General features: G+C 63.4%; 46 protein-coding genes. 22 read left to right on the forward strand and 24 right to left on the reverse strand.

Annotation, left to right across the window (positions count from 1 at the left end; all coding sequences use genetic code 11):
• Positions 1 to 98 precede the first annotated feature (98 nt).
• The gene (locus H6718_36140; protein MCB9590892.1) at positions 99 to 428 is read left to right on the forward strand and encodes a hypothetical protein; all 330 of its coding nucleotides are present in this window, start codon (positions 99 to 101) and stop codon (positions 426 to 428) included.
• Positions 429 to 434: 6 nt separating this feature from the next.
• On the opposite strand, the gene H6718_36145 is transcribed toward H6718_36140, so the two are convergent.
• From H6718_36145 to proV, 5 genes are all read right to left on the reverse strand, one after another.
• Entirely contained in the window at positions 435 to 872 is a 438-nt protein-coding gene (locus H6718_36145) for a hypothetical protein (GenBank protein ID MCB9590893.1), read from the reverse strand.
• On the reverse strand, positions 869 to 2,242 hold the full coding sequence (locus H6718_36150; protein ID MCB9590894.1) for a hypothetical protein: 1,374 nt from the start codon (positions 2,240 to 2,242) through the stop codon (positions 869 to 871). Before H6718_36150 ends, H6718_36145 begins: the two co-directional genes overlap by 4 nt.
• 88 nt (positions 2,243 to 2,330) lie before the next feature.
• Positions 2,331 to 3,248, reverse strand: coding sequence for a glycine betaine ABC transporter substrate-binding protein (locus H6718_36155; protein ID MCB9590895.1), 918 nt, complete (start codon positions 3,246 to 3,248; stop codon positions 2,331 to 2,333).
• A gap of 89 nt (positions 3,249 to 3,337) precedes the next feature.
• Complete coding sequence (locus tag H6718_36160) at positions 3,338 to 4,249, reverse strand: proline/glycine betaine ABC transporter permease (GenBank protein ID MCB9590896.1); 912 nt, start codon at positions 4,247 to 4,249, stop codon at positions 3,338 to 3,340.
• An 11-nt stretch (positions 4,250 to 4,260) separates the two neighbouring features.
• Positions 4,261 to 5,454 (reverse strand): glycine betaine/L-proline ABC transporter ATP-binding protein ProV, encoded by a 1,194-nt coding sequence (gene proV, locus H6718_36165; protein MCB9590897.1) that lies wholly within the window; start codon positions 5,452 to 5,454, stop codon positions 4,261 to 4,263.
• A 341-nt stretch (positions 5,455 to 5,795) separates the two neighbouring features.
• Between proV and H6718_36170 the strand changes: the two genes are divergently transcribed.
• Entirely contained in the window at positions 5,796 to 6,137 is a 342-nt protein-coding gene (locus H6718_36170) for a hypothetical protein (protein ID MCB9590898.1), read from the forward strand.
• A gap of 37 nt (positions 6,138 to 6,174) precedes the next feature.
• On the opposite strand, the gene H6718_36175 is transcribed toward H6718_36170, so the two are convergent.
• Genes H6718_36175 through H6718_36195 form a run of 5 tightly spaced genes read right to left on the reverse strand, consistent with a single transcriptional unit; the run spans position 6,175 to position 11,731 of the window.
• The gene (locus tag H6718_36175; protein ID MCB9590899.1) at positions 6,175 to 7,674 is read right to left on the reverse strand and encodes a hypothetical protein; all 1,500 of its coding nucleotides are present in this window, start codon (positions 7,672 to 7,674) and stop codon (positions 6,175 to 6,177) included.
• Positions 7,671 to 9,695, reverse strand: coding sequence for a pentapeptide repeat-containing protein (locus H6718_36180; protein MCB9590900.1), 2,025 nt, complete (start codon positions 9,693 to 9,695; stop codon positions 7,671 to 7,673). The genes H6718_36175 and H6718_36180 overlap by 4 nt, the downstream gene beginning before the upstream one ends.
• 32 nt (positions 9,696 to 9,727) lie before the next feature.
• A complete protein-coding gene (locus tag H6718_36185; protein MCB9590901.1) occupies positions 9,728 to 10,135 on the reverse strand; it encodes a DUF4150 domain-containing protein in 408 nt (135 codons plus the stop codon).
• A gap of 16 nt (positions 10,136 to 10,151) precedes the next feature.
• Entirely contained in the window at positions 10,152 to 10,673 is a 522-nt protein-coding gene (locus H6718_36190) for a DUF3540 domain-containing protein (GenBank protein MCB9590902.1), read from the reverse strand.
• Entirely contained in the window at positions 10,670 to 11,731 is a 1,062-nt protein-coding gene (locus H6718_36195; GenBank protein ID MCB9590903.1) for a pentapeptide repeat-containing protein, read from the reverse strand. Before H6718_36195 ends, H6718_36190 begins: the two co-directional genes overlap by 4 nt.
• 217 nt (positions 11,732 to 11,948) lie before the next feature.
• Between H6718_36195 and H6718_36200 the strand changes: the two genes are divergently transcribed.
• The 7 genes from H6718_36200 (at position 11,949) to H6718_36230 (ending at position 19,682) form a co-directional block, all read left to right on the forward strand.
• Positions 11,949 to 12,446, forward strand: coding sequence for a hypothetical protein (locus H6718_36200; GenBank protein MCB9590904.1), 498 nt, complete (start codon positions 11,949 to 11,951; stop codon positions 12,444 to 12,446).
• Positions 12,446 to 14,434 (forward strand): hypothetical protein, encoded by a 1,989-nt coding sequence (locus H6718_36205; GenBank protein ID MCB9590905.1) that lies wholly within the window; start codon positions 12,446 to 12,448, stop codon positions 14,432 to 14,434. Before H6718_36200 ends, H6718_36205 begins: the two co-directional genes overlap by 1 nt.
• A 204-nt stretch (positions 14,435 to 14,638) precedes the next feature.
• Positions 14,639 to 15,553, forward strand: a complete 915-nt coding sequence (locus tag H6718_36210; GenBank protein MCB9590906.1) for a hypothetical protein — start codon at positions 14,639 to 14,641, stop codon at positions 15,551 to 15,553.
• A gap of 99 nt (positions 15,554 to 15,652) precedes the next feature.
• Positions 15,653 to 16,234, forward strand: coding sequence for a sigma-70 family RNA polymerase sigma factor (locus H6718_36215; GenBank protein ID MCB9590907.1), 582 nt, complete (start codon positions 15,653 to 15,655; stop codon positions 16,232 to 16,234).
• The gene (locus H6718_36220; GenBank protein ID MCB9590908.1) at positions 16,231 to 17,310 is read left to right on the forward strand and encodes a FecR domain-containing protein; all 1,080 of its coding nucleotides are present in this window, start codon (positions 16,231 to 16,233) and stop codon (positions 17,308 to 17,310) included. Before H6718_36215 ends, H6718_36220 begins: the two co-directional genes overlap by 4 nt.
• A complete protein-coding gene (locus H6718_36225; protein ID MCB9590909.1) occupies positions 17,307 to 18,341 on the forward strand; it encodes a hypothetical protein in 1,035 nt (344 codons plus the stop codon). The genes H6718_36220 and H6718_36225 overlap by 4 nt, the downstream gene beginning before the upstream one ends.
• Before the next feature lie 93 nt (positions 18,342 to 18,434).
• Positions 18,435 to 19,682, forward strand: coding sequence for a hypothetical protein (locus H6718_36230; GenBank protein MCB9590910.1), 1,248 nt, complete (start codon positions 18,435 to 18,437; stop codon positions 19,680 to 19,682).
• Between the two features lie 28 nt (positions 19,683 to 19,710).
• Here H6718_36230 and H6718_36235 read toward each other — a convergent pair whose 3' ends face one another.
• The gene (locus H6718_36235; GenBank protein MCB9590911.1) at positions 19,711 to 21,639 is read right to left on the reverse strand and encodes a hypothetical protein; all 1,929 of its coding nucleotides are present in this window, start codon (positions 21,637 to 21,639) and stop codon (positions 19,711 to 19,713) included.
• A gap of 99 nt (positions 21,640 to 21,738) precedes the next feature.
• Between H6718_36235 and H6718_36240 the strand changes: the two genes are divergently transcribed.
• The 6 genes from H6718_36240 to H6718_36265 all read left to right on the forward strand — a co-directional run bounded on the left by H6718_36240 (position 21,739) and on the right by H6718_36265 (position 26,184).
• Positions 21,739 to 22,233 carry a hypothetical protein gene (locus H6718_36240; protein ID MCB9590912.1) on the forward strand — a complete coding sequence of 165 codons (495 nt, stop codon included), beginning with the start codon at positions 21,739 to 21,741 and terminating at the stop codon, positions 22,231 to 22,233.
• 109 nt (positions 22,234 to 22,342) lie between these two features.
• Positions 22,343 to 23,443 (forward strand): hypothetical protein, encoded by a 1,101-nt coding sequence (locus H6718_36245; protein MCB9590913.1) that lies wholly within the window; start codon positions 22,343 to 22,345, stop codon positions 23,441 to 23,443.
• A 127-nt stretch (positions 23,444 to 23,570) separates the two neighbouring features.
• A complete protein-coding gene (locus tag H6718_36250) occupies positions 23,571 to 24,038 on the forward strand; it encodes a hypothetical protein (GenBank protein ID MCB9590914.1) in 468 nt (155 codons plus the stop codon).
• A gap of 52 nt (positions 24,039 to 24,090) precedes the next feature.
• Complete coding sequence (locus H6718_36255; protein MCB9590915.1) at positions 24,091 to 24,861, forward strand: DUF4261 domain-containing protein; 771 nt, start codon at positions 24,091 to 24,093, stop codon at positions 24,859 to 24,861.
• Between the two features lie 20 nt (positions 24,862 to 24,881).
• Positions 24,882 to 25,886: a hypothetical protein gene (locus H6718_36260; protein MCB9590916.1), complete on the forward strand. Its 1,005-nt coding sequence runs from the start codon at positions 24,882 to 24,884 to the stop codon at positions 25,884 to 25,886.
• A 142-nt stretch (positions 25,887 to 26,028) separates the two neighbouring features.
• Positions 26,029 to 26,184 carry a hypothetical protein gene (locus H6718_36265; GenBank protein MCB9590917.1) on the forward strand — a complete coding sequence of 52 codons (156 nt, stop codon included), beginning with the start codon at positions 26,029 to 26,031 and terminating at the stop codon, positions 26,182 to 26,184.
• 45 nt (positions 26,185 to 26,229) lie between these two features.
• On the opposite strand, the gene H6718_36270 is transcribed toward H6718_36265, so the two are convergent.
• Positions 26,230 to 28,695 (reverse strand): aldo/keto reductase, encoded by a 2,466-nt coding sequence (locus H6718_36270; GenBank protein ID MCB9590918.1) that lies wholly within the window; start codon positions 28,693 to 28,695, stop codon positions 26,230 to 26,232.
• A 331-nt stretch (positions 28,696 to 29,026) separates the two neighbouring features.
• Between H6718_36270 and H6718_36275 the strand changes: the two genes are divergently transcribed.
• A complete protein-coding gene (locus tag H6718_36275; GenBank protein MCB9590919.1) occupies positions 29,027 to 29,410 on the forward strand; it encodes a hypothetical protein in 384 nt (127 codons plus the stop codon).
• A 12-nt stretch (positions 29,411 to 29,422) separates the two neighbouring features.
• Here H6718_36275 and H6718_36280 read toward each other — a convergent pair whose 3' ends face one another.
• Positions 29,423 to 29,929, reverse strand: a complete 507-nt coding sequence (locus tag H6718_36280) for a DUF1801 domain-containing protein (GenBank protein MCB9590920.1) — start codon at positions 29,927 to 29,929, stop codon at positions 29,423 to 29,425.
• 74 nt (positions 29,930 to 30,003) lie between these two features.
• On the opposite strand from H6718_36280, the gene H6718_36285 reads away from it, so the two are divergent.
• The gene (locus tag H6718_36285) at positions 30,004 to 30,996 is read left to right on the forward strand and encodes a hypothetical protein (GenBank protein MCB9590921.1); all 993 of its coding nucleotides are present in this window, start codon (positions 30,004 to 30,006) and stop codon (positions 30,994 to 30,996) included.
• Between the two features lie 81 nt (positions 30,997 to 31,077).
• Here the strand turns inward: H6718_36285 and H6718_36290 are convergent, their stop codons facing one another.
• Together H6718_36290 and H6718_36295 are read right to left on the reverse strand one after the other, a co-directional pair.
• Positions 31,078 to 31,533: a hypothetical protein gene (locus H6718_36290; GenBank protein MCB9590922.1), complete on the reverse strand. Its 456-nt coding sequence runs from the start codon at positions 31,531 to 31,533 to the stop codon at positions 31,078 to 31,080.
• A gap of 119 nt (positions 31,534 to 31,652) precedes the next feature.
• Positions 31,653 to 32,429 (reverse strand): FHA domain-containing protein, encoded by a 777-nt coding sequence (locus tag H6718_36295; protein MCB9590923.1) that lies wholly within the window; start codon positions 32,427 to 32,429, stop codon positions 31,653 to 31,655.
• A 182-nt stretch (positions 32,430 to 32,611) separates the two neighbouring features.
• Here H6718_36295 and H6718_36300 point away from each other — a divergent pair, with 182 nt between their 5' ends.
• Together H6718_36300 and H6718_36305 are read left to right on the forward strand one after the other, a co-directional pair.
• Entirely contained in the window at positions 32,612 to 33,631 is a 1,020-nt protein-coding gene (locus H6718_36300; protein MCB9590924.1) for a hypothetical protein, read from the forward strand.
• A gap of 409 nt (positions 33,632 to 34,040) precedes the next feature.
• The gene (locus H6718_36305; GenBank protein ID MCB9590925.1) at positions 34,041 to 35,312 is read left to right on the forward strand and encodes an anion permease; all 1,272 of its coding nucleotides are present in this window, start codon (positions 34,041 to 34,043) and stop codon (positions 35,310 to 35,312) included.
• A 20-nt stretch (positions 35,313 to 35,332) separates the two neighbouring features.
• Here H6718_36305 and H6718_36310 read toward each other — a convergent pair whose 3' ends face one another.
• Together H6718_36310 and H6718_36315 are read right to left on the reverse strand one after the other, a co-directional pair.
• Positions 35,333 to 36,274 (reverse strand): phosphatase PAP2 family protein, encoded by a 942-nt coding sequence (locus tag H6718_36310; GenBank protein ID MCB9590926.1) that lies wholly within the window; start codon positions 36,272 to 36,274, stop codon positions 35,333 to 35,335.
• 28 nt (positions 36,275 to 36,302) lie between these two features.
• A complete protein-coding gene (locus tag H6718_36315) occupies positions 36,303 to 36,596 on the reverse strand; it encodes a hypothetical protein (protein ID MCB9590927.1) in 294 nt (97 codons plus the stop codon).
• 696 nt (positions 36,597 to 37,292) lie between these two features.
• Between H6718_36315 and H6718_36320 the strand changes: the two genes are divergently transcribed.
• On the forward strand, positions 37,293 to 38,939 hold the full coding sequence (locus H6718_36320) for a glycoside hydrolase family 88 protein (GenBank protein ID MCB9590928.1): 1,647 nt from the start codon (positions 37,293 to 37,295) through the stop codon (positions 38,937 to 38,939).
• A gap of 57 nt (positions 38,940 to 38,996) precedes the next feature.
• On the opposite strand, the gene H6718_36325 is transcribed toward H6718_36320, so the two are convergent.
• The 6 genes from H6718_36325 to H6718_36350 form a co-directional block, all read right to left on the reverse strand.
• Complete coding sequence (locus H6718_36325; protein ID MCB9590929.1) at positions 38,997 to 40,361, reverse strand: glycoside hydrolase family 88 protein; 1,365 nt, start codon at positions 40,359 to 40,361, stop codon at positions 38,997 to 38,999.
• A 126-nt stretch (positions 40,362 to 40,487) separates the two neighbouring features.
• A complete protein-coding gene (locus tag H6718_36330) occupies positions 40,488 to 41,618 on the reverse strand; it encodes a hypothetical protein (GenBank protein ID MCB9590930.1) in 1,131 nt (376 codons plus the stop codon).
• Positions 41,619 to 41,685: 67 nt separating this feature from the next.
• Entirely contained in the window at positions 41,686 to 42,783 is a 1,098-nt protein-coding gene (locus H6718_36335) for a hypothetical protein (protein MCB9590931.1), read from the reverse strand.
• An 85-nt stretch (positions 42,784 to 42,868) separates the two neighbouring features.
• Positions 42,869 to 44,716, reverse strand: coding sequence for a glycoside hydrolase family 88 protein (locus H6718_36340; GenBank protein ID MCB9590932.1), 1,848 nt, complete (start codon positions 44,714 to 44,716; stop codon positions 42,869 to 42,871).
• Positions 44,717 to 44,736: 20 nt separating this feature from the next.
• The gene (locus H6718_36345) at positions 44,737 to 45,537 is read right to left on the reverse strand and encodes a hypothetical protein (protein MCB9590933.1); all 801 of its coding nucleotides are present in this window, start codon (positions 45,535 to 45,537) and stop codon (positions 44,737 to 44,739) included.
• Positions 45,538 to 45,649: 112 nt separating this feature from the next.
• Entirely contained in the window at positions 45,650 to 47,536 is a 1,887-nt protein-coding gene (locus H6718_36350) for a protein kinase (GenBank protein MCB9590934.1), read from the reverse strand.
• Between the two features lie 1,324 nt (positions 47,537 to 48,860).
• On the opposite strand from H6718_36350, the gene H6718_36355 reads away from it, so the two are divergent.
• Complete coding sequence (locus H6718_36355) at positions 48,861 to 49,229, forward strand: hypothetical protein (protein MCB9590935.1); 369 nt, start codon at positions 48,861 to 48,863, stop codon at positions 49,227 to 49,229.
• Between the two features lie 88 nt (positions 49,230 to 49,317).
• The gene (locus tag H6718_36360) at positions 49,318 to 49,782 is read left to right on the forward strand and encodes a hypothetical protein (protein MCB9590936.1); all 465 of its coding nucleotides are present in this window, start codon (positions 49,318 to 49,320) and stop codon (positions 49,780 to 49,782) included.
• 23 nt (positions 49,783 to 49,805) lie between these two features.
• Here H6718_36360 and H6718_36365 read toward each other — a convergent pair whose 3' ends face one another.
• On the reverse strand, positions 49,806 to 50,525 hold the full coding sequence (locus H6718_36365; protein ID MCB9590937.1) for a hypothetical protein: 720 nt from the start codon (positions 50,523 to 50,525) through the stop codon (positions 49,806 to 49,808).
• Positions 50,526 to 50,999: the final 474 nt, after the last annotated feature.

Consider the following 50,999-nt stretch of genomic DNA (forward strand, 5'->3'; position numbering starts at 1 on the left):
TGCCCGCAAGTTACACCGTCGGACCCTTGGTACCCGACCCGGTTTGCGTTGTCGACGTTGCCCCGTGGTCTCGCTCCAGCGGTGTGCTACGCTGCTTCATGGCTTGGCCGAAGAAGGGGACTCGCAGGCTCGTCGTCGATGGCGTGGAGTTCATGTGGCACCGGAAGGAGTGCTGCGAGTGCAACTCTGGGGTCCCGTTCCTCATGGGAAAGTCGGGTGGTCGCTACGTGTTGCGCGTCGAGGTCATTGATCTGGAGGTTCGGCCTCGGGACTACGCACGTGCTATGCGCTGGGCGCTGGCCAACGGCTGGAGCGCTGAGAAGGGACCGGACCGTCGGCTGCGCTTCAATGATGAGACCGAGGCGTTCGAGTGGATTCCGGACGACTGGAGCCTCGAGCAAGCCATGGCTCAGACTGCCATCGCTTGACCCCGCCTACTTCAAGCAGGCGCGGCGCACGCGGCGGCGTAGTGTGGAGCCACGCTGTTCGTCGACGAAGCGTTGCCCTGCGGCAGTGGATTCGGCCCCCGGGTGCTCCAGGCAATCTGTGAGCGCATGGTAGCCCGCGCGCCAATCTTGCCAGGCGTCGGTTTCGCTGAAGTCGGTGTCGTGACGGGCGAGCAAGCGCCGTGCCTCAGTGAAATCGCTGCGCGCTAGTGCCTGATCGACACGGGTGAAGAGGCGCCGCTGATCGTTCAGGCGCTGCCTGGCGGGGGTCATCGGGTGCGCCTGAACGCGCTCGGCGATGCTTGGTGCGCTCTGTAAAGGCGACTGCGCGTCGTCGCTTGGTTCCGCGAGGAGAGTGCCCACGAACGCGCAGCACAACGCCGCGAGGGCGCCACCGAGGAGCAGCTTGAGGTGCTTCTTGTTCATGGGATGCTCACCGTCCAGGTCACGGACTGCTCCAGGTCGTCACGGCTGTCTCTCACCCAAGGTGTGTCGTCGTAGGCGCGTGCCACCACGCTGTGCTCGCCGCTCGGCAGCAAAGCGAGGTCGAAGCACTCACCGCCGTCTTCCGTCAGGCTCTCGCCGTCCACCAGCCACTCCACCTTGAGCACGCTCGCGTCCACCAGGCGGACTTGGAGCACACCGGGATCGACCAACGTGGTGTCGTTCGGCGTGTGTGCGTCGATGGGCCGCACGATGGCGTAGAGGTCGTGAATCATCTTTTGCTGCGACGGCATGTTGAAGTAGTCGGGCAGCTGATTCATCTGCGAGTTGGTCGAGGGCCGATAGATGCCTTGCGTGCAGTAGCGGCCGCCTTCGTACACGCCCTGGGTGCCGGTGCCTGGCGTCTGATCGAAGTCGATCCACTCGGACCACTTCGCGCCGCTTGGGTCCGTGGTCACGTTGGGCTCCACGGCTTTGGTGCAGTCCGCGTTGGGGTTGAAATAGGCGTACTCGTCGGCGAGGCCATGAAAGGTATGCCCACCTTCGTGAATGCCCTGGCTCGATGCGTGTTTCTGCGGGGAATAGCCGCCGCTCCACACCATCACCTCCCCACCGCTCGCCCACCAGTTGTCTGGGCCGGCATTCAGCGTCACCGCCTCCCAGTCCACGTCGATGTTCGAGGGCATCAGGGCTGCGACCGCGCTATGCACGAGGCTGTTGTTCACGATGCCGAGGCGGGAGGTGTCGTCGCCCCGTCCGTTGAACGCGGTGTCACACAGTTGCCCAGTGTCCGCGTCATCTACGCAGGCGTCGTTGCTCGGCACTTTCAACGCGCAGATGTTGATGTAGCTCCAGTAGCGACGATAGGGCTCCCCAAGCTCCGTCAGGTAGCCTTGCTCGGTGTTGTAGAGCAGGTTCTTCACGTGCTCCATGAACAGCGTGTCCAACAGGTCCGCGGTGTAGCCGTCCCCCAAGATCACGAAGTTGACGCGATTGTCAGGGCGGCCTTTATCCTCGAGGATCTCACCGGAGCCGCCGCAGTCGAAAACATCGCCTCCCGCTTCGAGCCGCGGCAGCTCAGCGCCGCACGCCTGAAACTGCGCGCCCCCGCCGCTGCCGCCAACGGAAGTCACCGCTCCGGTTCCGGCGCTGCCACCGCCTGAGCTGCTGCCGCCAGAGCTGCTGCCTGCAGCCGTGTTGCCGCCGGCCGCCTGTCCCCCGCTCGCGCTGCCGCCGGCTCCGGGGCCGCCTCCAAAGCCGTTGTCTGAGCTCTTGGAAATCACGCAGCCCGTAACTGCGACGCAGGGGCTCAGGACGAGGAGGAGGACGGAAGTGAGGCGCGCTGTCTTCATTCGGGGCTCGTCTCGCGGTCGCTGTCTCCCGAGTGTACATCGTTCCCGTCACGGGCGCCTGGCTCAAGCGCGCCTCCCCCCCAAACCATCAACCGCTGGTGGGTGACGTTCCGCTGATCCAGTAGTTTATGCGTGGTCCGTGTTCTTCCACGTAGTGGTCCACGGCTTTTTCCACGTTGCTGTTGCTCGCTTCCAGCATTGCCGCCTCGAGCTCGCTCAGGGGCAGGAACATGCGCGTGAAGAAGCCCACCAGCTTCGGGTCGTAGTCCTTGTCGAAGCCTTGGCGCGCCAAGGCGTGGACCCGCTCTGCCGCGCCGAACGCACCCTTTGGATCCTCGAGGTAACGCAGCTTCCACTTGGCGAAGATCCAGTGGGGGCTCCAGGCGGTGACGACGATCCACTGTTTGCGGCGGATCGCGCGGTCCAGCGCCGCGGTCATCGCAGCGCCGCTAGAGGACACCAGCTGTTGCTTGAGGCCGTAGTCCTTGAGCGCCTGTTCGGAGACTTGCATCAGACCGCTCCCGGGATCGATGCCTTGGATCTTCCCGCTCAACTTCTCGGCCACGCCAGGCTTCTTCAGGTCTGCCAGTGACGCAACCTGAGCTTTCGGGACGTAGTCCGGCACCGCCCACCCCAGCTTCGCGCCAGTGTAGAGCGGCCCAAGGTTCACGACCTTACCTGCCACCTTCTTCCAGTAGTTGGCGTGGGTCTTCGGGAGCCACGCCATGAGCATCAGGTCGAGGCTGCCGTCGGCGAGCCCCTGATACTGGATCCCGACGTCCGCCATCACCAGCTCGACGTCGTAGTGCATGCGCTCCTCGAGGATGCGCTTGGCCAGGTTCGTCACGAACTCCGCGTCGGCCCAAGCGGTCCACCCGATGCGCACCTTGCGTTTCCATGCGGCATTGGCCGGTTTGGGGGCGACTCCAGACTCGCTCGCCGTTGCCTCGGGCTTCGCGCTGCCCTTAGGTGCGGCAGCCTCCGCCGCAGGCTCCGGGGAAGTCACGGTTCCGCCGCCGAAGCGTGCCACGTACCCGAGCGCGAGCACTGCAAGCACGACGAATAGCGCGTGCTTCAACTTGCCGAGGGGTGACTTCACGACGCGTCCTCCTTCTTTTGGGGGTGAGGTGCGCTGGTAAATAGCGCCGCAAGACGTGCGCGCAGCGGTTCCCTCGGTCCACTGCCAAAGCTCTGGGTGATGCGATCGAGCACGATGGCGAGCAGCACCACACCAATCCCGCCTTCGAAGCCGAGCCCGACGTCCAGGCGTTGAATGCCCCGCAACACCGAGTTGCCAAGCCCTCCGGCGCCAATCATCGAGGCGATCACGACCATCGACAGCGCGAGCATGATGTTCTGGTTGATACCGGCCATGATCGACGGCATCGCTTGTGGGATTTGCACCTTGAAGAGCAGCTGACGCCGGGTTGCACCAAACGCCAGTCCGGCTTCGACCATCTCTTTTGGCACCTGTCGGATCCCAAGGTTCGTCAAGCGCACCGCTGGAGGCATCGAAAAGATGATGGTCGCGATGGCGCCTGGCACGCGCCCCAAGCCGAAGAACATTGCCGCAGGGATCAGGTAGACGAACGCAGGCATGGTCTGCATCAAGTCGAGCACCGGACGCAGTGCTCGGTCGACCCAGTCCCTGCGCGCGGCCCAAATGCCTAGCGGCAAGCCGATCAGCAGGCTGAGCAGTGTAGACGACAACACCAGCGCAAGCGTTGCCATCGTCTCTTGCCAGAGGCCGAGGCTCACCACGAACGCGAACGCCACCGCGGTGAACGCCGCGAGCCCGAGGCCTACGCGCCACAGCGCGATCAGCACGAGCGCCGCCGTGACGAACCAGGCAGGGAGCCACAAGAGCCCTACCTGCAGCGCGTTGGTGAGCCCGTCGACGAACCACGCGATGCGATCGAACAGCGGCTGAAAGTGGGCGAGCAGGAAGCTCACCGCGCGTGAAATGGCATCCCCGATGGGCAACCGCCCCGGGACATCGGAAGTCATCATCCGCTCCTTCAGCTCGCCCGCGCGAGCGCTTTCAAGAGTTCGCGCTTGGAGAGCACGCCGGTGAGGCGCCCTGTTTCGTCCAAGACGGGGAGTGCGTAGCGGCTGTCCGCCACCTGAGCCACGACGTCGCCCAGGGGCTCGGTTGCGTCCAGCTTGGTGACGTCGAGCAGCGCGGAGTCGAGATCATGACCCGCAGCGAGCGCTGCGCGCAGACGCTGCTCGGTGACGAGCCCGGTGAAGGCGCCGCTCGGGGCACGTAAGTACGCGACGTCCCGCTCCGCCTGAACTAGCTGCTCGAGCAGAGCAGCAACGTCGCTCTCGGCAGCGTCGATCACCAGCTCGTCGTGGCGGGTGGCGACGTCGCCCGCGCGATAGAATTTCGCGACGTCCACATTGCGGAAGAACGAGCGTACGAAGTCATTTGCCGGGTTGTCCAGGATCTCATGGGGAGTACCGAGCTGCACGATGCGCCCAGCCTCCAAGATGAGGATGCGGTCACCGATGCGCATCGCTTCGTCGAGGTCGTGAGAGATGAACACGATGGTGCGCGAGTGCTGGCGCTGAAGCCGCACCAGTTCGTCCTGCATCTCACTGCGAATCAGCGGATCGAGCGCGCTGAACGCTTCGTCCATCAGGAGCACCGCCGGTTCGGTGCACAACGCGCGGGCGAGGCCGACGCGTTGCTGCATGCCGCCGGAGAGTTGAGGCGGGTAGCTCTCGGCCTGCGCTTTCAGCCCGACTTGTTCGAGTACATCGAGTGCCCGCTCCCGACGCTTCTGCTTTTCGACGCCGGCGATCTCGAGGCCGAAGGCGACGTTTTCCCACACCTTGAGGTGCGGCAAGAGCGCGAACGACTGAAAGACCATGCTCATTTTCTTGCGGCGCACGTCGATCAAATCGCGCTCGCTGAGCCCCGTGATGTCCTGACCCTCAATCAGCACTTGCCCGGAGCTCGGCTGGATCAGCCGATTGAGCATGCGTAGCAGCGTGGACTTGCCTGAGCCCGAGAGGCCCATGACCACGAAGATTTCTCCCGGGGAAACGCTGAAGCTCGCGTCTTCGACACCAATCGTCATCCCGGTGCGCTCGAAGATTGCAGCTTTGCTCACGCCTCGTTCGAGCATTTCGAGGGCGCGCTTCGGATGATCGCCAAACACTTTGTACAAGTGCCTGACCTCTACGGCGGGCGCTTGATCGATCATGGCCCACCGTAACGGGGTGCACCCCCCTTGGCAACCGACGCCCCTACAACGCGCCTCACCCCCAAACTCGCTGACCGCGCCGACGCTGCACGAGTCATCCTGAGCCAGCCAAGCGTTCGCTCACACTGACCTGTGGAAGTGCTGCTTCAAGGGTCTTCGAGAGCAGGAAACTACGACAAAAAATGTCCGATTCAGCGGACGTTCGCGGGCCAGAACTCTGGGAGCTCAGCGTATAATGGAGCATCCAGCGCGTATCGCTTCGAGCCCTCCCCCTCAGGTGAGTCGTTTGCTCGAGCGCGGTAGCGACGGTGTTCCGTTCATTACCGAAAGGAAACTCAAGTATGGACAATTCGTTGACCCAACGCGACGTTGCGCCCGCCCGAGGGTTCCCGGATGACTTCGTCGATGCTCCCACGGAGCTCCTCGTCCGTTGGGACGCACATCATCCGGATGGTGCCGTGACGAGCGAGTTATACACGGTGTCGAGTCAGACCATTCGCCGTCTGGCGAATCAGCGAGATCGCGCCCGTAGCGACTTGGACTACTGCCAGGTGTTGGCGCAGGCGCGCATCCACAGGCTCGAGCAAGAGCTGGAGGTTGCGACCCAGCGAGCCGTAGAGTTGGAGAAGCGCTTCGTGCGCTTGCTACTCAAGACGCGTATGCCTCCGTTGCAGGTGAAGTGAAGGGGAGCGAATGAATGGTTGCTGCCCCGCGCGCGAACTAGCCCCTGCCGTCGTCTAGCTCGATGCGCACACCGTTCATTGACTGGATGACGTTGCGACGGACGTTGCTGCGTTCAGCCCGCACGGGGCTTGGAGTGAGTGGATTCGGCAGTGCCCCCGCGATGAAGGGCCGGTCCGGATCTCCGTTCATGAACCCGACCGCGACTTCAGTGCCCGGTTTGAGCGGAAAGTGCATGCCGTAGTTGGGGCCTGCGTGGGACTGCAACATGCGCATGCGGCGGGCGGGGCGATGTTCGTCGGCCCTGTGATCCTCGCAGTTGAACACGACCTGATAGCGGCCTTGTTCGTCGAGGTTCGGTCTGGCGCTGTCTTCGCCCTGAATTACGCCGCTCAAGTAGCCGGCCACGCTCGGCCTGGGGGTGAGGAGCGCTGGGCGATAGGTGACGTCCAGCGGTTGCGCATAGAAGCGGGCGCTGAAGCCACCCTGAAGGCGGAATTCGACGCGGTGGACCAGGAGGCTCGTGTCGCACCCTTCCGAGTCAGGGTGCAGGCGGAACGAACCGCCGGCGCGCATGAGGAGCGAACCCGTGGTGCCTCGGTGCAGTGTGCGTCCGCAGCCAATTAATTCTGCGCGGATTTTAGCGAAGTATGCCACCTCCTCTGGCAGCTTCGGATGTAGGCCGTGCTCAACAACTCGGCCGTCACCCTCCGGGTGCACGCTGTGCTCGGCTTCCAGGCGCACGTGAGGCAGGCGATAGTTGTAGTCTTGGGTGGCGAAGCGGGCTGGCACCCGCTGTGTCCGCCTCGTGTGCTCCACGACCGAGTTCGGGGCAGCCTCTTCGCTGCCGCCGAACTGCGTGAACTGAAGGGTCGTCGTGGTTCCTGCGGCTGCACTCGGGTTCTCTGGTGCGTCCCCTTCGGCGCCACTTTCGAGCGAGGGACCTCGCCAGCACGCGATGTCCAACATCGCGGGGTTGCTATCCGTGAAGATGACGCGATCCCGCGTGCCGTGTTCGAAGCTAAAAGCGATCCCCCAATGCTCCATCAGACGAGAAACGAAAGCGAAGTCGGACTCTCGATATTGGAGCGCAAACTCGCGCGTGGGGTACTGCTCCGCTAGCCTGAACTCGTAGTCCACGCCTTTGTAGAGTCCAGAGCGCCAGAGCACGCGTTCGACAATCTCCTGCAAGGTGCCCTCGTGCACTTCGGTGTGGACATGGAACTTTGAGCTCCAGAGGCGGGGAGCGAAGCGCGCGACCCAGCAGGCGCTCTGGTCTTGGTCTGCTACGGACCCGCTCCTGTGCTCGAGCTCTATCAAGCAGCCATGCATGACCCGGATCACCTCGCCGTGGCGCTTGAATACAACCGCGGCCCGAGTGCCTGGCTTGAGGCATGCGTCCACGTCGATTTCACTGTCAGGAGGCGCGAACTCCAACGAGAAGTCAAAGCACTCGGAGATCGCATCGAAGCCCGAAAGGCGCAGCAGGCGAAACGTCTGGGGAAGGTCGGGGCACCACAACTCGAGTACTAGATTCATCTGCCTTGCTCCTTGATTCCCAACAGTGGGTGGCTGAGCTTGGAACCCGACGTGTCGGCGTCCGCGAGGCGTACGCCGGCGAGCTCGGCATCCAAGGTTTCTGTGTCGTAGAGGCTACTGGCGCGAAGATCCGCCTCTCGCAGATCCGCGTGCTCGAAGTTGCTCTCCATCAGATCCGCACGGCGCAGGTCGGCACGGCGCAGGTTTGCATAGCGAAAGCTGGCGGTCCGTGCGCGCAAGCTGCGAAGCTTTGCGGCTTCGAGCTTGCAGTGGGCCAGGGTCGCGTCATCGAACACCGCCAGGTCCAGCGTGGCGTTGCTGAGGTTCGCGCACTCGAGGTTCGACCCCGGGGCGTTGACGCCGCGCAGGAATGCACGAGGGAGCTCCGCGTCGGATGCGCGGAAGCGCGTCATATCAGCACCTTCGAAAACCGCTTCGGGTGCGAAGAGTTCGTAGGCGACAGTATCCACGAGTGTTGCCTTGCGGAAGTTGGCGCGAGGCGCTTCGGCCTGCGTTAGATTCGCCTGGGTCAGATCCGCCTCGGACAAGTCAGCGGACTCCAAGAGCGCACTGGTCAGCGTCGCGCCTCGTAGCTTTGCGCCCGCGAGCTTCGCCCCCGTCAGGTTTGCCCCGTTGAAGTCTGCCCGTTCCAGAGTGGCGCCCTGGAGGTTGGCCTGGGTGAGATCCGCCGAGCTGAGATCGCACTCGTCTAGGGTGCTGCAGCCCAAGTCTGCCGCGACAAGCTTTGCGTGGCTCAGCACCGCGGCGGACAGGATCGCGCCCCCCAAGCTAGCCCCAGCTAGATCCGCAGCGGTGAAGATGCTGCCCCTCAGCTGCCGACCGGAGAGGTCGAGACGCTTGAGATCGCAGCCGGTGAAGTCTCGACCCGCAAGCTCTTCGCCACTCGCGATCAGTCGCTCCACATTCTCGCGACTCATGGCGGGCGTTGCCCGCGGCCTGGCACGCCCCGGACCTCCAGCGGGAGGCAGCTGGCTGTGCAGTGCTCCCCGCTTGGACTGCCGCTCCGCGTCTTGCTCTGCGGAGAGAACGCCAAATTGTCGAGGGATGCCCGCGATTGCCGAAGCTCGCTCCGTCGCTGGAGGCTGCTCGCGTTCGATCTGCCGAGCGAACCGCTCCCGCACGAACTGGATGGACATCGGCGTGTCGAGTCGATCCGCGCACGCGTAGAGTTGGCTCAACTCGGGGGCGAGGGCGTTCGAGATCGGGAATTGCCCGCGCCACACGAGCTGGATGGAGTTCGTCGCGAGGTCGATGTGGAGCGTATCCAGGCGCAGCGCGAGCTCGACGAAGCGATAGCCGAAAGCAACAGAGCACTGAGCAAACGCTCGCGTCGTGATCCCTGGAAGCCGCGTTCTCACGGAGTCGTCAAAGAAGCCTTCGAGCCCGACTTCCTCATCCCCATTCAACCGCTCCAGGCGCTGCTGGATCGGAGCCGCGTTGTAGTAGTCGAAATTGAAATCCTTAGGGAAATAAGGCCAGCGGTCGCGAAGCCAAGCCTCGTCGTAGGTCCCCATTTGCTCATTGCGAGGAGCCTGGAACGGGTGCAGCGCTGCGAACGGCAACACTCCTGCACCGCGGACTTCGCGCCTCATTGCGCCGACCACCAGCGCGCGCTGCTTCTCGGGGCGCAGCTGAGACGGCAGCCCGAGGGTGACATCGACCAGGCGCTTGTAGGGTGATAGGTCTCCGCCGTACAAGGCGATGCCCTCCGGATCGTCTCCTTGAAAGCTCTCTCCGTTCAGGTGGTCCGCTTCAGCCTTTGGGATCGCCGCGCGCCTGGAGGTGGGATCGAAGGTCAGGCTCAGCTTGATGACGGCGACCAGGCAGTCCACCAAGCCCGCCCGGTCGGCTGCACTGCGGGCGGGCGCTGGGCGGTCTTCCACCGGGAGCTTGGTCGAGATGAGCTCCGCGGGCAGCTTCGTCGAGAAGGTCGTGCCCGTGAGCCCCGGTGCAAGCACCGTAGGGACTCGCTCTGGAGGGCGCCTATCTAGATCGAGCATCAGTAAAATCCTTGCGGTAACTTAGGTGGAACTCAGGGGGCGACGAGCACCACGGTCTGGCTTGGGGCAACCTGCATGCCGTTCGGTGCGTTCGGGTTCGCGCCGTTGTGTCCGGTCGTGCAGGTGAGGTAGGCGGCGCCCTTGCCCTCGACGATGACTTTGGCGCTGCCCTTCTTGAAGGTGATCTTCTGACCGAAGCCTCCCGAGACCACGCCCCCGCCCACGCCCGCTTCATCGCCCATCGACTTGGGGATTTCGGAGCCTTCCACCACCGCAGCCTTGTTGCGGATCAGCACCTTCTTGGAGGTCTTGCTGGCGCTGTTCACCTGGCCCATGTTCGGGAACGGGGTCGGGATGGGTGGTGCCGGTGGTGCGGGCACTTTGCAGGTGTCTGGCATGGCGAAGCACATGCCGTTCTCGACGCTGGACATGGGGAACATGGGTGTGTCCTTTCGACTAGCCGAGTAGAACTCGCTTGCCGTCCACCCGAGTTTCCTCCCGGCTAACGAGCGATGCTCTCTCCGCGAGGAAGCTGAGTGAGCGCCGAGCGATGGTGCGGATGCTCTGAGCTCGAGTTTCGTAGACGCGCTCCACGCGCCGGTAGACGTCGGTGCTGTGCTCCACGATGCGCTGGGCACGGAGTCGCCAGCTCGTGACTTCTACTTCTGCCTCCGCAGCTTGGAGACTGAACTCGCGACAGTTGCTCGAGACTCGTGGAGCATCGAGCTCCACCGCCTCGGCGCTCTTCAGCTTGAGGCGTCCGGCGCTGAGCAAGGTCAGGTCGCCAGCAGAGTGGAGCACCAGCGCGCCCGTACCGGCGTCGAAGCACGCGATCAAGCGACCGTCGCTGGCGTGCAGCTCGAGCTGCTCGTCACACGCGACGGCGCGGGCGCCACTCCTGAAGTGGATGTGGCGCGGCGCGCGCCCCTCGATCAGGGCACTGACACGCTTGCCTTCCGGCGGCACGAGCTCGCTCATCGTTGAAAGTCCTCCGCCTTGGCGCGCTTGGGGTCCGTGGCTCGTACGCCTTCCATGCGCGCTCCGCGCAGGCTGGCTTGACCCATTCGCGCCCGGTGGAAGTCCGCGTTGCCCAGGTCGGCGAAGCCGAGGTTCGAGTACTCCAGGATCGAATGGGAGAAATCTGCGTGGTTCAAGGCGGCGTGACACAACATGGCGTTCGTCAGATCCGCGCCGTTGAAGCGCCCGTGGTGCAGCTGGGTGTTGTCGAAGCGTGAGTTGGCCGCGCGGCTCTTTGAGAAGTTGGCTCGGTGCAGCACGCTCTGGATGAAGCTGCTGCGGGTGAGGACGGCGCCTTCGAAGTTGGTGCGCTCCGCTTTGCAGCGCACCAAGCTCGCGTCTTCAAGCATTGCCTCGCGGAATGACGCGTCGCTCAGGTCCGCTTCGTCGAGTTGAGCGCGGCTGAGGTTTGCACCATTGAAGCTCGAGTGGCGAAACTCAGCGCCGCGCAGGTCGAGGCCGGACAGATCCGCGTCATCGAACAGACACTGAACGAAGCGCGAGGAGCGGCCAACCACCGCCCCGCGCAGATCGGCTCCAGCGAACTGGGCCAAGGCGAAGCGCGTGCCACGGAGGTCCGCGCCGCTCAGTAGTCGGGTGGAAACCTTCGCCGTCTCCAGGTCGAGGCCAGCCAGATTTGCGCCGCTGAGATCCGTTCCGCCGAGCTGGGTGTTGAACAACGTGCTGCCCTGCACGTCGACATGGGCCAGGCTGGCGTCGTCGAGCACCGCCTCGTTGAGGTTCGCCGACAGGAGTCTGCTGTCCATGAGGTTCGCTCCGGCTAGGGACGCCCCTTGCAGGTTTGTTTCCGAGAGGTTGCAAACGTGCAGGGTGGCGTCATTCAAGAGCGCGCCGCGCAAGTTGGCTCCGCGCAAGTCACACGCCACGAAGTGGCAGCGCGTCAGGTCAATCCCGCTGAGATCCAGGTTGCGCAGGTCGAGTGCATAAGCGACTGCGCCCAGCGCCTCGTCCGCAGTGGCTTTCGCCAGAAGGTCGTCTCGGTCTTGAATCGTGGGCATGGGTGGCGTCTCCGATCGGGCGGGGTGTTGCCCGATTGGTATGCGCCTCCTTGCCCCCACCGCGCAATGACCCGGGCCGCGCTTTAACCCCGATTAATTTCAATCAGATACCGCCGGTTCTTTAACCCGACTTAATCCGCCGGGAAGCGCTTCCGGGCCTACCTTCAACTCGCGAAGGCGCCGCGTTTTCAGAGCGCTGTCACAAGGAGAGATACCAATGGATGAACTGAACTTCCGTGCCCTTGAAGAGCTTCGTCAACAACACGAGGCGCGCGCCGCTGCTCGCGCCAGCAGTGGGGAAGAACAAGCAGAAGAAGGGCCGCCGGAGAGCGCCAAGGCGCCGAAAGCAAAGCCAGCAGGCACAGCCAAAGAGCCGGCCATCGATTGGAGCACGGAGCCGGTGCCGGCTTACAGCAACGGGCTCCAGCTCGCGTCCTCACCCGAAGGCTTCGCGCTGGTCTTTCTGGAGCACACCCGCTTTCCCGGTCGACTTGCCCCAGGGAATCAATCCGGGCAGGAGCGTGCGCGCATTGCAGCCTCCTTGCGCATCAACCCCGACGTCTTCTTTCAGATGCTCACTTTGATGGCTTCGAGCTGGAACCAGTTCGTGAACGAGTACGTGGATCCGCGGATGCGTCAGCCCAAGTTCAAGCTACTCGACGCCGGGGATGCGCAGCTCCAAGGCTTATCAGAGAAGCAAAAGGGAGACGCGTAGTGGCTGGGGCCACGGTGCCGCCGCACGAGGCGTTCGTGCAGGGGGTGGAGGTTCCTGTCGTCGTCACTCTCAACGACCCGCAGGATGCCCCGGGCGTCGAGCTCACCGACCTCAATGGTGACTACACGTTCGCGCCCGTCAGTCAGGCTGCGACGACCATCACGCTGCAGTTTCATCCAACTCAGGTCGGGAAGAGCGGTGCGAAGCTCACGGTAGGTGGAACCGAGGTGCCCCTGAACGGGCAGGGGAAGTTCCCCATCGAGTTCGAGAGCGACCAAGTCAACCTAGGCGACGTGCTCATCCAGGCATCTGGAGCGGGAGGCTTCGTTGCAAAGAACCACACCGTCAAGTCCGTGCAGCTCAAGTTGGAGGGAGCCGATTCCTCTGCCTTCCAGCTCTCCCCAGCGCAGCTGCCGGCGTTCGGCTTTCCGGTGTTCGTCCGAGTGGATTTCACGCCGAACGCGGCGCGTTCGTTTTCGGCGACGGTGACCTCAGACTTCGCAGGCAGCGGCGGTCCGACGCTGGTTCTGCAGGGCAACGGAGTTACGCAGACCGACGATGGCTTCATCCAACAGGGCTTCGACCCTGGGGATGACGGCATCCCGACACCAGACGATGCGACGCGCTTCTCGGTGTTCGTTCCAAGGCACGAATCTCATTTCAACATGGGTACACCTGACGCACGCACAGGTGGAGTGAAGGTTGAGGGGATTGGTTTGCAAACGGACCGAGACATCCTGTTTGCGGCCCTGGGGGAGGAGCGAACGGTAGCGGAAGCGGGAAAGGAAAAGACATTCCAGGTCTCACGCTTGGGGGCCGTCGCGACGGGAGACGTCGTTGTTCAGTCGACCACGAAAGACGTCTTCACCCTCGGCAAAGAGCGAAACATCATGGCCTCCTCGGGGTCCTCCTTCGTGGTGGCAAACGACGGCATCTTCATCGCCACGCTCACCGGCGACGAGCTCGGCAAACCGGAGCAAAACACCGGCTTCCCCGTACCAACCGTGGATAACGACGGTGCTCCGGCCACGACGACGGCAGCCAGCAACGCATCCAAGGCGTTCAGCTCGTTCGACGCCATCCTCGCGGGCGCAGTGACCTACGTGAACTTTCAGCGGCGACGTTTCGCAACCACCTGGTCTAGCAAGGTCTCGAGCTCGCTCGGAATCGTAGCGGGCGTTGCTGCCTTCGGCACTGCCGCCGCGGCCGGCACCGGCGCGGTACCTGGAGTCGTGATTTACGGTCACGCGGGGGTCTTGCTGGGGACGGGCGGCTTTGGCTCATTCTACGCGGCGGTTGGCATGGTGCTCAGTAGCGCGATGCCTCTCGTGTTGGGGGTGGAGACCGAAGTGGTCGCGCTGGACTCCCTATCCATGTGGGCGGGAAACGAGACCAGCCTCTCGGGCGTGCACGCCAACGTGATTCACTCGCACCGAAAGGTGTCCATCGTCGCAGACGGGGAGACCCCAGGCTGGCCCGTGTCGATCGAGCGCGGAGACGTCGAGATCCAAGCGAAGCATCAGGTTAGGACCGCCACGCTGGCAGGTGGCTATGAGATGGTCATCGAACCTGACCGCACGCGCATAGGCTTGCCTGTGGCGGGCCCCGCCAGGAACCCCGCTGTCCCCCTGCCTCCGGCTGCACTTCCAGGGAGCCTCGAGCTCGGCGACCGCCTGGTGCAGTTCACCGTTGCGGGGGTGAGCGTTGCGCTAACCGATACCACGCTCACGTTGTCCGATGGCCAAGGCACCGTCGTGCTCAACGCCGGAGGCATCACGATGACTGGGGCCAATCAAGAGACCGCCACACTCGCTGCGGGGAACATCACGTTCAACGCCAGAGCGGCGAATTCTCAAATCAATCTCGACTCACGTCAGATCAACTTGCGCGCTGGGCAAAATGCCACCACTCCAACCGCCCAGTTTACCCTGACTCAAATCGCGGGCGGAACCGCTGAGCTGCAGGGGACCCGCATTCTCCTTGGCTAGTGCCCCACAAGCCAGCCGGGTTGGCAAGGCGATCCTGTGTCACCCGTGCCAACCTCGCGGAAATGCGAATCTCTGTTGGATCCGTGTGGTCTGTCCCAGCGTGGCGGCCGAGTGTCCTGAAAGAAGCTCGCAAACCGTCCGCCTTTGAAGAAAACCGATGTGGGCGCGCGTCGAATCGGTCAATATCCGTACGGAACATTGATCATGACGAACATTCGGATCCTGTCGCTGCTGTCAGTCCTTGGCTTGGCCGTCGCTTGCGCGCCCGCACCAAGGGTCGCCTTCGATGCGCTTCCCGCTTCACTCCGAGTCCCGGAGCCAGGGCCGAATGACGGGTACTTTCTGAACGTGGATCAGCCGAACGAGCCGATCAGGGTTCCGGTGCGTTATGGGTACACGCAGAGAGCGCCGTTCCTCACGTCCTTCTATACGTTCCGCGGGGAAGAGGTGACGTCCCACCGGCTAGAACTCTTCGAGTTCTACTCGAATCCAGGGAGTCCAGGCGAGCGCGCAGATGGGGAGTACCCCGCGGTGGCCTTGATGGCGTGGCCTGGTGAGATGCAATACTGTTCGCCGGAGGCGAGCATCGCGGTGCAGCACAACACGCTGCAGAGTGTGCGCGCGGGGAGCCTCCGCGTCTTGCCTCGCTGCGGTGACGCAACGGGCGCGGGTAGCGGCGCTTTGGATTTGCAATTCGATCTGCAAAGCGGAGATTTCGGCGCCGTGCAGGGAACGGTCGGGGGAACTCCTATCGACGATCCCGTCGTCATCCCCAATCACGTCACCGCCCTCGATCATAGTCGAAGGAGCTGGGTGGCCTTCACGACACTGAATGGCGGTCTGCGTGCCGTCATCGAGGGGCAGGGTGCGCATCAGAAGGTGCTCTGGGCGCAGTACGTTGATTTCGGTCGTCCCCGAGAGGTCGCACAGATGTGTGCCGGTTCTGGCTCTACCGTCGAGCTGGTGCGCCAGAGCGGGGCGTGGATGGTGAGACGGGTGCATCTCGAGCACGTGGCGGAGCCTGTGCTGTGCTCCCAGCAGAGCGTGGAGCCTGCACGGGTGGAGCTGTTCACCAAGCGCCCGCCGGCTTGGGAGCCGTTGCCGGCGCTCCCGGAGTGAGCGCCGTTTCGCTCGTCAGAACAGAGCGCAAAAAATAGTGAGCCAAATAGGCGCCGCCAACCGACTCTTAGGCGGCGCTTCACGTGTGCGCTCGCTCTCATGGCCCAAAACGTCCTTGAACTGCCCCCCCGCGCGTCGGACGCGGAGCTGGTGTCCAGCGCCCTCGCGGGCGACGCACAGGCCAAGGAGCAGCTGTACAAGCGCCATGTGCGGATGGCCGCCGCCACGGCTTATCGCTTGCTGGGTGGCGACACCGATCTAGAGGACGTGGTCCAGGACAGCTTCGTCGCGGCGTTCGCCACCTTGGGCAAGCTCGAAAACGCCGATGCGTTTCCGGGTTGGTTGAGTCGCATCGTCACGCGCACCAGCATCGACACCATTCGGCGCCGTAGGCTGCTGGCGCGCCTGGGGATCTTGCGCTTGCAGCCAATCCACGTGGAAACGCTCGTTTCGCCCGCTGCGCCTCCGGAGGTCGCCGCGCAGCTCAGCGCCGTTTACCGCGTATTGCAAGAGCTGCCGACGGCGGAGCGTGTGGTGTTGGTGCTGCGCCGAGTGGAACAGCTGACCATCGCCGAAGTTGCTGAGCGCACCGGCTGGTCGCCAGCCACGGTGAAGCGCAAGCTCGCACGGGCCGAGAAGCACCTGGATGGGTTGAGGGGAGCCGAGGAGGGGACAACATGAAGGTCGTCGCCAAGAAGCGCGTCGCGGACTACGTCGAGCCGCGTCTGTCCGAGCCCAGCATCGAGCGTATGTGGACCACGATCGAAGCGGGACAGCGTACCCAGCGCTCCCCGTCTGCTTGGTGGTTGCTCCCCGCGGCGGCGGCGCTCGCTTTCGTGGCGCTGGGTGTTCTGCGACCCTGGTCTCAGGATAGGCCAGCGGCCATCGCCACCCCGGAGCCTCCCGCGAGCAGCCGCGCGGAGACCTGGCTAGCGACCGGAACTCAGAGTAGGGTATATCCTCTAGGAAACGGGAGCCAGCTGGAGCTCGCCCCGGCGACTCAAGTGCGGCTCGATCGGGGGGAGAGGGAGATCCGCCTTCGCCTCGAGCGCGGACGCGTCGACTGCAGCGTCTCGGCTGGTAGCGCCGTGCTGATTCACGCTGGGCCCGCCGAGATGCACACCCAGGCCGGCGCGACTGCCTTTCACGTAGAGCTCGAAATGCGCCTCGAGCAAGGCCCGATGTTGCGCGTCGGAGTCGACGGGGGACACCTCGAGGTGAAGAACGAGTCCACGGGTGAGCGCCTGGCGCTGCTCGGCGAGGGACAGACTTGGACCAACGTGAAGCTCTCCGATGACGAGCCGGCGCCAGCTCCCAAGCCAACACCGCAACCCCCGGTGGTCAAGCAAGCACCCCCAGCGCCGCCCAGCGCTCAGCCTGCAAGCGATCCGGCGGCGCTGCTTCGCGACGCCCAGCAGCACCGCAAAGACGGCGACCCGGCAGCCGCTGCCGCCGACTATGATCGCCTGCGACGGGAGCATCCAGCCGACGCCCGCGCTGGTTTGGCGGCGTTCGAAGCCGGGCGCATCCGTCTGGAGCAGCTCGGCGACGCGCGGGGCGCGCTCGCTGCATTCGATGCGGCATTGACGTCAGGCAAAGGCGGGTTCTTCGTGGAGGACGCAGAAGCCGGTCGCATTCGCGCACTCGCAAGATTGAAGGAAGAGCCCCGTTGTTCAGAAGCTCGCGCCGCGTTCCTCAAAGCGCACCCGAAGAGTCCGCACGCCGCCGAGGTGCGGCGGCTCTGCAAGGCTCCATGAGCAGAGCTGGTTCCGCGGTCTTCATCGCCTGCGTTCTGCTCAGTGTGCCAATGCTGGAGCAGACGGCTCGTGCAGCGGATGCTTGCCCCGAATCGTCACGACCGCTGATCGTGATGAGCGCGCAGGTCAAGCCGCCCGATCAAATCGTCGCAGACGCGCTGAGGGACCACCTGAAGACGCAGCTCGCGGAGCGCGGTATCGATCTGTGTGTTGGATCCCCTGGGAAACGGGCACCCATCGGCCAGGTCACGCTGATCATCGATCGCCCTGACAACGGCCCTGTCACCGCGCTTGTGCGCATTGGTGACAACGTCACTGACAAGCGCGTCGAGCGCACCATGGATCTCTCCGGTATGCCCGCTGACGCTCGCGCGCTGGCGGTCTCATCGTCTGCAGACGAGCTCTTGCGGGCGAGCTGGGCGGAGCTGATGATTGCTGACGCCCCAGCGCCTAAAATGAAGCCGCCCGCTGAGGTGATGAGCGCGGTGGAGAGCTCCCTCGTAGTCGCTGAACCTCCCCCCCAAACCCGCGCGCTGGAACTCGGTGTACTCGGTAGTGCCAGCGCCTCGAAGGACATGCTCTCGTTTGGACCGGAGCTGATGGGCGCGTATTACTTTGGGGAACACGTGGGCCTCACGCTGCGCCTGCAGTTTGGTTTCACCCCTGAAAAGGACTCCCAGAACGGCAGTGTGAAGGCTTCGAGCCAAGGCGCGAGTCTTGGCTTCGCGTACGTCTTCAATCGACACGCTGATTCCGCAGGGCTCAGCTTTCAGACGGCGGGTGGTGTGCGACGGGTGGGGTTTACCGCACGCGCCAACCAAGGAGTGACGGAGGCATCGACTGCTGATTGGGCTGCCGATGTCGCTGCTGGGCCCTGGGGCTGGCTCCAAGCGGGGCCGCTGCGTTTCACGCTGGGCGCAGAGTTCCTGTATGCGTTGCGCCCGACCAGCGCGCGCGACACCGGGGAGTTGGTGCTAAGTAATGAAGGCATTGGAGGTCGCGTGAGCCTGGGTGTGCTCGCGGATCTGTGAAGCGGTTTTCTTGAATGGCAGTGAGCCAATCCGCGCGGCTCACCCGACTCTTGATCCGGTACCGACGTCTGTCGGCGCTCTGGAGGTGTTCTCGTGCGACGAATCTTGACTGCCAGCCTGTTGCTCTCTCTGCTCGCCACCTTCGGGTGTGATGGGGGCAGCAATGAAGTCCTCGATAACCCCGACGGCGGAAGCGGCGCGAGCGGCGGGAACGGGAATGGCGGCAGCGGTGGCAACGGCGGCGGCGGCAGCGGTGGCGCTGCCGGCACAGCCGGTGGCAACAGCGGCGGTACCGCGGGTACGACGGTGAACTGCCCAGACGGCACCGCGAACTGTCCGGAGCTGAGCTGCGCGCCTGGCTACACCTGTACAGCAGATCCGGATGACCCCGGGACTGTGTGGGTGATGAAGGACGACGGCAACGTCAATGGTCCCAGCTGCCAAAAAGTATGCGAGCGAGCACTGCCGCAAAACTGCTCCTACTACGCGTGCGACGATGGACGCAGCGTCAACCACAAGGACATGGCGAGCTTCGGCAAAATCGCTGAGGGGCTCGGCTTCGAGTGTCGCGAAGGCGGCTGCTGGGACTCCGTGTCGCCGACCGCCGGGCAAGTGGTGGTGTCCATCGATACCGATGCTAACGGCGCGAAGTCATGTTATTTCCCTAAGGAAACTCAGTTTGACTGCAGCATCGACCCGGGCAACGCGAACTGCTTCGGAGAGCGCTACTCCTCGATTTGCCCCTGCGTGGTCAAGCCCCTCGACGAGGCGTGCAACTGGGAGTGCCCGCCGAACAACACGACGCGTGCAACCTGGAAGACCAGCGGCACCAGCTGCCTCGAGCGCATCAACTACTGGCGTAAGCGCGCCTGTGAAGAAGGCTGGGTGGAGTGCCCGCCCGCCGGGCTACCACCCATGGCCGAGTGCACCGCTTGTCACGAGTGCGCCAACTCCGAAGCGGCATGGGACAAGGACCACGGGGCGCACGACTCCTTCAAGCGCTGCGGTGAAAACGTGCAAGGCGAAGGCGGCGGAGCAACCTGCGCTGACGTGATCGACGCCTTCGTCTCCGAGCGCGCGCCTGACGAAAACGGCGTGATGCGTTGTGAGGGGCACTGCGGTCCCATCTTGAAGCCCGGCTGTCAGACCTTCTTCTGGGGCAAGGACAACGACTCCGGCTTCCACACGCTCAACTGGGGCTCATGCCCCGTGGACCAGTGCCAGGGCTACTGCAACGACAACCCCGGCGACTGCTTTACGGTGGACACCTCACCATCGCTGACGTGTGACGACCCGAACGCTGGCGCGGAGGCAGGCCCGGCGATCCAGGCCTGCGAGTGAGCTAGCGCAAGGAAAAGCCGCCCCGGAGCTAGGGGCGGCAAATTTCCGCGGGGCAAGGTGTGCCGAGGTACTCCCACACATAGGAAGTGAGTGTCTGCGGCCCGCCGTCGAGGGCCGTCTTTGCTTCTGCAAATCCGCGCGCGCCGCTCACCTGCACGGCTTTGCCGCTCTGCAGGTTCCCGCTGTAGGTGTAGGCGCCCATGTGCTTCGCGATGCGCTCTTCGTGGGGGAACGGCCACATGGAGAGGCTCGTCTCATCGTCCCAGCCCGTCTCACCGAACAGCGTGCCAGCACGCCCGCGGAACGTCGTCACCGTCGCGCCGATGTCCTGTCCATCGGACGCCTTGCCCGATAGCGCGGAGCCTGACTCGATCCGCGGCAGGTACTTCAGTGCATCCGTGAGGATCGCGACGCTCAGGAATGTATCGCCCAGCTGCTCGGCGCCGCTCGGCGTGAAGGCTTGAGTGTTCTCGAAGGCGTCGTAGGACAGTGCTTCGAACTCGGAGAACAGCGGTCCGTCGATGCCAACCAACGCGCTGTTCTTCACTTCGTCGCGCTGGCCGCCGTAGCCGTTGAAAAACGCGTTGGTGATGCCAGCGACGTCGCCTGTGGAGCGGATCTCGCCGAAGGTGCCGTGATCGAACACGCCCTTGCCGAAGCCATGCACCAGATCGGGCAGCCCGGGCATGGTGTCGACGTCCCATGCGATCACGTTGTCGTAGAGCACGTCGGCGATGCCGTTGGTGGAGTCGTAGCTCCCGAGCTTGACCTTGCTGTGGAGCAAGATGGATCGCGCGTAGATGATGCGATTGCTCGCGCCGGCGGTCGTCGGTACCGAAAACGCGCCGGTGAGCTCTCCGTCGGGATACGCGTCGCGCTGATCGGAGTCGACGTCGATCACGTTCTGGAACACCACGTCGTCGGAGCTGTAGGCGACGCACGAGCCGTAGGGTGTCTCTTGCCCACTGAGCGGCGCGTGGTCGAGACGCGTCACGCAGCGCCGGAACACCACCCGCGTGGCCTTGTACGTGCTGAGCTTGTAGCGCCCGCCGCCGAACACGTAGCAACCCTCCACCAGCACGTCGTCGGAGTGTGCGACGTTGATCTCGCCCTCGCTCGCGATGTCCACCAGCTTGATGTGGTGGGGGCGAGGTGCGGCGTCAGTCCCTGTTTGAATGCCAACGCCGAGCTTCGCATACACGCCCTTCAGCGCGACGTGGTGCAGCTCTCCCCACTTGCCCGCCCAGACGATGCCATCGCTGAAGATGCTCTCTCCCGGCTCCTCGGCGATCACGGTGGTGTAAGCCGTGGCGGAGCCGCTCGGTGGCAACGCGTCGGGACCTGGATTGGAGTTCAAGCTGTTTTCGACGCTGTCGTACGTGCCTGGCGCGAGGATGATCGTGTCGCCAGCCTTTGCGGCTGCCAAGGCGGCTTTGACCGTGGTGTATTGCTCCGCGGCGCCGACGCGCAGCACCGTGCCGTCACCCACCGTCACCACCCACACGTCTTCGACGGTGTTGCCGCAGCTGTCGACGCCGCGCACGCCGATGTGAAAGCTCTCGGAAGGTAACCCCGCGGAAACGTCCCAGGTGAGCGCCCCACTGCTCGGGTCGACACTCACTTCGTCTGGACCGTAGGCCTTGCGCCAGCGGGACACGCTGCCCGCCGAGAGCTGCGGCTGGGCGGTGTACTGCTGACCTTGAGCGGCGCGGTCGTCAGCGTGGGGCATCAGGCTCGCGGGTTCCGTGCACGCGGTGGCGTCAGTGCCCGCGTCTTGCGTCGCGCCAGCGCCTCCCGTTGTGCCGCCGCTGGTGCCACCGGTCGCGTCACCAGCGCTGCCGCCGTTTGCGGAGCCACCACTGGCTCCGGTGCCTCCCGAAGAGCTGGAGGAGTCTTCTCCGCTGCAAGCGACAACCAACACGAGGGCACTCAGATACGCTGACGTTCGGAACTTCATCTTTGGCCTTTCAAACAAAGAGCTGAAGCTAGCAGTTTTTTTCTAAGGAAAAGCGAGGCGCGTTGGTCAGCGGAAGCGGAGGGAGTAACCTCCGAGCCGATGGCTAGCGGAATCGATGAATGTGGGGATCTCGACCTGACTGCAGAGTCGGACCTCGAGCCGGGTTTCAAGCACCACTATCGGTTGCCCCTGAGCGGTGAGCGGTCTCTCGAGCTGCGCGTCTGGGCGGAAGACGAGCAATGGTGGGCGGTCTTCGTTCCGTCGGATGCAGACGCCGCGGAGGAGTTCTTAGCGGTGATCCAGGAGTGGCTCGAGCTGGATGAAGATCCCGGGCCTGACTGGGAGGAGACGGTCGAAGTGGTCGTCGCGGGTTACCCGCGCCTGTATGTCGTCGACGCCCGGCGCGCGTACTACGGAGAGGATGGGGATGATCCGTGGCAGCGCTGGCGCATCCGTCTCCACGATGGAGCTCACATCCAGTTCGAGGCACAGGAGAGCAGCAACGCCGTGCGCTTCCAGGAGTACTCGAGCCCCTTTGGCGGCGAAATACTGCATCAGGCGCTGCGTTTTGCGCTGACGCCAGTTGAGGCCTAGTCGCCGTAGACAAGCACGATTCACCCGCATTCTCTGCGCTCCGACGGGGCGCCGGTTCTCGCGACCTGAAACGGACACTACCTCCGACGGGCGATGCTAGCCTTCCTTCGTGGCAGGACTTCGTATCGCGCAGGTCAAGCGCTGGACGGCGCTTGGGACGCTACTAGCGTCCGCGCTCGTCGCCGCGTGCGGCGAAGATGTTGAAGTCGGCTCGATGAGCGGAGGCAGCGCAGGAACGAACCTCGCCGGTGTGGGCGGTTCGAGCACTAGCGGCGGAAGTGCAGGGAATGGCGGCAGTGGAGGATCACTGGCCGGCGAAGGCGGTGGCGCCGGGAGTTCGAGTGCTGGATCCGCAAACGGCGGCTCCTCCACGGGAGGAACTGGTCCCTGCGTCCCCGCTCAGTGTGAAGGTCATCAATATCTGTGCGGCAATTGTGTTGATGATGACAACGACGGTTTGACCGACGCCGAAGACCCAGACTGCGTGGGCCCCTGCGACAACACAGAAGACTCCTTCGCGTCGGGCATCCCCGGAGGCAACCAAGCGCCGTGCAAGATGGACTGCTACTTCGATCAGGACACCGGCAACAACGACGGTTGTTACTGGTCTCACTCCTGCGACCCGCTATCCACGGCGCCCAACTACTACCCCAGCGCAGACAGCGCCTGCGTTTACGACGCGAACGCGAACATCCCGGGCACGAGTAAGGGCTGCGACGAGTTGTTGCAGAGTCAGGACGCGGAGTGTGCTGCCAACTGCGGACCGCTCACTCCCAATGGCTGCGATTGCTTCGGTTGCTGTGAGCTGCCAGCAGGCAGCGGCAAGTTCGTCTACCTGGGGTCCGAAGTCAGCAAGCAGGCGACCTGCACGAGTGATGACGTGGGCGACCCCACGAAGTGCCATCCGTGCACTCCGGTGCCCTCGTGCTTCAACGACTGCGGTGTATGTGAGCTCTGCGTCGGAAAGCATAGCGTGCCGCAGAGCTGCAACCCACAAGGGAGCGGTGGCGGCGGCGGGACCAGTAACGGTGGTTCCGCGGGGCAAGCTGGCAGCGGCGGTGGCAGCCAAGGCGGCGGTGGCAGCCAAGGCGGCAGTGGCGGCAGCACTCAGTGTGCCGCGGGCGTTCAGCCTTGTGGCCTTCCGGGGCAGTCCCCCTGCGTGTCCGGCTACTACTGCGTGACCGGGTGCTGCGTGGAAGCCCCACGCTAGGTTAGCGCCCTATGTAGCTGTCGTTTAGCGCGACCGCAGGGCACCGACCGGTGGAAAGGCGCCTTGTGCCGTGCCACAGAGACTAGCTTGTGGCACCCTCAACGCCTGTTCTTGCTTCGGGGGCGCTATGGTTGGCGGACGGTCCTGTGCATGGTTGTTGGGTGCGCTGTTGGGTGCGACGGGTTTCCTTGGGTGCGGTCCCCAGTGCTGGACCGAGCGCGACTACCGGGAAGTCGAGCTGTTCGAAACCTGCCCGACAAGCCAGTATTGCTCCAGCGATGTTCCGGCTGGCGAACAGTTCTCCGCGTCGTTTCCGCTCGAGGTCGCGAAGGCACCGTTCGCCGTTGAGTCGCTGCGCTTTGAGATGCGTTTCTATGCGGGAAATCTACCTGAGTTGCGTGTCGCCGTCTTCGCGGACGACGTCGAGGTCTGTCGTCAGAGTGTCTACCGTTCGATCCATACGATGCGTTGCGACCTTCAGGGGGCACCCGATGTGGTCCGTGTCGAGATCTCTGGCGCTCATGCAGGGTTCTCTTGGCAAGCCTGGGGTCGTGAGCGCTCCCCGTCGATCCGCCAGAAGGTTTGTGCCGTGTGACCCCGTTCAAGATGCGGCGAGCGTTGCTGCAATCTGCTAACAGTGCGCCAACATGACCTCCACGATGCGACTCGCGATGGTGCCTCTCAACGTGAGCCAGCTGCCCGCTGCTCAGGCCTTGTGCGACGCCTACGCGCGAGAGTGGCCCGAACAAAGCACGCTGAAACCTGCTGCAGCTGCACCCGACGGCACCGGCGTGACCCTCGATGGGGCGAAGTTCGCGGCCCTGATCAGCCTGAACACCGCGCCTATCCCGGCTTCGGATCTCGAACCCACCTATCGCGCCGCGCTGCACTGGCCCGAGGCGAAGCAGAGCATCGAAGGACACGTCGCGCACTTGGTCGTCACGGTCATCAGCGACGAGCTTGGCGCCATCGACGTGATGCTCGAACTGACCCGCGTCGTCGGTGCCTGTTTACTCACCAGCGAGGCTGCGGGCGTTTTTTGGGGGGGAGGTTCACTGGTCAACGGCGTGGACGCCTTCCTCGACGACGCACGGGAGATGAGCCGTGAATACCTCCCGCTCTACCTGTGGGTGCGCTTCGGCCTGATGCGCGACAAGAACAACACCGCCACGCTCTACACCCTGGGAATGGACCAGTTCGATCTGATGGAGGTCGAGTTCGTCCGCTCGAAGCTCGACCTCGAGACGCTCACCGATCGAGCATTCAACGTGGCTCATCACCTGCTCGACAACGGCGCTGTTCTCAGCGACCGCGACACCATCGGTCTCACCCCAAGCGAGCGCTTCCTCGTGCGTCACAGGCCCTCAGTCGTCGACCCCGACCGCACGGTGTACTCGCTGGCGCCGGCGAGAAAGTGAATCACCACGGAAACAACATCATGCTCAACATTACTGCTGCAGAAGGTAAGCTAGTCGAGAAGTTGTTGGCTTCCAAGTACGAGCGGGAAGTGCTCCGTGAGTACGTTCGCGTCTTGGAGGCGGGCAATGACACCCAGCGTGCTGGGCTGCTTCGCCTCATCGACCAGGCGATGCAGCCCGATGCGGACGCCTCAGAGTCTGGAGTCAGGATGCGGGAGGCTCGCGAAGCGCTGAGCGGTGCTGAAGCTGACTGGGCTGCGTTGGTGGGCGCACAGATCGTCGTGGAAAGCGCCGAGACGGAGTCCCTGCATCACCTCAGCCGTTGGCTAACCCTCGCTCTGCCCGCGCTGGACGTTGAATGGGAACTGGGGGATGCGCCGGTAGAGCATGGCACCACGCGCTACTTCGGCGACCCCGACCTTCCCGCTGACATGCCGTGGCCCACGTTGGCTGACTGCACCAAAGGATTCAAGGTATCCGCGGACGAGATCGATTTTCGCTCCCAATGTCGCTTCGTGTGTCAGATCGCTTTGGATGACCTGGCCCAGCTCCCCGGCTTCGCTCACCTCATGGGCCTCGGAATGCTCTCCGTTTTCTCCTTCGGTGAGGCCGAACGTTTTGGGATCTCCGAGGTCTGTGTCAAATGGATCCGCAAGGAAACTGATCTTGCTCGGCGAGCCCATCCGGACCTAGATGAGTTCAATCAACGCCTGCCGGATCGCAAGGTCCGGCTCAAGCCGAACATTAGCCTGCCGGAGGAGTACGAGGGCCCTTGGAGCGCGGATCTCGAGGTCGGCGATGGTTGCGAGCCGCCAGATTCTCCAGCGTCTCGCTTCGGGTTGTTGGGCCACACGCGTGCAACCACGGGCGATGACCCGAGCCCCGGCAAAGACTGGCAGCGCCTGTTCAGCCTGCCCGTAGACGAAGATGAAGTCGTTTGGCATACAGTTGCCATTCGCAACTCGGACCTGCAGCGCGGCGAACTGGACCAGTGGCGCGCGGTGTGGGTGGACATGGATGGCTGAGCATGACCGCGCCGAGGATCCCATGGAAAGCTCACTTCGAGTGGTACGAGCGTTGCCCTGGGGCAACAAGTGCTGAGCTGGCCGAACTCAAGAAAAGCTTGAGGCCGTTCCTCTCGGCCTAGATGGCAGTGGCAACTTCGCCGTGCTTGACGTGCGTGAGCCACCAGTCGTCGGCGAGTATCCAATTCTGCTCACGAGCGCCGGAAACCTCGGTTTCGAAGACGCGGCGCCGCTTGGTCAGAGCTTTCTCGAGTTTTGCGGCTGGACACGGCGCCTCGAGGAAGCGTTCGATGACTGAATAGCAAAGAGCGCACACGTCGAAGACGTGTGCGCTCTCATTGGGTTAGGCGCGTCCGCGATAGATCGAGTCGATGTGGAGCACGCGTTGGGGGTGTTTCAGCAAGCGGCGCTCGCGCTCGCTGTGGTTGAAGGCGTGAGAGCCCACGCCGTGGAGTGACTGGTGCGGACCCAGGGCGTCCACTAGCCGCTCCAAGGCACTCTCGGGCAGACCGCAGAGCGAGACGTCGAGCAGTTCGAGCGCTGGGTGTTGCTCGAGCAACGTAACGAGCGGGCTCACATCCGCGCGGAGCAGATTGGCTTGCTCCTCAAGGTCACGAGTCGAGAGGTACGTGCCGAGGTCGAAGCTTTTCAACTTCGGGCAGTGCTCGATCAGCGCCGCGACCAAGCCAGATAGGTCTGGTGAGTCGAGGCCAATCGAGCCGAGGTCCAAACGCTCGAGGTTCCCCAGCGCGCCACGGCGCACCAAGGTCTCGAACAGCTCGAGGCCGCGGTTGCCCAGGCGATTGAGCGACAACGAGAGCGAGACCAAGGAAGACGCAGTGGCTCCCCTGTGCGTCAACACGGACCCCAGCAGCTCGATGCTGCGCGGGCCAAAGCCGTTCGCCGAGGCGTACAGGTGACGCAAGCTGAGCGCACCGTCCGCCCGCAAGAAGCCATCCGCGAACGCCTGCATGCCCTCATCGAACAAACCGGTGTTGTGGACGTCGAGCAGGCAGAGCGCGGAGTTCTTCGCGAGCAAGTGCCCCAAGTGAGCTGCGCCCTCGGCGTGCAGCGGATTGCGTTTCAGCCACAGGGCACGAGCGTGCACGTTGTGCTCTAAAGCCCGGGCCATCACACCCATGTCCGCGCCGCTGATGCAGTTGCCCGCGAGGTACCACGTCTCGATCTCGAGCGCCGGGTCCTGCATCATTCCGGCGAACGCCAGCGCACCCTCACCCCCGGAACCCTCGCAAGCGATGTTATTTCCGAGGAGAAAATGGCGAATGGAGAAAGCGTCGGATGCTTTGCGGTGGCCGTTGGCAACTACCGCGTCGCGCAGCTTACCCACGTGAGCCGGACCCACGACTTGCTTGCACAAGTCCATACGCTGGTCGGGGAAGTACGCGCCGCGTGTGAACAAGAGCGGCGCCGTGCGTGGCCCCGTGGGAGCCGCGCCCAAGCGCTCCGGCTCGGCGAGGAAGCTGAAGAACGGCGCGAGCTCCGACCCGGGCGCTACCTCTACCGGCATCGGCAGGGGATAGCTGATCGCGTTGGAGACCGGCTGACCTTCGACGAAGCGCTGAGGACCGGGTGCGACGTGAGCGCCAGCGGAGCAGCTCAGCTTCTTGGCCTTTGGCTGACCTTGCAGCTGGGCCATGGCCGTGGAGCGCAGCTGACGCACCAAATCGCGGAAGCGCTGGTAGCTTCGCTCGGCGCCCGACGACTGATCCGTAGGGAACAGCTCGAGAGCGATGCGGTTCGCCAACGGGTGCGTCAGGAGCTCGCGGTTGGTACCCGCAGGCAGTGAGAGCGCAGCATTGGATACCGGCTCGCCCATGGCGTTCGCGGTACGGTCGGCGCGCAGACGAGCCGCCACGGCGCTGACGTACTCATCCGTGTCGATGATCTCCGAGAGCTCGCTGTCGAGCGTAGGAGTCGCATGCTGCGGATAGAAGCGCACGGTCTTGGCGCCGTAGTACCCATTGATCTCCGCCATATCGCGCGGAGACAGCACGAAGCTACCGCTGACCACGTCGATCGCCTCGGCCAGATGTGCCGGCTGCGACGAGTGGATCACGAGCTCCGCGCCGAGCTGGTGCGCCCAACGCAGCATCACCGCCGCGGGCGTTGCGCCGAGACGCGCAGCAAGGGCCTGCAGCGGCGCAAAGTCGAACAGCTTGCCGCGCGCCAGCACGGTATGCGCCTGCACGCGAATACCTTCCGTGCGGCACAAGCCGAGGAGCGGTTGCACCGGACCCACGAAGGGATGCAGCTCGACTTGATTCACCGTCGGTCGATGTCGCAGGTCCGGCGTCGTGTCGCAAGCCAGGAGCAGCTGCGTGAGGCGCTCGGTCGTGTAGTTCGACACACCAATCTGGTGCACGAAACCTCGCTCCTTCGCAGCGCTCAGCGCGCGAAACATCGCGAATGGGAGCGGACGATGCAACAGCACCTGATCGACCGGTCGCCCCAGACGCTGGGCGAGTTGCTCGACGTGACGCAGTGTCTGCTCGAAGAGCAGGCTCTTGTAGATCTTTGTCGAAACGCGGATCGGCCCAGACTCCGGGTGAGCGTCCTCAAACGAACGCACCGCCGAAAAGACAGCCGCCTCGTTCTTGTAGAGCTCAGCGGTGTCGATGCTACGGATCCCCGCGGTAAGCGCCAGCTTCACGAGCTCGCTGACGCGCGGCCCCTCCAAGCGATAGCTGCCGAAGCTCAGTGTCGACACTGTCGCCTCAGTGGGCGCCCGCGAGCTCCCAATGGATGGCGGCTCAGATTCCGAGGTGGATATGGATTGATACGTGGTCATGTTTCCCTCCTTCAAACGCCGGGTAAAAAGGCTCAGGAAACGCGACGAGCCCGCTCCCTGAAGGCCGTGAGGCTGTGGGAGCGGGCTCGCGAAAGCGCTGTACTTACGCGCCTACAGCTCCGCCAACATCCCGCCTCGCTCGCCGCAACCGGCCCAGCTCGCTGCTCGAACTCTGCACGCACCTTCGCTCGCCGCGACTGAGACAGTCGCGCAAGTGCAGGGACGGGAGAAATCGAGACGGGACATATGAGCGGCAAAGGATGAACTGAAAGATTCTTAAGTCAAGCTCCGACGTCGTGACCGCGCTGACGCGACGTGACGCGGTCGCCGCATGAGAGGGGAACTCTGGGCTCAACGGTTCGGCTTGATGGCGCTCGTGTTACTCGCCACCCGCGGCGTCGCGTGCACCTACGCGACACCGAAGGTCGAAGTGCCCGAAGAGGTGCCACGCTTTTCGCCGCACCAGCTCCGGGTGACCGAGGTGACGGTGAAGAACCGGAACGAGCCGCTCTTGGTCGCGGCACCTGCGGGCGCCATGATCGAAGCCTCGGATCTGACCGTGGACGTCGACCTCGAGGCGGGAGGGCAAACCTTCCACGGCCACGGCGAAGCGAACAAGAACGGCAGCCTGTACGTCGACGCCAGGCGCCGCGCCCTCGCAGTGGCGCTCGACCGCGCGCTGAAGGATGCCGCTAGCAAGGTTAGGTACGACTGACGCTTGAGTGGTTCAGCGTTTCCGCTTGGAAGCGTTGAACGCGGCTGCGGCCTTGATGAGCGCCGCGAACGCCTTCTTGTTTAGCTTGTCGCCTTCGGCGAAGTCGATGGCGCGGCGCATATTCCCCTCGAGGCTCGAGTTGAAGAGCTTTGATGGGTCCGGCAAGGAGGCACCTTGGGCGAAGGTCAGCTTCACCTTGCCCTTGTAAGTCTCGCCGGTGCAGAGGATGCCGTCGTGAGACCAAACGGGGACGCCCGGCGAGGTGGCCTTGGCCCACTTCCACTCTTCGACCACGTCGGGGTCGGTCTTGAGGATCAATGCGCGCACCTCGGCGAGCAATTGACCTCTCCAGTCGTCGATCTCCTTGAGCCGGGCGTCGATGGTCGCCGACGCCGACGGCTGCGCTTCAGGCTTCTTCGCTGCAGGCTTCTTGGGAGCTGCCTTTGCTGCAGCCTTTTTCGGAGGAGCCTTCTTCGGCGCCGCCTTCTTGGGTGCCGCCTTCGTCTTGGTCTTGCTCATGGTGCGATGAGGGTGATGGTGCCACGAGTCCTGGGTTACCGTCTGCGTTGAACTGTCTGATTGGGGAGAGTGCGATGCGGAAGAAGCACTGGGCGGCTTGGGTTGTGTGCGGTGTTGGCGCTTGGGCGAGTCTGATGTGTGGCCCACCGTCTCAGCCTGCGGTTGCGCCCGATGACTCATCGGAGGCGGACGCTGCTCCCTCACCCCCAGAAGAAGCCGGGGAAGAGGACGAGACAGCTGGGCCCAGTGCGACCACGAGCGCTGTATCTGGGGAGTTGGCGGTGCGTGCCTCGACGCCCGGGAAGATTCAGTGTGAGACGCTGGACTGCGATTTGAAGACGCAGATCTGCTGTTACGACGAATCAGCCAAACAAGGACGCTGCTTGCCTCGGGGAAGCGAGGAGGCGAAGCAGTGTGCAGGCGAAGACAAAGCGCAGCGCGAGTGTGATGAGAGCGCTGACTGCGGCAGTGGCAAGGCTTGCTGCCGCGGGGTGGAGTACGGCGACCAGTGCGAAAACCTGGGGGAGCGCTGGGCTTGCAAGCCGGGCAAGTGCGGCTCGGAAGCGCTCTCTGCTGAAGTGTGTTTGGCTGGGGCCAAGTGCGGAGAACGCGCCTGTGTCGCCAAAGAGGGCATCGTTGGCTTTCCTCGAGAAGGCTTCTGCCCCTCCGAAGTGAAGGACATTCCGTGCGGATCCAGCAAGTGCGGGTTGGGGGAGGCGTGCTGTTACGATCCCGCGACCAAACAGGGCAGCTGCGTCCAGGACAGCGATGCCTGTCAATCCGCGGCAGCGTCTGGCTCCCGCAGCCTGTTTTGGTGCGCCAAGAGCGCAGATTGCAACGCTGGCGAAGAGTGCTTCAACGCAACGGGCCAGGCGATGTACCAAGAATTCAGCTGCGGAACGCGACGCTGCAACGTGATGAGCGCGATGCTAGGACCATTCCTCTGCGCCACCAAAGCCGACTGCCCGCCCACTCAGGAAGACGGCGAGGGCAACGTCTATAAAGTATCCCGCTGTGCCCCGTCCGCCTCAGCGCCCAAAGGCGTACGCGTCTGCGAGTATCGCTGACGCCAATTGGGTACCGCATCAACGGGGTTGTCGAGTTGCGGGTTCTCCGCCAGTGCAACACGCTCTGGTAGCCCAATAACGCTAGTGCAGCGCTGGTGTCTTCTCCCACTCGCAGTGGGGCACGCGGCTACATTCGGATTCGCCATCGATCAGCACGCAGTCAATCAGGCGACCGCTGCACGCTGGGCCCCAGGAGCAATCGGGTAGGGTCTCGCACTCGCGCTGGAGTTCACCTACGCAGTAGCTCCTGTTCTTCGTGGCGCAGCCTCCGTACTCCAGATACCACCCGCAGTTTGTGTGGCTCTTGCACGCGGCAGCGTCGAGAGGGACACAGTCGACTTGGGAGCACGCCTGAGCTGTGACCTTGCAGCCGCTCGCTTCATCGCAAGCTCGCACCGAGAGTTGGTTGCACGGGATGCTGTCTCCGGTTTGCCTGCAGAACTCCGAGCCACTGCAAGCGCCGGTGAAAGGTGACGTGAGTAGGAACAACGCACACAACGCCGCACCCGCTCTGCAGCACCTGAGCAGCCGATACACTCTGAGAGGATGCTCCGAGAGCGCCCGGGGGGCAACCGAAGGCGAGCGCCGCAAGTCCGCACGGATCTGCCACCCCGCGGAATCGCTCTGCGGCGCAAGAGGCTATTGAGTCAGCAGGCTCAGCTCGGTTCGTAAGAGCGGATCGGCAACACGACTCGCAAGATCCCACGCAAGATCATCCAGGCCCCGCCAAACACTCCCAAGGGGATCAAGACGAACGCCACATTCGGGATCAGCACCGAGAACATCAGCATCGTGAACCAACCGAGGGCGCCCGACATCGCGAGCGCCCCAAGCACGATGTCTCTCACGCCGCGCCGGCGGGTATCTTGGCGAAGCCAAGCGCGTTCTTGTTCGATCAGCTCCGCAGCCTCACGCTGAGTAAAGCCGCGGTCCACCAGGCTCTGCGTGACGGCGTGCTCTCCGTCTCCGGTCCCGAGGCGCGAACGGATGTCCACGCGAACCAGTGCAAGCGGAGGTTTTGGGGGTGGGGGAGGCGCGCCCGGCGCCACCGGAACCGGCGCGTAGGGGCCCGCCGCGAAGGGACCGCTGGCAGAATGTCTGTTGGACTGACTAATAGGCTGACCCCCGTCGATGCCTTCGTGCGGTGCTGGAACCGCAGTGATGCTGATGCGGAAGGGGCCCAGCTTGAGCTCGTCGCCGTGCTGGAGTGAGTGCGCGCCGTTCAGTCGCGCTTGATTCAGCGCGACCACGCCACCCAAGGACGCGACCTGCGCGGTACTGCCGTCGAAAGAGAACTCCGCCGCCGCCGGAGCCACCGCAGGGTGGTCGAGCACGATCGCGCAGTCGGCACTTCGGCCAACGCGAGCGCCGTTGGTCAACGGCAGGCTGCGGGCGCCGCGCGGGCCACTTACGTTGAGCGAGAACTCCACCATCGAAGTGCACGCTCGCGCGCGCGTAGCGTCAAGCTGTGGGCGGTTTTGCGAGTCTTCGCTCGGATCTCTCGCCTGGCGCCGTTGCAGTGTTTCGGTGATATCCGCGTAGATTTCTTCTGCGGTCCCGTTCCGAGGGGCGCTCGGGTTGCTCTCTGCGTGAGCATTCCTCGATACTGAAACCGATGTTCGAAGGAAGACCGACCAACCAGCGCCCAGATACGCTGACAGTGGATCGCTTGCCAGACTGGGCGCGGCGAGCTGTTGGTCCGATGGATGAGGAGACTGGAAAACGCTACGGCTGGTACGAGCATCTGGGTTTGCGTGGTTGCCTCGGACCGCTCGCCGCCGTGCCCTACTTGCTGGGGATTGGGCTGCTGTTCTGGGGTTTGTTCGCGTTGAGAGCTGAGGAGCTCATCGTTTGGCGCTTCGCGCTGGGGTCGGTGTTCGTGTTGGTTGGCGGACCGCTCGCGGTCTCTGGCTTGCGCCGCTACCACGGTCGCGGGAACGGCTTGCTGCTCGCCCCTGAAGGCGTGATCGTCGTCGCAGACGGTAAGTACCGGGTTGTGGGCCGTGAGCAGCTCCAAGACGTGCGCTTCGAGCGAGGGTGTATGTACTTCGTCTACGGTCCCGAGCGCCGCACCTGGGTGCAGTACACGGGTCCGGAGGCGGGAGAGGGCGCGCGGATGATGGACGCGCGGTTCCAAGAAATCGCGCGCTGGCTCAAGGAAGGTACTCCTCCCCCCAACAATCCGCTGCCGAAGCTCTCCGCGCCGCCCAGCGCCTCGCCTCTTCGCGCGGGCTTGGTTGGGCTTGGTATTGCCGCGGGGATTTCTGGTTTCCTGTGGCTCACCGTGGTGCATCCAGCGACCTCCGACGCGGGGCGAGTCACTCGAGGCTTCGTCGGTGCCCTCGCAAACAAGCAGTATGACGAAGCCTACGCCATGCTCTCGACAGAACGCCGTCAACGCACCAGCCGTGCTCAGTTCGAGCGCGAGCTCCCAGCGAAGCTACGTGAGTCCACTGGCATAACCATCAACAGTATCAGCGGCGGCATCGGCGAAGCGGTAGGCGGAGGGGCCTGCGTCGATGGTTGGCTGGATGGTGTTGAGGGGTATTCGGGCTACGCGTTCGAGCTCAGTGAAGACGGAGACCAGGCGGTCGTCAGCGACTGGCGAGAAGGAACCTGCAAACGTCGCCAGTGATGCCCACGAGTGTCGCCGGGTGGGTGGATTGAGTCCGGGAGGAAACGCATCGGCAAGTCTCGAACGTCGTCTAGCGGCAAGTGTGTTCCGGCGCTCCGGCGCTCAGCGGTCAGCTGACGGTCTCGACCCTACCGTTCGAGACGACGAAGCCCGAGGAGCTGCCCGCGGATGTCATGCGTGCATCATCGCGACTGGCAACGCTGGGGGCGCGTGTTTCCGCGAGTCGGTGGGGCCGCGTGCGCCGTGGGTGACTCCAGCAGCCGGGACCCTGTGGGAGCCAATGCGAGGGGAAGTACTAGGGTTCACGCAGCGGACGCCAAGCTCCGGGGACTTTGCTGCCGGGCCGTGTTAAGAGCTGGATGATGGGTAGTCCTCAGCACGGCCCCTTTACTCACTCGGCTCAGGAAGCGTGGACGGTTCCCTCCCGATAGCGTTCGGAACGCTCGTGCTGACGGTTGGGCTGGCGGTGCTGCGGCCGTCGATTCGCGCGTTTCGCTTTTCACCCGGCAGGGCCGCGGTGGTCGGCGTGCTGTTACTGCTGATGGCAGGGCTGCTGCGCGTCGAGGATCTGGTTCATGCGGCGCGGCTGCAGTGGCGCCCCCTGTTGACGTTGACGTCCATCATGCTGATGACCGGCGTGGTACAGGAAGTGGGCGCCTTCGATCGCCTTGCCGCACGGATCGAGAGTCAAGCACGCGCGCGCTCCGCCACTCACACGTTCACCATCATCTTCGCGCTGAGCGTGATCACCCCGTCGTTCCTAAACAACGACGCGGCGATCTTGATTCTGACCCCGCTCGTGGTCGCGTTGACGCGCCGGGTCTTCCCAGGGAGACCCGAGGTGACCGTAGCCTTCGCGTTCGCGGTGTTCCTTGCCCCCGGGGTCGCTCCGTTCATCGTCTCGAACCCGATGAATATGATCGTGGCCGAGTTCACGGGCTTGGGCTTCAACTCCTACGCGGCGGTCATGCTGCCCATCTCCATCGCGGGGGCCGCGCTCACGTATCTGATCTTGCGAGTCGTCTACCGCAAGCTCCTGAACTCGGCTCAACCGGAGCAAGGCGCGGGCCGCGCGATGCCCGAGCGCCACCCTGCGGAGCGCCCGGCTGTTCTGTTGCTGGCGGTGATCTTCCTCGCGTACCCAGTGGCAGCGACATTCGGCGCGGACATCTGGATCGTCGCCACCTTGGGCGCGGTTGCTTCGTTGCTCCTCTCCCGCGCCTATCGCGTTGGGCCGTTGCCGAAGGTCACGCGCCATGTCTCCCTGGACATCCTCGCTTTTCTATGGGGAATTTTTCTGGTGGTCCAGGGGCTGCGCCGCGTGGGCATCGTGGAGGGCCTGGCGTCCTTCTACGAGGCGTCCGCCATGGGGGGCGCCCAGCTCGCGCGCATTGGCATCACCTCAGCGCTGGGGTCGGCCATCATCGACAACCACCCGATGTCGATCCTGAACATGATGGCCATCGGGTCTCATGAAGATCCGAAGTTGTTGCTGGCTGCCCTGGTGGGCGGCGATATCGGCCCGCGGCTGCTTCCGATTGGCTCCCTGGCTGGCCTGCTGTGGATCGACCTGCTGAGGCGCCAAGGCATCCACATCAGCGTGCGACAGTTCTTCACGCTCGGTACGCTGGTGCTCATCCCGACGCTGGCGCTCTCGCTCGCGATGTTGTGGATGCTGTAGCTCTCCGCGCTCGTTCCGCGTCAGAAGGCGCCGACCGCGAGCATGCCGGGGGCACCGCCCACTTGTCCTGGCAACAGCGTCCAGCTCGTCTCGAGCGGGACTTCGATGGTCACGCTGTTCGGGGGGCGCAGCAACTCGACTAGACCAAAGCCGAGAATGGCGGTCGCCGTGCCCACGCCCATCTCCGTCGCCTTGACCTGGGAGAGATCGAGGCGATGGGCTGCGGGGAAGCCGTATCCGAGGGCGGTGCCGATCAAGGTCCCGACGATCACATCAGAGCGATGGTGGCGCCCTGCGGAAACACGCAGGCTCGCGGTGGCGCCGGCTGCGAGGAATTCCGCACCCCAAACGAAATGGGTCTGCAGTGAATTGTCCGAACGCAACGAGAACAAGATTGACGACGCGGCTGCCCCGGCGAAAGCGGTGCTGGAGTGGCCTGAATAGAACGATAGGTACGCATCGTTCGGATCCGCCGCCTCGAGCTCCTTCGCGTGAGGGTCCGTCTGAATCATCCTCGCCAAATAGGGACGTGGGCGCCCGACGGCATACTTGACGATGCCGTTCAGTGCGAGGTTGGCGGCCAACGCTTCGGTGTAAACGATCGCCGTGTTGCCTAGCGCCGTGTCGACCCCGTGCCCCCAGTGCACGGCTGCGGGCATGACGAACGCTGTCGACACGACCAATGTGTCGCTGAGCCTTGCCGCGCCATCGTTGAAGTACATCTCTACCGAGGAGTCGAAGCGACCGAACGCGGACCAGCGCTTCCCTTTGCGCAGAAAGGGAGCGCGCGCGAAGGCCAGGTAGCCGCCGAGCAGCGCGGCGGAGACCAGGCTGTGCCCCACGTAGTAGCGAGGTCCCCGATCCGCGTCGATCGACGTTTGAGCTCTCGCGGGAGCGGATAGGGCCAGCAGGCTCACGCTCAAGAGCAAGCACGCGGCGGCGCGAACGGACTTCAGATTCACTATTTCTTTGCGGATACGAACCGACCAGTCAGGGCGTGCCGCCAGGAGCCGGGTTCCTATCCTTCAACACGAACCCGATAACTAGCGTTCCAACACAGCTAAAGATGCCGAGGAGACCAACATACCACGGGTAGCCTTTGGCAATCGCCAGGCGAATGCAACCCCAGCAGGCGATGGCGTTGCCTGCGGTGATCCCTGTGCTCAGCATGCCTGGGAGCCGTGGGTGTAGCCCGGCAAACAGTCCGTTCAACACGAAGAACACCGTCGCCATCACGAGCCCGGCGATGATGATCGACCACGCGCGCTTCCGCTTGTCGTCCATCCGCCGATGGTCGTTGCGGCCGCGACCGCCAGCAATCGCTTTCGACCACGTTTCGTTTGTCCTGGGATCCTCAACGGTTTTTTGGGGGGAGGTCACACCTCACCGGGGCGGAAACGTGAGTGGATAAGGCACTTCAACAGCTTCGCCGGCGTTAGCTGGAGGACAGGGCGAGCTCGAGCTGCACGCGAGCACACCAAAGGCGACCCGGGCAGTGAACAGGCGGGCAACGGAGCACAGGGTGCGATGAGACGCTGAGCGCAACGTCAAGGCTGCTATCGGCGACGCTCGCGCCGCAGAGCTCCCCTCGAAGAAGCGAACCATGCGAAACCGGTTCACCCGAGACCGGAGGAACTGCTCCTGGGCTGACGGAGCATTGGATAGCCGCAGGGAAATGATATGAATGGGGACGGTGACGTTTGGGTGATCTGCGTAGTTGCACCCCGGAGGGTGACTTACTTGCTGGGCAATGCGTGTTAGCTTGACATGGGATGACGAGAAGGTCGCGTAAGCGCCTTTTCGAGTTGCGTTGGGTTACCGCGACACTTTGGCGTTGAGCGGTAGTGCCATAACGGATGATGCCAATACCCCTATCGGCTCCGCGTTGAGTCTGAGCGGTGGTGCGTTGTGTTGCCCAGCGCTGTGGTTTCTCAGCGTTGTGTTTCGCAAATGTGACGTGTGAATACGAAGGAGGTCGCCATGGGTAAGTATCGTGCTGTAGGCAATATCGGGCTCGCGATGGTCATCGGGGGGGTCGCCGTCACGGGGTGTGACGGAGGAGGTGCGTGGGAGGAGACGGGGAACTCTCAAGGGGCTTTACGGGGGCCACACGGGTCAAATCACCGCCGCCACCACGACGCCAAGATGCCGCTAAAGGAAGACGTGATCCTCGCGATGCGTCGGGCAAACGAATACTGGATCGAGAACCATGACTCCCCTGGCGATCGCGGCTGGGCCCGGGCCACGTATTTCGAGGGTAACATGGCGATGCACCAGGCCTACCCCGACGACATGTATCTCAAATATACGTTGAAGTGGGCACAAGGTCACAATTGGTCACTCTATCAAGGTGCGGCAACGCGGAACGCCGATAATCAAAACATTGGACAAACCTATATCGATCTCTACCGCATGAATCCGGATCCCGCGCGAATTGCGATGATAGAGGAGAGCATCTCGAAGATGCTGGCGACGGACCAGATAGACGACTGGTGGTGGGTGGATGCGCTGCATATGGCCATGCCCGTGTTCGCCCGACTCGCCGTAGTGAGGAGCGACCCTGCATATAGCGAGCGCATGTACGACATGTACAACTGGACCAAGCGCAACGTGGGTGGTGATGGGCTCTGGAATCCGCATGAAGGCTTGTGGTGGCGGGATGCTTCGTACAAGCCACCTGCTGTCGCACCCAACGGCGAGCACGTCTATTGGTCTCGCGGAAACGGGTGGGCCATCGCCGCCCACGCGCGCACAATCGAAGAACTCGACCGCCTTCCGCAAGAAGACCCGCACCGAGCCGAGTATGTGGATACCTTCCAAAAGATGGCGGCCGCTCTGGCTGATCTTCAGCAAGATGACGGCTTTTGGCCCGCTAATTTGCTCGATCCAACGAGCCCCGCTGGGCCCGAAACGAGTGGCACTGCCTTCTTCACCTACGCACTTGCCTGGGGTGTGAACTACGGCCTGCTTTCCAGGCGGAAGTTCCTTCCGATCATCGAAGATGCCTGGAGTGCGCTGACGGACTTCTCGCTCGCTACTCATGGCAAGCTTGGCTACATCCAGCCCGTCGGTGCTGCGCCGATTTCTCGCAGCACGACGCCGGATGACCACTACGATTTTGGTGTCGGTGCCTTCTTGTTGGCTGGTAGCGAAGTCATCAAGCTCTCGCGAGGTCACCTGCCGCCTCTGGTCTCGGAGGAAAACCTAGCGCTGCATGGCGTCGTGAGCGTGACGTCCGAGCAGTCGGGCAATGAAGGCAGCGGCGCGATCGACAACGATCTGACGACGCGCTGGTCTGCTTTCGGATATCCGCAATCGCTGGAGCTGGACCTGCAGGATGTAGAACGTATTCGCGGTATCGAACTCGCGCCGCTCTACCAGCGTCCGTATCAGTTCATCGTTGAAACGCGAGAATCGCTCGACGGGGCATGGACGGTTGCTGTCGATGCCCAGGACAACGCGGAGCATGGTCCGTTTCACACGCGTCTCTTCACGCCGCGCGACGCGCGCTTCGTGCGCTTGACTGTGACTGGCCTCGATAGCTCTGCCAGCTACAGCGACTGGATCAGCATCATCGAGTTTCGGGTCTTGGAAGAGGAGTCACGCAATCGCGCTCGGTGCAAGTAGCGAAGCGCGAGCCAGTGTAGGGGCGGTCGAGTGTCGGCCGCCCCGATTGCGTTGACGTCAGTCGCTCCTCATCGCCTTGCAGCGCAGGAGCGCTTCCAAGTAGTAGTAATCGGCGAAGTTGAGCGCGACGTCGACTTCGCGATGCTCCGGGTAGGAGCCGATGGCGTGTCGCAGCAGGAAGTGGCCGTTCGTGTCTGGTGCCGCACGGTAGCTTGGGCCAGAGAGCGCTCGGACGGCTTTGACGGCAAACGCTCGGTACTTTTGCTTGCGTGTGCCGGTGACATAGCTCGAGAGCTCGAACAATGCGCTCGCCGCGACTGCTCCAGCGGATGTGTCGCGAAAGTCTGGGACATTCGAGTACTCCGGGGAGTCGAGGTCCCAGTACGGAACGCCATCTTCCGGCATGGAGGGGTGCTCGGTGTAGTAGTCCGCGATCGACTGCGCCTGACTCAGGAAGCGCTCGTCGCCGGATTCCCGGAAGAGCATCGTGTAGCCGTAGAGGCCCCAGGTCTGACCTCGCCCCCAAGCAGACTGACTGTCGATCCCTTGCGGAGTTGACTTGGAGATCACGTTGCCATTCATGTCGAAGTCTACGACGTGGTAGGCGCTCGAATCTGGGCGGAAATGATTGGCGGCGACTGTGAGCGCGTGGGTGACGGCGATCTGCTTGTATTGGTCGTTGCCGCTCAGCTCCGAACCCCGAAGCAGCAGTTCGAGGTTCATCATGCTGTCGATCACCACGGGGTAGGTATACTGGGCGTAGTCCCAGGACCGGATGGCGCCAATCACCGGGCTGTAGCGTTTGATGCCGCTTTCGGCGGCTTGCTCGAGCACGGTTTTGTATGAAGAACTCTCCGTCAAACGGTAGCCATTGCCGTAGCTCGTGTTGATGATGAAGCCGATGTCGTGGTCGGAGGTCCGCGTTGCTTGTGCGAAGAGCGCCTGTGTCCACGTCTCCGCGGTGACGCGCCAGCTGTCGTCTTTGGTGTGCTCGTAGATGCGCCAGAAGCTCCCCGCCACGAACCCAGAGGTCCAGTCGTTCGGTGACACCGACGACGTGGTGCCGTCGTAGCTTCGCGGGATGTCGTTGGGATCGGTGTAGACCTTTCTGAAGCGGTCGTACTCCTGTGCCGCGAGGTCAAGCTGATAGGCGCAGTACTCTGCGTCGCCGGTGGGGGGTTCTCCTGCGGAACCGCCCGTGCCGCCAACGCCTCCAGCGCCTCCAGCATCGTTTCCTCCAACACTTCCGCCACTGCCCGCGGTCCCGGCGGACGAGGTGGCGCCGGTGCCGCCCACGTTGATGTTGCCTGCGGCTCCGCCTCCAGCGTCCCTCTCCCCCCCAAAATACTCGGCCTTGTCAGGAACCCTGAGAGAGCAAGCCTGAGCCGCCAGGGAGAGGGAGAGCCCTACGCAAGGGAACACCCATCGAAGCTTCAGAAGAGAATTGAGGCGCGACGGTTTCATGTGGATACCCAAAGCTCAGTGCGTCGAAGGAAGTGAGGGAACCGAGACGGGCGGCACCTCCTTTGGTGCCGCCCGCAGCGAGTTCTAGTGAACAGTGAAGTTGCACACCTCGGTGCTGGGGCGCGACGTCTGGTTGAGGACCGCCCAGTTGTTGGGGGTCGCGTTGGCTTGTTCCGTGCGGAATCCGTAGTCCGTTGCGACCACTACCTCGCTACCACCTTCCTCGGTGACGCCAACCGTGTAGGTTTTCGCCGTGCTATCCACTGTGGCGCGCACGTGGTAGCGCTTGCCTGGCGTGTAGGCGAAGCTCGCGTCTGCGGTGTAGCTGCCGCCCTTGCGAGCGTCGACATTACCGCTGCTGTTGAAACGAATCAGCACGGCCATCGACGAGTAGCCGGAGCCGGGCACCGTTCCTTCGCTGAGACCGATCACGACGTCTGAGTTGCCGCCCGTCCCGGGGGTCACGTCCCACTCCGCAATGTAGGCAGACGACGGCGCGGTCATGGCGTCGTTGAAGACGGCGCCAGCACCAACATCCACGCAGCAATCGCCGTTACCCGTCAGACCGTCGTCGCAGGTGCCGAAACCACAGCCACACGCTTGGCAGGAACTCCCGTAGTAGTCCGCTGCGCACACGTCGCAGTTCGTCGCGTCCCAACCCGTCTGGCAAGAGCAGGCGCCGGTCCCGGTGATCCCGTCATCGCAGGCGCCGTTCACACACGTGCAAGGCGTGCAGTTTGGGCCGTACTCATTGGGTTGGCAGCTTGCTGCGCCGCTGCTTCCGCCGGTGCCGCTCGCGCCTCCGCTGCCCCCGGTTCCCGCGCTGCCGCTAGTTCCTGCACTGCCTCCAGTCGCGCCCGCGCTGCCTCCTGCGCCTCCAGAGGTTCCCGCGCTGCCTCCAGTCGTGCCCGCGCTGCCGCTGGTACCACCGCTTGCGGTTCCCGCGCTTCCGCTGGTGCCCGCCGTTCCACCGACGCCCCCGTTGCCTGCGGTTCCGCCGCTTCCGCTGGTACCACCGGTGGTCGCGCCTGAGCTTCCCCCGGTCGTGATCGTTCCGCCGCTGCCCCCTGCGCCGCTGCCTCCTGCGCCGCTGCCGGAACTCCCAGCGCTCCCGGCAGTGCCGGCGGTTCCACCGGAACCACCGCCGTCGTCGTCGCTGGAGCAGTTGAGACCAAACAAGGCCAGCCCGATGGTAAGCCACGTTAATTTCTTCATCACGTCGTCCTGTTCTAGTGCGCGCTAAAGCGGGCACATGCTTGAGGTCAAAACGATGTCGGCACGCCTAATTGCTGACGACTGAGAAGTTGCATATCCGGATGGGTTGCACGTTCGTTTGGGTGCGGCCCGCGGCGTTGCGCAACTCAGTAACCGTGTTGAGAGTCGGTCGGAAATTGTAGTTGGCGGCGATTTGCGTCTCAGCACCTCCGCTTGGCGTCACCCAGACCGAGTAGGTGTGAGTCGACAAGTCAACCGTCATGCGGAAGTGGAACTCTTGTCCTCCGCTGTAGGGTACGAAAGCGTCGTGTTCGTAGTTGCCACCGTTCCGCGCGTCGATCAGACCCAATGGGCTGAACCGCGTAGCAACGGCGAAGTCGCTCCAGTCATTCGCGGTGTCGTCTACGGTTAGTCCGAAGATTCCGTCCGTCTGGGCGCTGGCACTGCCGTCCCACTCGACGCTGAACGTGCCTGTTTGGGCCGCCATGTCCTGGTTCACGTGACCGTTCACCGGGACGGTGATGCAGCACTTGCCGGTGCCGCTCTGCCCAGCTTCGCAATCGCCGAAGGTGCAAATGGGACAAGTCGATTCGCAGCTCGCTCCGTAGCGATTTTCCGCGCAGGTTTGACAGTTGGTCCCTCCCCAACCGTCATCGCAGGCACAGACGCCAGTACCGGTCAGACCTTCGTCGCAGGTGCCGTGCACGTTGCAGGTACAAATGCTGCAGTTCGGGCCGTAGTGTCCGCCCGCACAGGCGTCACATTTCTCGCCTGACCAACCGGAGTCGCAACTACATTGTCCAGAGCCTTCGATGCCGTCATCGCAGTCTCCCTTGGGGCCGCATGTACACGCCTCGCAGGTTGGACCGAAGAATCCGGGATCGCACCCAGGGCCAGCGTCTTCGCTACCGCCTGCACCTCCAGCGTCGGATCCGGCGCCGCCAACCCCGCCACTCGTACCACCCGAACCACCGCCCGCCGCCCCGCCAGAGAAGGTGCCTCCAGTGGAGTGTTGAGTCCCCGCAGTCCCGCCAACTCCGCCACTACCACTGCTGTTGGTGCCGCCGGTTCCACCGGTGCTGTCGTTCTTGCTGTCGTTGGTACTGCAATGCAATGTGCCGAGCGCCAGCAACACAAGGGTCCCATGCCATCTAGTTTTTGCCATTGCTGATATGCCAATCACAATTGCCCCCAATCAAGATATTCGCACTAGGCGTCCTTCGTGGACGCGAACAGCCAGCTTTGGATAGCTAAGACGAAGTCTGGATCAGCCGGACTTCGGCGATGCTTATCCAGTTGCCGGTGTAGTTCGCAGCACCGGTGAAAGTTAGGCGGACGTAGCGCAGCGTCTCTCCAACCGGATCCCGCATCGTTCCTCCGATTGTGTTGGCTGAGCGATCGACGAGCGCGTGATAGGAGCTCGCGTTGCTCGAGCCTTCTACCGTGTACCGGTAGGCACGGTTCTGAAGCGCCAACACTTCGATGGCGTCCACCCGTACATCCGAGCCGAGATCCAAAACGATGCTTTGAGAAGTGCTTGGTGGCGTCGTCTGCGGCCCGAACTCTGCGGACCACCGCGTCAGGATGCTGGCGTCGCTGATGTTCTGTGCTTCATTGCCAGCTTGCTCGCCCGTCGCAGAGGCGACCGTCGCTGGCAGCACGATCTCCTTCGAGCCGCCAGGGAGGAGCAGCTTCGCCACCTCGAGACCCGCCATGATGAACGCGCCGACACAGTAGTCGGTGGTTTCGCTCTCGCTGGTGTCGGCGGGAGCCGCACCAATGCGCTGGCAGTAGCCGAGCAGGCCGTCAGGCTGCACAGCCGTGTTGGCCAGGGCGTTCCAACCTGCGAGGACCGTCGGTTCGAACGTTGAGCGGTCGAGGACTCCGTTGTTTATCCCCCAGGCAATTCCATACGTGAAGAAGCCCGTCCCGCTGGATTCGGGGCCGCCATGGTCCAGAGGATCATGCAGGCTCGAGTTGTAGAAACCGTCGGGGCGCTGCACGCCGGCGAGGGCTGTGGCCATTGACCGCAGAACTGCCTGGTATTCGTCACGATGTGGATCGCTCGCAGGGAGCTCGGTGAGAGTCTTCGCCAGCGCTGCGATGACCCAGCCGTTGCCTCTCGACCAATAGATGTTCTTGCCGCCTGGCGTGGTCGCCGGAGGCTTGTAGTTTTCGTCGCGGTACCAGAGCCCGTCGGACTCGTTGAATAGACCACGCCTCACACGTGTGTCGCGGTACAGCGCATAGAGTGCGTCCGAGTACGCTTGCTGCTGACTGTGCACCTGTCCCAGCGCAGCGAACACAGGCATGGCCATGTGTAGCGCGTCGATCCAGTACCAATCGTCGCGCTGGCTGGATGCGACCATGGCGGAGATGCTGTTGGTGATCGACTCAATCCGTTCGCTCTGCGGGTCTAGCCGGTAGAGCGCGATGTACGCTTGGCCCGCGGTGTGATTGTCGGCGAAGCGAGTGGTGTCGCCACCGTTGAGTCCCCAAGCGTGGGATGTAGCCCAGGTCTCGGTGTGGCTCCGGTAGTCCTCTATTCCCATTTGGGAATAGGCCATCATGTTGGCGCTGAAGTAGGTCGCGCGATCCCACTGGTTGCTACCTGCGTTTCCGATGTGGTTGAGAATCCAGTAGTCGTTCACACGGCGGATGCTGTTCAGCACCTGTTGTGCATGCAGATCGGGCGAGGTACCTCCCGCGCCACCGGTTGCGCCACCACTGCCCGCCACGCTCCCACCTGTTCCACCGGTGCTATCGGTTCCTCCACTCGACCCTGCACCGCCGGTTCCTCCCGTTCCCGCGCTGACCGTACCGCCAGTCGCTCCATGGGACGCTCCGCTCGTGTTTCCGACACCACCCACGTCCGCGCCGCCTGAGCTGCTCCCGCCGGATGCCGCCGCGCCCGCGCCTCCACCAGATCCACCAGCCGACCCTTTCGCGCCGCCGGAATCCGACAATGTGCACGACACGAGTAGGCTAGCGGCGAGCAGGCATGGGCCCCGCGCAGCCTGGTCGAGCCGGCGAATGCAATTGCCAGGTGGCAATGTGTGGCCGCCTCGCGGAATCTTTCGCAGATCGTGTTCAGTCATGCGTGTACCCAAAAGCAAGCCTAGAATCGTCCGCTGAAGGCAATCTGGCCGCCGTTCGGGGTGAGCACGCCCCCAACTCGGCTCCGTGAGTCGTCGGCCGGAGTGTCTTGTCCGACGCTCCAGGCAATCAGCGTGGAGACGGCGACGATGGCAGAGGCCGCTCCCACCCCTAGGCCGACGTCGGCGATCAGGTAGTCGCGCTTCATGTCGTCATAGGTGCCGAGCTCGTCCTCACCGCAAGTCGGGGCGCAAGCATCGAGGCGGTCCTCTTTCTCCTGACCCATCAAGGCGAAGGCAGCGTAGGTGCCGCCGCCAACAACGGTGAGAACGGTCGTCACCCAGAAGAGAGCTGGAATGCCGCTGGGCTCCGCTGGCCTGGCAGCTCTATCTTGGGGAAAGCCAGTGCCCGGTGTCTTGTCCATCTCGGGTCTGGGTAAGGCGACGTTGATCACCCGGTTCTTCTCGCCCTGACGGATCGTGACGACTTGCTTCTCCTGCTTGCCGTTCGGAAACTTGAAAGTCAGCTTGTGCGGGCCGGGCTCGAAGTCAGTGGCCCGACCGTTGGCCAGCGCGACCACCTTACCCTTGGCATCGACGACCTCGGTGGTTGGCGCGTCGTTGCCCTGCTCGTCCGTTGCACTGAATACGATGCTTGGTGTGGCCGCGCGCGCCTGTTCGAGCAGCTCGATGCACTCGTTGCGCACCTCAGCGGCGCACTCGGAATCGGACGCACACTTCGCGAACTCTTTCGTCGCAGCTAGCGGCTTGTCACTCCGTAGCGAGCGCTGTCCCTGGGCGTGCTGCCCGGTACAAGAAGCCATATCGGCGTGGGCCGCACCAGGGCACAACATGCCGAAGGCTAGGAGGGAAACAAGGCTTAGTTTGCGCAAAGCTAGCTCCGTGTAGTTGGGGCGCGGTAGCGCGGGGACGAGTTTAGAAGCATTCCTTGCGGAAAATTTTTGTGCCCTCTGCGTCGTAGTAGTAGGGCGGCGAGCAGTTGGGCGCAGGGCGCTCGGACGAGGGCTTCGGCGCTTGTTCAGGCGCTGGTTGCTTCGGCGCTGCGCTGCGTACGACTCTGGGTTGCCACACTCGTCTGGGTGCCGTCTCCGCTTGAGCGGGAGCTGGGGTGCTGCTCCCGCTGGCGCTCAGCGCAGGCTCCAACCTCGGCGATGGCTCGAGGCGAACCTTGATTGGACTCTGTGGGGCTCCGTCGTAGACGTGGTCGAAGGTTTCGTGTCCGCTGGACATGACCTTCAAGCGCCAGCTGCCCGTGGGAACCGGGAACTCCGCGGGGTTGTGGTCTTGCTCCACGCCGTTCACGAAGATGGTCGCGCTCGCCGGCTGCGCGAGGACCTTCACCTTCTGAGGTACCGTTGCTGCGAGCCTGCTCTGAGCATCGTCTGACTGGCGACCGCTCAGTTGGGTGATCAGCGCGGTCGTTCCAACGAGCAGCACTCCAAGCACAAGCGCAGCTAGCTTCCAGCGTTTCGTGCGCCGGGAACTCCACACCAACTCCCCGGATGTGCTCGCAGACAGGCCGCCATCGTTGACCGTGCCGGAGCGATCGTTGCCCGCCACGCTGAGCTTGGATGAGCTCGAGGGCGAGCCCGCCTCGACGATGGGTAGCTCGTCCAAGCTGAGGGACGAGAAGGACGATGAACTCGCCTCCTTGACCGCTTTCTTGATCAGCTCTCGGCGCTTGCGGATGACGTCGTTCAGCGCTTCGCCAAGGTGTGCCTTGACCTCCGACGAAGAGGGTGGGGGACCAAGCGTTGCCGCAACACTGCTCAAGACGTGAGCAAACTCCTGCGCGGTTTCGAAGCGATCTTTGGCTTGCCGTGCGGTCGCTCGTTGTACGGCGTCGCGCAGTTGTTCGGGGACGTCGACGTAGTCGGGTAGGTCCGGTAGCGCGCCATGGGCGAGGGCCCCGACGACCTGAGAGTCGGGTACTTGCGACCACATCCTGCGGCGCGCCAACATTTCCCAGAGGATCACTCCCGCAGCGAAGATGTCGACGCGTCGATCCAGGATGCCACCCATCAGCTGCTCCGGCGCCATGTAGCGAAGCTTGCCTTTGATGATCCCCGTTTCCGTGGCGGTCGAGCCCTCGATGGTCGCCTTCGCAATGCCGAAGTCGAGCACCTTCGCGAAGCCGCTCGGTAGGATCATGATGTTGTTCGGCGATACGTCCCGGTGCACTGCGCCGAGGGGCTTGCCCTCGAGGTCCGTCATCTCGTGCACGTAGTGCAGGGCGTTCAAGACCTGGACGAGGATCATCAGGTTCATGCGTAGCGGAAGACCGCAGCTAGTGACCTTGAGCACCTCGCTGAGGGACCAGCCCTCGAGGTACTCCATCACCATCACCGGGGTGCCCTCTGCCTCGAATACTTCGTGGACCTGCACCACGTTCGGGTGGGACATCAGCGCAGAGAGGGTGGCCTCCTTGTGAAAAGCGATACGTGCGGCGGGATCTCTAGTCAGATGGGGCTCGAGTACCTTGAGCACCATGAGCTTGGACAAACCGGTTCGCGTGCAGGCGAGGTAGACGCGGGCCATGCCGCCGCGCCCAAGTCGCATGATCAGGTGGTATCGAGAGATCTCATCACTGCGAAACGGAAAGCCACTATCGCGCTGCATCCAACCGGAGTCGGACTGGCGAGTCGTTTGCTCTTCGAGTGGACCGGTGTATTCCTCGACGACGCTGCGGCGCTCTTCAACTCCGCTCGCTTCGATCGAGCGCTCGCTGGGCGAGCTCCCTTGTTCAAGGGTGCCGCCTGCTTCCCCTTCCTCGGTTGTGCTGGGCATCTTTACCGGTTGCATTGGGGCTCCGAAGGCACGTTTTTACAGCGGGAATGCGATCTGCACCCGCGCTAAGACGTAGCCGGTTCAGGCATGAATAGAGGGACTTGGTTCTGCGCGGCAACGTTGGGTGGCTTTCGCCTCTCGCTGCCAAAAGGATGCACTTGGGCGGTGCAGGTTCAAGATAACCCCGGTTAGCCCCGATTGAAAACACCCCAAGGGGTGGCAGTTCAAAATTTTGACAAACATACCCGTATGGAAAACGATGTCCGCTTATCAATGTGATGTTCATGTGCTCTCGGTATCTGTTTCTAAACGGAAAACCGTTTTGCTTATAGTGATGGTGCCCGTGGCTTTTTCTGGTCGCTTCTTGCCACAGCGTATATCCGTGAGGAACTGGATTTTGGGCGGTTGTTTGGCCGCCGAATCGGCGGAAGCACAGCTGCCGTTGATGTTTGGCGCTTCGGCTCCGCGTGCGTAGGTGCTCGAAGAGCCGGCGTGGCAGCGCGTTCTTAAGCGCATGCAGGCAAATGTGGGTGCGTAGTCGCTACCTCGTCAGGTGCACGGCGGACGCCAGCGTATTTCTGCTTAGGGCACTAGCGCTAGAAGCGGCGCGCCCTGATGTCGAAGCGCCTCGAGCCAACTGAGCCGTAAGGGGCACGCGATGTCACGCGCACCGTTCGGGGCGCGATCGAGAAGTCGGTCCACGGTCAGTTGGGGCGCGGTTCGCCGCGCCTCACCCCCAACCGGAACGACTATTCCTCCGTACCTAAGTATCGCTGAACCGCGAACCGGTCTCGTGTTGCCCTGGGGAAAAGCATGCTCTGCGGGAGCGATCGCGCTGCATCCTCAGCGCGCTCCCGAGTAGTGACGCGAAGAGCAACCATGGGGTTCGCCCGTTGCGTTCCCGGCGCGGAGCGTTCGCGCGACCGGGCTGGCTACCTCCGACTTGGTAGCGCATGGAAAGCGCGCTGCCATCGTGACTGGGCAATCAGGACACGGGCATGGAGCGCGGCGTCTTCTCGATTCACCTGGTGTCGACCTGTTGCATGCTCGGCCTGATTTGGTTCGTCCAATTGGTCCACTACCCATTGATGGGGCGCGTTGGCTCGCCGAGCTGAACCATGAGTGAGCGGCACCTTTGCCGATTTAGACCGCGAGGAAGCGCGGAGCGGGGCGGTCGCTTTCCAAGCAACTCGCCTTGTGTCAGCCTTCTAGCATGAGCGCGACTGGGTCCTGGGAGCGGTTGTGTGCCACGTTCGCCCAGCTTGGCTTAGCCGTGACGCTCACAGCGAGCTGTAGCCATTCCCCTGTTGCTGGGTGCCAAGGTGAAGCGAGGCTCAACGTGAGCGTGGGAGCGGATGCGGCGGACCCCAACTGGACAGCGCCGCAGGACCTCGAGGTTGAGTTCTGTCGCGAGGGAAGCTGCGTCACGGCGTTTATCGCCGAAGGCACGCGAGCTTGTCAGTTCCATGGGGAATCGCCTCCGCTGGACATGTATTGTTCCCTAACGGTCGATGAGTGGTCGCACCTTTGGGTGTCTGCTTTTTGGAGCTGGCAAGGGCGGAAGGTGCAAGAGGGAGAAATGTGGAGGCTAACCCTGAGGGACTCCAGCGGGGTTGAACTCGACTCCCAGGGGGGCCAAACCGTGGTCACGAGCGAGGCGCGTGCCGGAGAGATCCGCCAGTGTTACCCGGTAACCGAGTTTCGGTAGCTTGGGGAAGCATGATGGCTGCGGACCCTTCGTGGTCCGGATGATCGACCAGTTTCCGGGTGGTTAAGCGATCTGGTACCCTGCACCGGTGTTCCGCCAGATGCTCACGCTGATGCTCCTCGCTTCCGGCGTTGCGTGTTCGCGCCACAAGCAACCGGAGAAGTGCGCGAACAGCATCGTGGAGCAGCCCTCGCCCCCAGCGAGTGCGGCGCTCGCGTCAATCAAGCCATCGAAGATCAAGCACCGCTCAGTCCTTCACCAAGAGACTGATTTCGACGGGTACGGAACCCGGGAGATGAAGGGCAAGCTGGGGCCGCTGGAGGTCGAGTGGAGCGAAACCTCGCATCGCGGACTGTATACCTCTTCGGGGTCGACGCTCAGTCTCTACCTACCGGGCTGCAAGCAGGAACGTCGATCTCAGACGATCGACGTGTCTGCTGAGGACGTCGCGCTGTACAGCCTGGGCGACCAACTAGTGATCTCGACGGGGAGGTTGGACCGCTTGGCGTTCAAGATCGTGCCTCCCCTGGTGGCTTCGGCTTCCCCGCCTTAGGCAGGCACACCTTGTGTTTTGGTTCACTCAGTTGGCTCGCAACGCGAGACGTCCGAGCGTCCTGGAATCGCGCCATCCTGACCGGCCGCGGCGATGTCCAGGCACTCTCTAAACGTTTGAAAACAAGAGAACCGATCCTTGTTTTCCCTCGCGGAGTGATAGCCGTGGCAGTAGGCGGTGTCGCGAGTCGCGCAGCTCCCTTGAACGGGCGTGCTGTTCTTCGCAAAGGTCTCGCGTACAGCCTCGCAAGTGTCTGCTTTTGGGTAGCAGTTCGAGCCATGGGGAGTTTCGAAGCAATGCCATTGAGAGATCGCGGCTAGGTCGAGCACCTGAGGCTTGAGTGGCGCGCGAGTGTTCTCGTACGGAATATCCCCGACGCGCACGCAGCGGCTCGTCAGAGCATAGGCAGCGGGGTGGCTTGCGACTTGAGCGCTCGCAAGCTCGCAGCTTGCTGCCTGCGCAAAGCACGAGATGTTCACCCCGGATGTCCCCGAAGCCTGCGTGAGCAGGCAACTCGCCTCTGGCGCTTCACTGCACTTCTCGTCCATCAAGAGCCGCGTGTCCCCGGTCTTCTCGTATTCGGCGCGTGAGGAGGCGACGATGTTCAGGCACTGCCGTTCCGTTCGCCAGCACTGACGGAGCTCACCCCAAGTGCTGGTTTCATTGCCACCTGCAGGTCGGCGACCGCACCAGAAGCCAGACCCTTGGATCTTGACGCGCTCGTGAGGCGGGATCTGGTCCAAAGGAAGTGTGGCAGCCGCAGCGGGGGTTGGTGCCTCTGCCTCTGAGGACGGAGCGAGCTCAGCTGGCGATTCGGTACTAGCCGGGGGCACACCAGCTTTGCATCCACCCAGCAACCAGGTCGCGAAAAGGAGTCGGGTGGCGTTGCGTGCTGTGTAATGCCCAGTTGTCTTGGTCATATTTCCGCGCGAGTATGATTGTAGTGTCTGGTGAGTGGGCCATTCTACACAATGTCGTGCGCGTCGAGCAGCTTTGTTCCGGTCGCTCGAAGACCGCACGGCAGCGTGTGTCTCGTCCTCCAACGCGGGACCCGTGTCGCCAGGGAATGGCTTGTTACTTTCCCGACACCGCTTGGTCCGTCGCTTGAGGGTAACTTCGACGCAATGCGCCCTCCTCTGCGCCGCGCCGCCGTGATCTCCGAAAGCGAGTTCAGGGCCACGCGGGCGCGCCCTGGGAGCATCACAGGAGCTACAGGA

The sequence above is a fragment of the Polyangiaceae bacterium genome, from assembly GCA_020633205.1.
Lineage (GTDB): Bacteria > Myxococcota_A > Polyangia > Polyangiales > Polyangiaceae > JAHBVY01.

Coding starts and splice junctions, on each gene's coding strand:
- H6718_36285 (MCB9590921.1), top strand. CDS start 30,004: ATGCGGAAGAAGCACTGGGCGGCTTGGGTTGTGTGCGGTGTTGGCGCT.
- H6718_36190 (MCB9590902.1), bottom strand. CDS start 10,673: ATGAGCGAGCTCGTGCCGCCGGAAGGCAAGCGTGTCAGTGCCCTGATC.
- H6718_36275 (MCB9590919.1), top strand. CDS start 29,027: ATGAGAGGGGAACTCTGGGCTCAACGGTTCGGCTTGATGGCGCTCGTG.
- H6718_36345 (MCB9590933.1), bottom strand. CDS start 45,537: ATGGCTTCTTGTACCGGGCAGCACGCCCAGGGACAGCGCTCGCTACGG.
- H6718_36175 (MCB9590899.1), bottom strand. CDS start 7,674: ATGAATCTAGTACTCGAGTTGTGGTGCCCCGACCTTCCCCAGACGTTT.
- H6718_36315 (MCB9590927.1), bottom strand. CDS start 36,596: ATGGACGACAAGCGGAAGCGCGCGTGGTCGATCATCATCGCCGGGCTC.
- H6718_36180 (MCB9590900.1), bottom strand. CDS start 9,695: ATGCTCGATCTAGATAGGCGCCCTCCAGAGCGAGTCCCTACGGTGCTT.
- H6718_36330 (MCB9590930.1), bottom strand. CDS start 41,618: ATGAAGAAATTAACGTGGCTTACCATCGGGCTGGCCTTGTTTGGTCTC.
- H6718_36220 (MCB9590908.1), top strand. CDS start 16,231: ATGAAGGTCGTCGCCAAGAAGCGCGTCGCGGACTACGTCGAGCCGCGT.
- H6718_36225 (MCB9590909.1), top strand. CDS start 17,307: ATGAGCAGAGCTGGTTCCGCGGTCTTCATCGCCTGCGTTCTGCTCAGT.
- H6718_36235 (MCB9590911.1), bottom strand. CDS start 21,639: ATGAAGTTCCGAACGTCAGCGTATCTGAGTGCCCTCGTGTTGGTTGTC.
- H6718_36300 (MCB9590924.1), top strand. CDS start 32,612: ATGTTCGAAGGAAGACCGACCAACCAGCGCCCAGATACGCTGACAGTG.
- proV (MCB9590897.1), bottom strand. CDS start 5,454: ATGATCGATCAAGCGCCCGCCGTAGAGGTCAGGCACTTGTACAAAGTG.
- H6718_36260 (MCB9590916.1), top strand. CDS start 24,882: ATGCTCAACATTACTGCTGCAGAAGGTAAGCTAGTCGAGAAGTTGTTG.
- H6718_36280 (MCB9590920.1), bottom strand. CDS start 29,929: ATGAGCAAGACCAAGACGAAGGCGGCACCCAAGAAGGCGGCGCCGAAG.
- H6718_36250 (MCB9590914.1), top strand. CDS start 23,571: ATGGTTGGCGGACGGTCCTGTGCATGGTTGTTGGGTGCGCTGTTGGGT.
- H6718_36150 (MCB9590894.1), bottom strand. CDS start 2,242: ATGAAGACAGCGCGCCTCACTTCCGTCCTCCTCCTCGTCCTGAGCCCC.
- H6718_36350 (MCB9590934.1), bottom strand. CDS start 47,536: ATGCAACCGGTAAAGATGCCCAGCACAACCGAGGAAGGGGAAGCAGGC.
- H6718_36215 (MCB9590907.1), top strand. CDS start 15,653: ATGGCCCAAAACGTCCTTGAACTGCCCCCCCGCGCGTCGGACGCGGAG.
- H6718_36240 (MCB9590912.1), top strand. CDS start 21,739: ATGGCTAGCGGAATCGATGAATGTGGGGATCTCGACCTGACTGCAGAG.
- H6718_36320 (MCB9590928.1), top strand. CDS start 37,293: ATGGGTAAGTATCGTGCTGTAGGCAATATCGGGCTCGCGATGGTCATC.
- H6718_36145 (MCB9590893.1), bottom strand. CDS start 872: ATGAACAAGAAGCACCTCAAGCTGCTCCTCGGTGGCGCCCTCGCGGCG.
- H6718_36170 (MCB9590898.1), top strand. CDS start 5,796: ATGGACAATTCGTTGACCCAACGCGACGTTGCGCCCGCCCGAGGGTTC.
- H6718_36200 (MCB9590904.1), top strand. CDS start 11,949: ATGGATGAACTGAACTTCCGTGCCCTTGAAGAGCTTCGTCAACAACAC.
- H6718_36140 (MCB9590892.1), top strand. CDS start 99: ATGGCTTGGCCGAAGAAGGGGACTCGCAGGCTCGTCGTCGATGGCGTG.
- H6718_36270 (MCB9590918.1), bottom strand. CDS start 28,695: ATGACCACGTATCAATCCATATCCACCTCGGAATCTGAGCCGCCATCC.
- H6718_36195 (MCB9590903.1), bottom strand. CDS start 11,731: ATGCCCACGATTCAAGACCGAGACGACCTTCTGGCGAAAGCCACTGCG.
- H6718_36210 (MCB9590906.1), top strand. CDS start 14,639: ATGACGAACATTCGGATCCTGTCGCTGCTGTCAGTCCTTGGCTTGGCC.
- H6718_36295 (MCB9590923.1), bottom strand. CDS start 32,429: ATGGTGGAGTTCTCGCTCAACGTAAGTGGCCCGCGCGGCGCCCGCAGC.
- H6718_36340 (MCB9590932.1), bottom strand. CDS start 44,716: ATGACTGAACACGATCTGCGAAAGATTCCGCGAGGCGGCCACACATTG.
- H6718_36335 (MCB9590931.1), bottom strand. CDS start 42,783: ATGGCAAAAACTAGATGGCATGGGACCCTTGTGTTGCTGGCGCTCGGC.
- H6718_36255 (MCB9590915.1), top strand. CDS start 24,091: ATGACCTCCACGATGCGACTCGCGATGGTGCCTCTCAACGTGAGCCAG.
- H6718_36160 (MCB9590896.1), bottom strand. CDS start 4,249: ATGACTTCCGATGTCCCGGGGCGGTTGCCCATCGGGGATGCCATTTCA.
- H6718_36185 (MCB9590901.1), bottom strand. CDS start 10,135: ATGTTCCCCATGTCCAGCGTCGAGAACGGCATGTGCTTCGCCATGCCA.